Below are 43224 nucleotides of genomic sequence, written 5' to 3'. Positions count from 1 at the left end.
GAAAAGTTTTAGCGGACCAAGCCGCACGTCAACGTTGGTACGATTGGTCACGTTGACCACGGCAAGACGACGCTGACGGCAGCGATCACGACGGTGCTGACGAAGAAGTTCGGCGGCGAAGCGAAGGCTTACGACCAGATCGACGCGGCACCGGAAGAAAAGGCGCGCGGTATCACGATCAACACGGCACACGTCGAGTACGAAACGGCTAACCGCCACTACGCACACGTCGACTGCCCGGGCCACGCTGACTATGTGAAGAACATGATCACGGGCGCGGCACAGATGGACGGCGCGATCCTGGTTTGCTCGGCAGCAGACGGCCCGATGCCGCAAACGCGTGAGCACATCCTGCTGGCACGTCAGGTTGGCGTTCCGTACATCATCGTGTTCCTGAACAAGTGCGACATGGTGGACGACGCTGAACTGCTCGAGCTGGTCGAGATGGAAGTTCGCGAACTCCTGTCGAAGTACGACTTCCCGGGCGACGACACGCCGATCGTGAAGGGTTCGGCCAAGCTGGCGCTGGAAGGCGACACGGGCGAGCTGGGCGAAGTGGCGATCATGAGCCTGGCCGACGCGCTGGACACGTACATCCCGACGCCGGAGCGTGCAGTTGACGGCGCGTTCCTGATGCCGGTGGAAGACGTGTTCTCGATCTCGGGCCGTGGTACGGTGGTGACGGGTCGTGTCGAGCGCGGCATCGTGAAGGTCGGCGAAGAAATCGAAATCGTCGGTATCAAGCCGACGGTGAAGACGACCTGCACGGGCGTTGAAATGTTCCGCAAGCTGCTGGACCAAGGTCAGGCAGGCGACAACGTCGGTATCCTGCTGCGCGGCACGAAGCGTGAAGACGTGGAGCGTGGCCAGGTTCTGGCGAAGCCGGGTTCGATCACGCCGCACACGCACTTCACGGCTGAAGTGTACGTGCTGAGCAAGGACGAAGGCGGCCGTCACACGCCGTTCTTCAACAACTACCGTCCGCAGTTCTACTTCCGTACGACGGACGTGACGGGCTCGATCGAGCTGCCGAAGGACAAGGAAATGGTGATGCCGGGCGACAACGTGTCGATCACGGTGAAGCTGATCGCTCCGATCGCGATGGAAGAAGGTCTGCGCTTCGCAATCCGCGAAGGCGGCCGTACCGTCGGCGCCGGCGTCGTCGCCAAGATCATCGAGTAAGCCAGTTATTCGTTGATCGACAGTTTTGGGGCTGGCAACAGCCAGCCCCAGCATGGTTTAGGGGTATAGCTCAACTGGCAGAGCGTCGGTCTCCAAAACCGAAGGTTGGGGGTTCGATTCCCTCTGCCCCTGCCAAAAATCGCCACGTGTCCCACGTGGCATTTGTTTTAAGGTGTTATGGCGAATCCATCCGTCGAAACTGTAAATACCTCCGGCGATAAGCTGATGCTGGCCCTGGGCGTATTGCTGGTCTTGGCCGGATTCGTGGGCTTCTTCTGGCTGGCCAACCAGCAGTGGTATGTCCGCGGTGCCGCATTGGCGGTAGGTATCATCGCCGGCGTGGCCGTCGGCCTGATGTCCGCACCTGGCAAGAGCCTCATCGCGTTTGCCAAGGATTCGTACAAGGAAGTCCGCAAGGTCGTTTGGCCCACCCGCAAGGAAGCAACGCAAACCACACTCGTCGTGTTCGGTTTCGTGCTCGTGATGGCGATTTTCCTCTGGTTGAGTGACAAATCGATCGAATGGGTGATTTTCTCGGCGATTCTGGGTTGGAAATGATATGAGCGATACTCCGGCATCCCCGAGCGGAAAGCGTTGGTACGTCGTGCACGCCTACTCCGGTATGGAGAAGAGCGTGCAGCGTGCGCTTCAGGAGCGCATCGAACGTGCTGGCATGCAGGATAAATTCGGTCAGATCCTGGTTCCGACCGAAGAAGTGGTCGAAGTCAAAGGTGGCCACAAGGCAGTAACCGAGCGTCGTTTCTTCCCCGGCTACGTGCTGGTGGAAATGGAAATGACGGACGAAACGTGGCACCTCGTGAAGAACACGGCGAAGGTCACGGGTTTCGTCGGCGGTGCGCGTAACCGCCCGACTCCGATTTCCCCGAAGGAAGTCGAAAAGATCATGTCGCAGATGCAGGAAGGCGTCGAGAAGCCGCGCCCGAAGACCCTGTTCGAAGTTGGCGAGATGGTGCGTGTCAAGGAAGGCCCGTTCACGGACTTCAACGGCACGGTCGAAGAAGTCAACTACGAAAAATCGCGCGTGCGTGTGTCGGTCACGATCTTTGGCCGATCCACTCCGGTCGAACTCGAGTTCGGCCAGGTCGAAAAAGTTTGATCCCGATTCGGTGGGCAGCCTCGGCTGCCCACCTTCGCGCTTACGGTCCGCGTTATGGCCGTTGAGGAGCGTCAGTAGCCAGCGGCGAACGCGCGTTATCACTCACCGAACGCCGTCTGGCGTTCCAACGAGGTTTACAAATGGCAAAGAAGATTGTCGGCTTTATCAAGCTGCAGATTCCTGCAGGTAAAGCCAACCCGTCGCCGCCGGTCGGTCCGGCACTGGGCCAGCGCGGCCTGAACATCATGGAGTTCTGCAAGGCGTTCAACGCGCAGACTCAAGGCATGGAGCCGGGTCTGCCGGTGCCGGTGGTCATCACGGCATACGCTGACAAGAGCTTCACGTTCGTGATGAAGACGCCGCCGGCAACCGTCCTGATCAAGAAGGCGGCGAAGGTGGACAAGGGCTCGAGCAAGCCGCACACCGACAAGGTCGGTTCGATCACGCGCGCTCAAGCCGAAGAAATCGCGAAGACCAAGATGCCGGACCTTACGGCAGCTGATCTGGACGCAGCCGTTCGCACCATCGCTGGTAGCGCACGCTCGATGGGCATCACTGTGGAGGGCGTGTAAATGGCTAAGATCTCCAAGCGCCGTCAGGCATTTGCCGCCAAGGTCGACCGTCAGAAGCTGTACGCGATCGAAGACGCACTGGCACTCGTGAAAGAATGCGCGAGCGCGAAGTTCAACGAATCGATCGACGTCGCAGTCCAGCTCGGCATCGATGCGAAGAAGTCGGACCAGGTCGTTCGTGGTTCGGTCGTTCTGCCGGCAGGTACGGGCAAGTCGGTTCGCGTTGCCGTGTTCGCGCAAGGCGAGAAGGCCGAGCAGGCTCGTGCAGCAGGCGCGGAAATCGTCGGTATGGAAGACCTGGCTGAGCAGATCAAGGCTGGCCAGATGGACTTCGACATCGTGATCGCTTCGCCGGACACGATGCGTATCGTCGGTACGCTCGGTCAGATCCTCGGCCCGCGCGGCCTGATGCCGAACCCGAAGGTTGGTACGGTCACGCCGGACGTCGCAACCGCCGTCAAGAACGCGAAGGCTGGTCAGGTGCAATTCCGTGTCGACAAGGCCGGTATCATCCACGCGACCATCGGCCGTGCATCGTTCGAATCGACTGCACTGCGTTCGAACCTGTCGGCGCTGATCGAAGCGCTGCAGAAGGCGAAGCCGGCAACGAGCAAGGGCGTCTACCTGCGCAAGATCGCACTGTCGAGCACGATGGGCGTCGGCGTGCGTGTCGACCAGGCTACGCTGGCAGCGTAAGAAAGTATTCGGGCCGCTTCGTTCGCGAAGCGGTCTACATGGGCTTTGGGCGGTTGTTCGTGCAGTTGGGCGGGCAACCGGTTATCAAAGACCGTTGGTGGGACGCAGCAGGCAGGCGATCCCTTAATTCAAGCCAACGCAGATGGCGAACCCGAAAAAGTTTTGCAGTGGTGAAGCCGCAGGTCGTGAAGCGATTCACGGCGTGAGGTGGAAATACTCCTAACGAGGTCGGACGCCGTTGTTGAACGAGGTACGTGAGGTTTCGGCCATGCCGGCCGCGCCGAACGTATCGTTTCTGGAGGCTAACCGTGCCGCTTAATAGAGAAGACAAGCAAGCCGTCGTCGCTGAGGTTTCCGCGCAAGTCGCGAAGGCCCAGACCGTTGTGCTGGCTGAGTATCGTGGAATTGCGGTTGGCGATCTGACCAAGCTGCGCGCGAAAGCGCGTGAGCAACAGGTTTACCTGCGCGTGTTGAAGAACACGCTGGCGCGTCGCGCTGTTGAAGGTACCCCGTTTGCTCCGCTGGCAGAGCAGATGACTGGTCCGCTGATCTACGGCATCTCGGAAGATGCAATTGCCGCTGCTAAGGTCGTCAACGACTTCAGCAAGAGCAATGACAAGTTGGTCATCAAGGCTGGTTCGTTCGATGGCAAGGTGATGGACAAGGCTGGCGTGCAAGCGCTGGCAAGCATCCCGAGCCGTGAAGAACTGCTCTCGAAGCTGCTGTTCGTTATGCAATCGCCTGTTTCGGGCTTCGCGCGTGCCCTGGCCGCGCTCGCCGAGAAGAAGCAAGCGGAAGCTGCGTAAGCGAACGTGCATCAGCGTTACTGATCGCTGGCTGTATCCGAATTCAATTTAGGAGTATTTCAAATGGCAATCGCAAAAGAAGACATCCTGGCAGCAGTCGAAGGGATGACCGTTCTGGAACTGAACGAACTGGTCAAGGCGTTCGAAGAGAAGTTTGGCGTGTCGGCAGCTGCAGTGGCAGTCGCTGGCCCGGCAGGCGGCGGCGCTGCTGCTGCTGCAGAAGAAAAGACCGAATTCACGGTCGTTCTGGCTGAAGCAGGCAGCAACAAGGTTGCAGTCATCAAGGCAGTTCGCGAACTGACGGGCCTGGGCCTGAAGGAAGCGAAGGACGTCGTTGACGGCGCACCGAAGGCTGTCAAGGAAGGCGTCGACAAGGCTGCTGCTGAAGAAGCCAAGAAGAAGCTGGAAGAAGCAGGCGCGAAGGTCGAAGTCAAGTAAGTTTCGACGCGCTGTGCGAAGGCTGGCGGTATTTTCACCGCCGGCCTTTTTGTGCTTTGTGGGGACGTTATTCTGGCACTCTTTTGGGAGCCCGAATAATCGGCCCCAGAAGCCAAAGAAAACCGCCGAATCGTTGTCAATGCATCGATTGGCGTTTCTCTTTGTCTTCTGAAGCGACTGCAGAAGGCAAGTTTGGTCGGGTAGCGGGCAACACAGGCATCCGCTGCCGTCAGCCAGCGGTTGGTAGCGGCCAACCACCAAGCTTCTCGGCTCGTTCAAGCCATCGGGCGGCCATCGGGTCTCAGTCGGTGAACACTCGGGTTTGAAACGTCCAGGTATCCCGCCTCGACAGCACCCGCCGTGATTCGGAGATCGTATGCAATATTCCTTCACCGAGAAGAAGCGCATTCGCAAGAGTTTCGCGAAGCGCCCCATCGTTCACCAAGTTCCGTTCTTGCTGGCCACCCAGCTTGAATCATTCAGCACGTTTCTGCAAGCCGATGTGCCTGGCGCGCAACGCAAGCCTGAAGGTTTGCAGGCCGCCTTCACATCGGTATTTCCCATTGTTTCGCACAACGGCTTCGCGCGCCTCGAGTTCGTGAGCTATGCGTTGTCCGCGCCGGCATTCAACATCAAGGAATGCCAGCAGCGTGGCCTGACGTACTGCTCCGCGCTGCGCGCGAAGGTCCGCCTCGTCATCCTCGACAAGGAATCGCCGAACAAGCCGGTCGTCAAGGAAGTGAAGGAGCAGGAAGTGTACATGGGCGAAATTCCGCTCATGACGCCGACGGGCTCGTTCGTCATCAACGGCACCGAGCGTGTCATCGTCTCGCAGCTGCACCGTTCGCCGGGCGTGTTCTTCGAACACGACAAGGGCAAGACGCACAGCTCGGGCAAGCTGCTGTTCTCGGCACGGATCATTCCGTACCGCGGCTCGTGGCTCGACTTCGAATTCGATCCGAAGGACATCCTGTACTTCCGCGTCGACCGTCGCCGCAAGATGCCGGTCACGATCCTGCTGAAGGCCATCGGCCTGACGCCGGAACAGATCCTCGCGAACTTCTTCGTGTTCGACAACTTCACGCTGATGGGCGAAGGCGCGCAACTCGAGTTCGTGCCCGAGCGCCTGCGTGGTGAAGTCGCGCGCTTCGACATCACGGATCGTGATGGCAAGGTCATCGTCCAGAAGGACAAGCGGATCAACGCGAAGCACATTCGCGATCTCGAAGCCGCGAAGACCAAGTTCATCTCGGTGCCGGAAGACTATCTGCTCGGCCGCGTGCTGGCGAAGAACGTTGTCGACGGCGACACCGGCGAAGTGATCGCGAGCGCGAACGACGAAGTCACGGAAAGCGTGCTCGAGAAGCTGCGCGAAGCGGACATCAAGGACATCCAGACGCTCTACACGAACGATCTGGACCAGGGTCCGTACATCTCGTCGACGCTGCGTGTCGACGAAACGACCGACAAGACGGCCGCGCGCATCGCGATCTACCGCATGATGCGTCCGGGCGAGCCGCCGACCGAAGAAGCGGTCGAGGCGCTGTTCAACCGTCTGTTCTACAGCGAAGAAGCGTACGACCTGTCGAAGGTCGGCCGCATGAAGTTCAACCGCCGCGTCGGCCGTGACGAGATCGTCGGCCCGATGACGCTGCAGGACGACGACATCCTCGCGACGATCAAGATCCTCGTCGAGCTGCGCAACGGCAAGGGCGAAGTGGACGACATCGACCACCTCGGCAACCGTCGCGTGCGTTGCGTCGGCGAACTGGCGGAAAACCAGTTCCGCGCGGGTCTCGTGCGTGTCGAGCGCGCGGTCAAGGAACGCCTCGGCCAGGCCGAAAGCGAAAACCTGATGCCGCACGACCTGATCAACTCGAAGCCGATTTCGTCGGCGATCCGCGAGTTCTTCGGTTCGTCGCAGCTGTCGCAGTTCATGGACCAGACCAACCCGCTGTCGGAAATCACGCACAAGCGCCGTGTTTCCGCACTGGGCCCGGGCGGTCTGACGCGCGAACGCGCAGGCTTCGAAGTCCGCGACGTGCACCCGACCCACTATGGCCGCGTGTGCCCGATCGAAACGCCGGAAGGTCCGAACATCGGTCTGATCAACTCGCTCGCACTGTACGCGCACCTGAACGAGTACGGCTTCCTCGAGACGCCGTACCGCAAGGTCGTCGACAGCAAGGTGACCGACCAGATCGACTACCTGTCGGCGATCGAGGAAGGCCGCTACATGATCGCGCAGGCGAACGCCGCGATCGACGAAAACGGCACGCTGATCGACGAACTCGTGTCGTCGCGTGAAGCCGGCGAAACGATGATGGTCACGCCGGACCGTATCCAGTACATGGACGTCGCGCCGTCGCAGATCGTGTCGGTTGCAGCTTCGCTGATCCCGTTCCTCGAGCACGACGATGCGAACCGTGCACTGATGGGTTCGAACATGCAGCGTCAGGCCGTGCCGTGTCTGCGTCCGGAAAAGCCGGTCGTCGGTACGGGCATCGAGCGCACCTGCGCGGTCGACTCGGGCACGACGGTCCAGGCGTTCCGCGGCGGCGTCGTCGACTATGTCGACGCAGGCCGTATCGTGATTCGCGTGAACGACGACGAAGCGGTCGCGGGTGAAGTCGGTGTCGACATCTACAACCTGATCAAGTACACGCGTTCGAACCAGAACACGAACATCAACCAGCGTCCGATCGTGAAGATGGGCGACAAGGTCTCGCGCGGCGACGTGCTGGCCGACGGCGCCTCGACGGACCTGGGCGAGCTCGCGCTCGGCCAGAACATGCTGATCGCGTTCATGCCGTGGAACGGCTACAACTTCGAAGACTCGATCCTGATCTCGGAGAAGGTCGTTGCGGACGATCGCTACACGTCGATCCACATCGAAGAGCTGAACGTCGTTGCACGCGACACGAAGCTCGGGCCGGAAGAAATCACGCGCGACATCTCGAACCTGGCGGAAGTCCAGCTCGGCCGTCTCGACGAATCGGGCATCGTGTACATCGGTGCTGAAGTCGAAGCCGGCGACGTGCTGGTCGGCAAGGTCACGCCGAAGGGCGAGACCCAGCTGACGCCGGAAGAGAAGCTGCTGCGCGCGATCTTCGGCGAGAAGGCTTCGGACGTGAAGGACACGTCGCTGCGCGTGCCGTCGGGCATGAGCGGCACCGTGATCGACGTCCAGGTGTTCACGCGTGAAGGCATCCAGCGCGACAAGCGCGCCCAACAGATCATCGACGACGAACTGAAGCGCTACCGTCTCGACCTGAACGACCAGCTGCGCATCGTGGAAGGCGACGCGTTCCAGCGTCTCGCACGCATGCTGGTGGGCAAGGTCGCGAACGGCGGTCCGAAGAAGCTCGCGAAGGGCACGAAGATCGACCAGGCTTACCTGGAAGACCTCGACCACTACCACTGGTTCGACATCCGCCTCGCGGACGACGAAGCAGCGGCATCGCTCGAAGCGATCAAGAACTCGATCGAAGAGAAGCGTCACCAGTTCGACCTCGCGTTCGAAGAGAAGCGCAAGAAGCTCACGCAAGGCGACGAACTGCCGCCGGGCGTGCTGAAGATGGTCAAGGTGTACCTCGCGGTCAAGCGTCGCCTGCAGCCTGGCGACAAGATGGCGGGCCGTCACGGTAACAAGGGTGTCGTGTCGAAGATCGTCCCGATCGAAGACATGCCGTACATGGCCGACGGCCGTCCGGCAGACGTCGTGCTGAACCCGCTGGGCGTTCCGTCGCGGATGAACGTGGGTCAGGTTCTGGAAGTGCACCTCGGCTGGGCCGCGAAGGGCCTCGGCTGGCGTATCGGCGAAATGCTGCAGCGTCAGGCGAAGATCGAGGAACTGCGCGTGTTCCTGACGAAGATCTACAACGAGTCGGGCCGCCAGGAAGACCTGGAAAGCTTCACCGACGACGAGATCCTCGAACTCGCGAAGAACCTGCGCGAAGGCGTGCCGTTTGCAACGCCGGTGTTCGACGGTGCGACCGAGGAAGAAATGGGCAAGATGCTCGACCTCGCGTTCCCGGACGACATCGCGGAACAGCTCGGCATGAACCCGTCGAAGAACCAGGTCCGCCTGTACGACGGCCGCACGGGTGAAATGTTCGAACGTCGCGTGACGCTCGGCTACATGCACTACCTGAAGCTGCACCACTTGGTCGACGACAAGATGCACGCACGTTCGACCGGCCCGTACTCGCTCGTCACGCAGCAGCCGCTGGGTGGTAAGGCGCAGTTCGGTGGCCAGCGTTTCGGTGAAATGGAAGTGTGGGCACTCGAAGCGTACGGCGCGTCCTACGTGCTGCAGGAAATGCTGACGGTGAAGTCGGACGACGTGACCGGCCGGACGAAGGTTTACGAGAACCTCGTCAAGGGCGATCACGTGATCGATGCAGGCATGCCGGAATCCTTCAACGTGCTCGTGAAGGAAATCCGCTCGCTCGGTATCGACATCGATCTCGACCGCAATTAATCGGACTACGGAGAGAAGGCAATGAAAGCTCTGCTCGATCTATTCAAGCAAGTCCAACAGGAAGAAGTTTTCGACGCGATCAAGATCGGTCTGGCCTCGCCGGACAAGATCCGTTCGTGGTCGTTCGGCGAAGTGAAGAAGCCGGAGACCATCAACTACCGTACGTTCAAGCCGGAACGCGATGGTCTGTTCTGCGCGAAGATCTTCGGGCCGATCAAGGACTACGAGTGCCTGTGCGGCAAGTACAAGCGCCTGAAGCACCGCGGCGTGATCTGCGAGAAGTGCGGCGTCGAAGTGACGCTGGCGAAGGTGCGTCGCGAACGGATGGGCCACATCGAGCTGGCCTCGCCGGTCGCGCACATCTGGTTCCTGAAGTCGCTGCCGTCGCGTCTGGGCATGGTGCTCGACATGACGCTGCGCGACATCGAACGCGTGCTGTACTTCGAAGCATACGTGGTGATCGAACCGGGCATGACGCCGCTGAAGGCGCGGCAGATCATGACCGAAGAGGATTACTACAACAAGGTCGAGGAATACGGCGACGAATTCCGTGCCGAGATGGGCGCGGAAGGCGTGCGTGAACTGCTGCGTGCGATCAACATCGACGAGCAGGTCGAGACGCTGCGCACCGAGCTGAAGAACACCGGCTCGGAAGCGAAGATCAAGAAGTACGCGAAGCGCCTGAAGGTCCTCGAGGCATTCCAGCGCTCGGGCATCAAGCCCGAGTGGATGATCCTCGAAGTGCTGCCGGTGCTGCCGCCGGAACTGCGTCCGCTCGTGCCGCTGGACGGCGGCCGATTCGCGACGTCGGACCTGAACGACCTGTATCGCCGCGTGATCAACCGTAACAACCGGTTGAAGCGTCTGCTCGAGCTGAAGGCACCTGAAATCATCGTCCGCAACGAAAAGCGGATGCTGCAGGAAGCCGTCGACTCGCTGCTCGACAACGGTCGTCGCGGCAAGGCGATGACGGGCGCGAACAAGCGTCCGCTGAAGTCGCTCGCCGACATGATCAAGGGCAAGGGCGGTCGTTTCCGTCAGAACCTGCTGGGCAAGCGCGTCGACTACTCGGGCCGTTCGGTCATCGTGGTCGGCCCGACGCTGAAGCTGCACCAGTGCGGTCTGCCGAAGCTGATGGCGCTCGAGCTGTTCAAGCCGTTCATCTTCAACAAGCTGGAAGTGATGGGCGTCGCGACGACCATCAAGGCTGCGAAGAAGGAAGTCGAGAACCAGACGCCGGTGGTGTGGGACATCCTCGAAGAGGTGATCCGCGAGCACCCGGTGATGCTGAACCGTGCGCCGACGCTGCACCGTCTCGGTATCCAGGCGTTCGAGCCGGTGCTGATCGAAGGCAAGGCGATTCAGCTGCACCCGCTCGTCTGCGCGGCGTTCAACGCCGACTTCGACGGTGACCAGATGGCCGTTCACGTGCCGCTGTCGCTCGAAGCGCAGATGGAAGCGCGTACGCTGATGCTGGCGTCGAACAACGTGCTGTTCCCGGCCAACGGCGATCCGTCGATCGTGCCGTCGCAGGATATCGTGCTGGGTCTGTACTACGCGACCCGCGAAGCGATCAACGGCAAGGGCGAAGGCCTGTCGTTCACCGGCGTGTCGGAAGTGATCCGCGCGTACGAGAACAAGGAAGTCGAGCTGGCCTCGCGCGTCAACGTGCGGATCACCGAAATGGTTCGCAACGAGGACACGTCGGAAGGCGCGCCGGAATTCGTGCCGAAGATCTCGCTGTACGCGACGACCGTCGGTCGCGCGATCCTGTCGGAGATCCTGCCGCACGGCCTGCCGTTCTCGGTGCTGAACAAGCCGCTGAAGAAGAAGGAAATCTCGCGCCTGATCAACACCGCATTCCGCAAGTGCGGTCTGCGTGCGACGGTCGTGTTCGCCGACCAGCTGATGCAGTCGGGTTTCCGCCTCGCGACGCGTGCCGGCATTTCGATCTGCGTGGACGACATGCTCGTGCCGCCGCAGAAGGAAACGATCGTCGGCGACGCTGCGAAGAAGGTGAAGGAGTACGACCGCCAGTACATGTCGGGTCTCGTCACCGCGCAGGAACGCTACAACAACGTGGTCGACATCTGGTCGGCAACGTCGGAAGCGGTCGGCAAGGCGATGATGGAGCAGCTGTCGACGGAGCCGGTGACGGACCGCGACGGCAACGAGACGCGCCAGGAGTCGTTCAACTCGATCTACATGATGGCCGACTCGGGCGCCCGGGGTTCGGCGGTGCAGATTCGTCAGCTGGCCGGTATGCGAGGCCTGATGGCGAAGCCGGACGGCTCGATTATCGAGACGCCGATTACCGCGAACTTCCGCGAAGGCCTGAACGTGTTGCAGTACTTCATCTCGACCCACGGCGCACGTAAGGGTCTGGCTGATACGGCACTGAAGACCGCGAACTCGGGTTACCTGACGCGTCGTCTCGTCGACGTCACGCAGGATCTGGTGGTGGTCGAGGACGATTGCGGCACGTCGAACGGCGTCGCGATGAAGGCGCTGGTCGAAGGCGGTGAAGTCGTCGAAGCGCTGCGCGACCGTATCCTCGGCCGCGTCGCGGTCGCGGACGTCGTGAACCCGGAAACGCAGGAAACGCTGTACGAATCGGGCACGCTGCTCGACGAAACGGCGGTCGAGGAAATCGAACGCCTCGGCATCGACGAAGTGCGCGTGCGCACGCCGCTGACCTGCGAAACGCGTTACGGTCTGTGCGCGGCCTGCTACGGCCGTGACCTCGGCCGCGGCTCGCTCGTGAACGTCGGCGAAGCAGTCGGCGTGATCGCGGCACAGTCGATCGGTGAGCCGGGCACGCAGCTGACGATGCGTACGTTCCACATCGGTGGTGCGGCATCGCGTGCGGCAGTGGCGTCGTCGGTCGAAGCGAAGAGCAACGGTATCGTGCGTTTCACGGCGACGATGCGTTACGTCACCAACGCGAAGGGCGAGCAGATCGTCATTTCGCGTTCGGGCGAGGCGCTGATCACCGACGATTTCGGTCGCGAGCGCGAGCGTCACAAAGTGCCGTACGGCGCGACGCTGCTGCAACTCGACGGCGCGACGATCAAGGCCGGCACGCAGCTGGCGACGTGGGACCCGATGACGCGTCCGATCATCACCGAGTACGGTGGTACGGTGAAGTTCGAGAACGTCGAGGAAGGCGTGACCGTCGCGAAGCAGATCGACGACGTGACCGGCCTGTCGACGCTGGTCGTGATCGACGTGAAGCGTCGTGGTTCGCAAGCTTCGAAGAGCGTGCGTCCGCAGGTGAAACTGCTCGACGCGAACGGCGACGAAGTGAAGATCCCGGGCACGGAGCACGCAGTGCAGATCGGCTTCCAGGTCGGCGCACTGATCACCGTGAAGGACGGCCAGCAAGTGCAGGTGGGTGAAGTGCTTGCACGTATCCCGACCGAAGCGCAGAAGACGCGTGACATTACCGGCGGTCTGCCGCGGGTGGCGGAACTGTTCGAAGCGCGTTCGCCGAAGGACGCCGGCATTCTCGCGGAAGTCACCGGTACGACGTCGTTCGGCAAGGACACGAAGGGCAAGCAGCGTCTCGTCATCACGGACCTCGAAGGCAATCAGCACGAGTTCCTGATCGCGAAGGAAAAGCAGGTCCTGGTCCACGATGCTCAGGTCGTCAACAAGGGCGAAATGATCGTGGACGGCCCGGCCGATCCGCACGACATCCTGCGTCTGCAGGGTATCGAGGCGCTGTCGCGCTACATCGTCGACGAAGTGCAGGACGTGTATCGTCTGCAGGGCGTGAAGATCAACGACAAGCACATCGAGGTGATCGTTCGCCAGATGCTGCGTCGTGTGCAGATCACCGACAACGGCGATACGCGCTTCATCCCGGGCGAACAGGTCGAGCGTTCCGACATGCTGGACGAGAACGATCGCATGATCGCCGAGGGCAAGCGCCCGGCTTCGTACGACAACGTGCTCCTCGGTATCACGAAGGCGTCGCTGTCGACCGACTCGTTCATCTCCGCGGCATCGTTCCAGGAAACGACCCGCGTGCTGACCGAAGCGGCGATCATGGGCAAGCGCGACGATCTGCGCGGCCTGAAGGAAAACGTGATCGTCGGCCGTCTGATCCCGGCCGGTACGGGTCTCGCGTTCCACAAGGCACGCAAGGCGAAGGAGATGTCCGACCGCGAGCGTTTCGACCAGATCGCAGCGGAAGAGGCATTCGACTTCGGTACGCCGAGCGCGCCGGCGGAAGAGCCGCAACACCCGGCAGCCGAATAAGCGCGGGCGGCGCGAGCCGCCTCACGCTGCCGTATTCGCTGTCATCGAAACCGCCCGGTCCGCCGGGCGGTTTTTTTTATCCGTCGTTCACGTGCATGACGGGCTTGCCGCACGGTCGCGCAGGCCCGTCATGCGCGCGCTCGAACCCTGTCCGATCGGCCAACGTTGCACGATTCGCCGCGCGCTGCGCGAGCGGGTTGTTAAAATTGCGGTCATCCTTCCGCCGTCCTCGTTCTCACTCATGTCCCGCGCCCTCGAAATCCTCGACGAAGTTTTTGGTTATTCCGCCTTTCGCGGCCAGCAGGGCGAGATCGTCGAACACGTCGCCGGCGGCGGCGATTGCCTCGTGCTGATGCCGACGGGCGGCGGCAAGTCGCTGTGCTACCAGATCCCGGCGCTGCTGCGCCGCGAGGCCGGGCAGGGCGCGGGCATCGTGGTGTCGCCGCTGATCGCGCTGATGCAGGACCAGGTCGCCGCGCTGAGCGAAGTCGGCGTGCGCGCGGCCTACCTGAACTCGACACTGTCGGGCGCCGAGGCCGCGGCGACCGAGCGCGCGTTGCGCGAGGGCGAGATCGACCTGCTGTACGTCGCGCCCGAGCGGCTGATGACGGGTCGCTTCCTCGACCTGCTCGAGCGCGCGAAGATCGGCCTGTTCGCGATCGACGAGGCGCACTGCGTGTCGCAGTGGGGGCATGACTTCCGTCCCGAATACATCCAGCTGTCGGTGCTGCACGAACGCTTCCCGTCGGTGCCGCGCATCGCGCTGACCGCCACTGCCGACGCGATCACGCGCGACGAGATCATCCATCGCCTCGCGCTCGACGACGCGCGCGTGTTCGTGTCGAGCTTCGATCGTCCGAACATCCGTTACCGTATCGTCGAGAAGGACAACGCGCGTTCGCAGCTGCTCGACTTCATCCGCGCGGAACACACGAACGCGGACGGCACGACCGACGCGGGCGTCGTCTACTGCCTGTCGCGCCGCAAGGTCGAGGAAACGGCCGAATGGCTGAAGGCTCAGGGTGTGCGCGCGCTGCCGTATCACGCGGGGATGGAGTTCGAGGTACGGCAGAAGCACCAGGAAATGTTCCAGCGCGAGGAAGGCATCGTGATGTGCGCGACGATCGCGTTCGGCATGGGCATCGACAAGCCGGATGTGCGCTTTGTCGCGCACCTCGATTTGCCGAAGAGCGTCGAGGGCTACTACCAGGAAACCGGCCGTGCGGGCCGCGACGGGATGCCGGCGAACGCGTGGATGGCGTACGGGCTCGGCGACGTCGTCCAGCAGCGCAAGATGATCGACGAGTCCGATGCGGACGACGCGCACAAGCGCGTGCAGACGTCGAAGCTCGACGCGTTGCTCGGGTTGTGCGAGACGATCTCGTGCCGGCGCGTGCGGCTCCTGAACTACTTCGGCGAGGCGAGCCAGCCGTGCGGCAACTGCGACACGTGCCTCGAACCGCCCGATTCATGGGACGCGACGCGCGAGGCGCAGATGGCGCTGTCATGCGTATTCCGCGCGCAGCGCGCGAGCGGCTTCAATTTCGGCTCGAGCCATCTGATCGAGATCCTGCGCGGCGGCCGCACGGAGAAAGTGTTGCAGCGCGGCCACGATCAGCTCAGCACGTTCGGGATCGGCGCATCGCTGTCCGAACCCGAGTGGCGCGCGATTTTCCGGCAACTCGTCGCGTACGGCTATCTCGCGGTCGACCATGGCGGCTTCGGCGCGCTGATGCTGACCGAGGCTGCGAAGCCGGTGCTGAAGAACGAGGAGAAGGTCACGCTGCGCCGCTACGTGAAGCCGCAGCGCACGCGCCAGTCGTCGAGCCGCAGCGGCACGCGCGTCGACCCGACGGCCGGCATGGGCACGCGCGAGCGCGCACGCTGGGACGCGCTGCGCGCGTGGCGCGCGGAAACCGCGAAGTCCGACGGCGTGCCGGCCTACGTGATCTTCCACGATGCGACGCTGGCCGAAATCGCGCGCAACGCGCCGGAGACGATCGACGACCTGCGCCATATCCCCGGCATGGGCGTGCGCAAGCTCGAACGCTTCGGCGACGAGATCATCGACGTCGTCGAATCGGCGTGACACAGGTGTTCCGACCCTTCCGGTAAACCGCCCGCGCGGCTGGCAAATCACGCAAGCCGTTGACTTAGTTGGTATTTCCGGAATATCATGCTGGGTTCCGGTATTCGGTGGGCCGTGTCGCGTTCGAAAGCTCGCACCCGATTCGCCGGTTCGGAAGTCAACTGTGCGTCGATTCTCGCTTTGCCCGAAATCGATGTGCAGATTTTGTTCAATTTCAGGAATAAACAATGCCAACCATCAACCAACTGGTTCGCAAAGGCCGTCAGTCGGAAACGACGAAGAGCAAGAGCCCGGCCCTGCAGGACTGCCCCCAGCGTCGCGGCGTGTGCACCCGTGTGTACACGACGACGCCGAAGAAGCCGAACTCGGCACTCCGTAAGGTCGCCAAGGTTCGTCTGACGAACGGCTTCGAAGTGATTTCGTACATCGGCGGTGAAGGCCACAACCTGCAGGAACACTCGGTTGTGCTGATCCGCGGCGGCCGTGTGAAGGACTTGCCGGGTGTGCGTTACCACATGGTTCGCGGCTCGCTGGATACCCAGGGCGTCAAGGACCGTAAGCAAGCGCGCTCGAAGTACGGCGCGAAGCGTGCAAAGGCTGCCAAGTAAGCAGTTTTTGATCAGGGATCGCCGCAGGGCGGTCAAGGCGGGAGTGCCGGATTGCCGGTGCTGTCGAGTAAGTGGTCACCCGGCCAAGCTGGTTAGTCGTGAAGATGTGATCGGGTTTGTTGGTGGCCGCGGAGCTGGAACCAGCTCCAACTGAACAAGTAAAGGAAGAATCATGCCGCGTCGTCGCGAAGTCCCCAAGCGGGAAGTGTTGCCGGATCCGAAGTTCGGCAACGTTGATGTTGCCAAGTTCATGAACATGCTGATGCTGTCCGGCAAGAAGTCGGTTGCAGAGCGCATCGTTTATGGCGCATTCGAACAAATCCAGACCAAGGGTGGCAAGGACCCGCTGGAAGTGTTCACGGTTGCGCTCAACAACGTGAAGCCGGTGGTCGAAGTGAAGAGCCGCCGCGTTGGTGGTGCCAACTATCAAGTTCCGGTCGAAGTGCGCCCGTCGCGTCGTATGGCATTGGCGATGCGCTGGCTGCGTGAGGCTGCGAAGAAGCGCAGCGAGAAGTCGATGGCTCTGCGCCTGGCAGGTGAACTCTCCGAAGCGGCCGAAGGCCGTGGCGGCGCGATGAAGAAGCGCGATGAAGTTCACCGCATGGCAGAAGCCAACCGCGCGTTCTCGCATTTCCGTTTCTAAGCGCCTGGCTGGGCTGTTTGCGGAAATAAATTCCGGGCGGGTGCGCTTTTCAGGCGCCTCGCCCGTTTGTGTTGAAGCATGATGCAGCTGAGCTGCATCATGTCATCCCAGTAGAGGATCAAAGTGGCTCGCAAGACTCCTATCGAGCGCTACCGCAATATCGGTATTAGCGCTCACATCGACGCCGGCAAAACGACGACGACCGAGCGCATTCTGTTTTACACCGGTGTGAACCACAAGATCGGTGAAGTCCACGACGGCGCAGCAACGATGGACTGGATGGAGCAGGAACAAGAGCGTGGCATCACGATCACGTCCGCTGCTACCACGGCCTTCTGGAAGGGCATGGGCGGCAACTATCCGGAACACCGCATCAACATCATCGACACCCCGGGCCACGTCGACTTCACGATCGAAGTGGAGCGTTCGATGCGCGTGCTCGACGGCGCGTGCATGGTGTACTGCGCAGTGGGCGGCGTGCAGCCGCAGTCGGAAACGGTGTGGCGCCAGGCTAACAAGTACAAGGTGCCCCGTCTCGCGTTCGTCAACAAGATGGACCGTACCGGCGCGAACTTCTTCAAGGTCTACGACCAGCTCCGTCTGCGCCTGAAGGCGAACCCGGTTCCGGTCGTGGTGCCGATCGGCTCGGAAGAAAACTTCAAGGGCGTGGTCGACCTGATCAAGATGAAGGCGATCATTTGGGACGAAGCGTCGCAAGGCACGAAGTTCGACTACGTCGACATCCCGGCCGAGCTCGCCGAGACCTGCAAGGAATGGCGCGAAAAGATGGTCGAAGTGGCTGCTGAAGCCAGCGAAGACCTGATGAACAAGTACCTGGAAGAAGGCGATCTGCCGGAAGCCGACATCGTCAAGGCGCTGCGCGACCGTACGATCGCGTGCGAAATCCAGCCGATGCTGTGCGGTACCGCGTTCAAGAACAAGGGCGTGCAGCGTATGCTCGACGCCGTGATCGACTTCCTGCCGTCGCCGGTCGACATCCCGCCGGTCAAGGGCGAGCTCGAAAACGGTGAAGAAGCAGAGCGCAAGGCGTCGGACGAAGAGAAGTTCTCGTCGCTCGCGTTCAAGATCATGACCGACCCGTTCGTCGGCCAGCTGATCTTCTTCCGTGTGTACTCGGGCGTCGTCAATTCGGGCGACACGCTGCTGAACTCGACCAAGGGCAAGAAGGAACGCCTCGGCCGGATTCTGCAGATGCACGCGAACCAGCGTGAAGAAATCAAGGAAGTCCGTGCGGGCGACATCGCTGCTGCGGTCGGCCTGAAGGAAGCGACCACGGGCGACACGCTGTGCGACCCGGCGAACCCGATCGTTCTCGAACGCATGGTGTTCCCGGAGCCGGTGATTTCGCAGGCTGTCGAGCCGAAGACCAAGGCTGACCAGGAAAAGATGGGCCTCGCGCTGAACCGTCTGGCGCAGGAAGATCCGTCGTTCCGCGTGCAGACCGACGAAGAGTCGGGCCAGACCATCATTTCGGGCATGGGCGAGCTCCACCTCGAAATTCTGGTCGACCGGATGAAGCGTGAATTCGGCGTGGAAGCGACCGTCGGCAAGCCGCAGGTTGCATACCGCGAAACGATCCGTTCGACGGCGAAGGATGTCGACGGCAAGTTCGTCAAGCAGTCGGGTGGTCGCGGCCAGTACGGTCACGCGGTCATCACGCTCGAGCCGAACGAACAAGGCAAGGGCTACGAGTTCTTCGACGAGATCAAGGGTGGTGTGATTCCGCGTGAATACATCCCGGCGGTCGACAAGGGTATCCAGGACACGCTGAAGTCGGGCGTGCTGGCTGGCTTCCCGGTCGTCGACGTCAAGGTTCACCTGACGTTCGGTTCGTACCACGACGTTGACTCGAACGAAAACGCGTTCCGCATGGCCGGTTCGATGGCGTTCAAGGAAGCGATGCGCAAGGCGAACCCGGTCGTCCTCGAGCCGATGATGGCTGTCGAAGTCGAGACGCCGGAAGACTACATGGGCAACGTGATGGGCGACCTGTCGGGCCGTCGCGGCATCGTCCAGGGCATGGAAGACATGGTTGGCGGCGGCAAGATCGTTCGCGCCGAAGTGCCGCTGTCGGAAATGTTCGGTTACTCGACGTCGCTGCGTTCGCTGACGCAAGGTCGTGCAACGTACACGATGGAGTTCAAGCACTACGCTGAAGCTCCGCGCAACGTTGCTGAAGCGATCATCAGCGCGAAGTCGAAGTAAATCTGCAGCTACCAACCGATATTTTTTGAAAGAAGAGAATCATGGCAAAAGAAAAGTTTGAGCGGACCAAGCCGCACGTCAACGTTGGTACGATTGGTCACGTTGACCACGGCAAGACGACGCTGACGGCAGCGATCACGACGGTGCTGACGAAGAAGTTCGGCGGCGAAGCGAAGGCTTACGACCAGATCGACGCGGCACCGGAAGAAAAGGCGCGCGGCATCACGATCAACACGGCACACGTCGAGTACGAAACGGCTAACCGCCACTACGCACACGTCGACTGCCCGGGCCACGCTGACTATGTGAAGAACATGATCACGGGCGCGGCACAGATGGACGGCGCGATCCTGGTTTGCTCGGCAGCAGACGGCCCGATGCCGCAGACGCGTGAGCACATCCTGCTGGCACGTCAGGTTGGCGTTCCGTACATCATCGTGTTCCTGAACAAGTGCGACATGGTGGACGACGCTGAACTGCTCGAGCTGGTCGAGATGGAAGTTCGCGAACTCCTGTCGAAGTACGACTTCCCGGGCGACGACACGCCGATCGTGAAGGGTTCGGCCAAGCTGGCGCTGGAAGGCGACACGGGCGAGCTGGGCGAAGTGGCGATCATGAGCCTGGCCGACGCGCTGGACACGTACATCCCGACGCCGGAGCGTGCAGTTGACGGCGCGTTCCTGATGCCGGTGGAAGACGTGTTCTCGATCTCGGGCCGTGGTACGGTGGTGACGGGTCGTGTCGAGCGCGGCATCGTGAAGGTCGGCGAAGAAATCGAAATCGTCGGTATCAAGCCGACGGTGAAGACGACCTGCACGGGCGTTGAAATGTTCCGCAAGCTGCTGGACCAAGGTCAGGCAGGCGACAACGTCGGTATCCTGCTGCGCGGCACGAAGCGTGAAGACGTGGAGCGTGGCCAGGTTCTGGCGAAGCCGGGTTCGATCACGCCGCACACGCACTTCACGGCTGAAGTGTACGTGCTGAGCAAGGACGAAGGCGGCCGTCACACGCCGTTCTTCAACAACTACCGTCCGCAGTTCTACTTCCGTACGACGGACGTGACGGGCTCGATCGAGCTGCCGAAGGACAAGGAAATGGTGATGCCGGGCGACAACGTGTCGATCACGGTGAAGCTGATCGCTCCGATCGCGATGGAAGAAGGTCTGCGCTTCGCAATCCGCGAAGGCGGCCGTACCGTCGGCGCCGGCGTCGTCGCCAAGATCATCGAGTAATATCGACGATCCGCGGATCCCTCCGGGGTCCGCGATTCCACGGTAGGCAGTCGTACCGTCGAAACCGGGTGTCCAGTTCGATCTGGCACCCGGTTTTTCTTTGTGGCGTGCGCGTTGCCATATTGACAAACGCACACCACCGCTTCGATTTTTCGTGTAGAATCGCGGGCTTAGCAGTGGAAGTACCGTTCGGGACCGGGCGCCTCGCTCCCCGCAGGCAACAGGTTTCGCGTTCTTTTAGTGTCCGGCGATGCAACATCGCCTCGCTCTTTTCAAGGAATCGTCATGCAGCAACAGAAAATCCGCATTCGCCTGAAGGCTTTCGACTATCGTCTGATCGATCAATCGGCTGCCGAGATCGTCGATACCGCGAAGCGGACTGGCGCAATCGTCCGTGGCCCGGTGCCGCTGCCGACGCGCATCCAGCGTTTTGACATCCTGCGTTCGCCGCACGTCAACAAGACGTCGCGCGATCAGCTCGAAATCCGTACCCACCAGCGCCTGATGGACATCGTCGATCCGACCGACAAGACGGTTGACGCGCTGATGAAGCTCGACCTGCCGGCTGGCGTCGACGTGGAAATCAAGCTGCAGTAAGGCTTTCGGCGCCTCCCGGCGTGTCGGGTGGTGCTAAGTCTTTGTATTGCTTGCGGAAATCGAGAAGTCGGGCTATACTGCTTGGCTTTTCGCGTATTCGCGTAAAAAAGTTGGGCCTTGCGTGCCCGGCATTTTGTAAATCAGCCCCGACCAATCGCAGTCGGGAATGGAGAAAATGATGAGCCTTGGACTCGTAGGTCGCAAGGTTGGCATGACCCGTATCTTCACGGCTGAAGGGGATTCGATTCCCGTCACCGTGCTGGACGTGTCGGACAACCGCGTGACGCAGATCAAGACTGTTGAAACCGACGGCTACACGGCCGTGCAGGTTGCATTCGGCTCCCGCCGCGCATCGCGCGTGACGAAGCCGCTGGCAGGTCATCTCGCCAAAGCCGGTGTCGAAGCCGGTGAAATCCTCAAGGAATTCCGCATTGACGCGGCCAAGGCAGCTGAGCTGTCGAATGGCGCCGTGGTCGGTGCTGATCTTTTCGAAGTAGGCCAGAAGGTCGACGTGCAAGGCGTGTCGATCGGTAAGGGCTACGCCGGTACGATCAAGCGTTACAACTTCTCCTCCGGCCGTGCTACCCACGGTAACTCGCGCTCGCACAACGTGCCGGGCTCGATCGGTATGGCGCAGGATCCGGGTCGCGTTTTCCCGGGTAAGCGCATGACGGGTCACCTCGGTGACGTTACGGTGACGGTGCAGAACCTCGAAATCGCTCGTATCGACGCAGAGCGCAAGCTGCTGCTCGTCAAGGGCGCGATTCCGGGCGCGAAGGGCGGCAAGGTTTTCGTGACGCCGGCCGTCAAGACCAAGGGGGCGAAATAATGGAACTCAAGCTCCTGAACGAAAATGGTCAGGAAGGTGCAGTGGTCAACGCGTCGGACGTCGTGTTCGGTCGTGACTACAACGAAGCGCTGATCCACCAGGTCGTCGTCGCGTACCAGGCGAATGCTCGCCAGGGTAACCGCGCACAGAAGGACCGCGAGCAAGTCAAGCACACCACCAAGAAGCCGTGGCGTCAGAAGGGTACGGGCCGCGCTCGTGCCGGTATGTCGTCGAGCCCGTTGTGGCGTGGCGGTGGTCGCATCTTCCCGAACTCGCCGGAAGAAAACTTCTCGCACAAGGTCAACAAGAAGATGCATCGCGCAGGTCTCTGCTCGATCTTCTCGCAGCTGGCTCGCGAAGGACGTCTGTCGGTCGTCGAGGACATCATCCTCGAAGCGCCGAAGACCAAGCTGCTGGCTGACAAATTCAAGACCATGGGTCTCGACTCCGTTCTGATCATCACGGACACGGTCGACGAGAACCTGTACCTGGCTTCGCGCAACCTGCCGCACGTGGCGATTGTCGAGCCGCGCTACGCTGACCCGCTGTCGCTGATCTACTTCAAGAAAGTGCTGGTCACGAAGGCTGCGGTCGCCCAGATCGAGGAGTTGCTGTCATGAGCGAGATTCGCAAGAACGATCATCGTTTGATGCAGGTCCTGCTCGCACCGGTGATCTCGGAAAAGGCGACGCTGGTTGCCGACAAGAACGAGCAAGTCGTGTTCGAAGTCGCACCGGATGCCACGAAGCAGGAAGTGAAGGCGGCTGTCGAGCTGCTGTTCAAGGTTGAAGTTGATTCGGTCAACGTGCTGGTTCAGAAGGGCAAGCAAAAGCGCTTCGGCCGTTCGATGGGCCGCCGCAAGGACGTGAAGAAGGCGTACGTTTGCCTGAAGCCCGGCCAGGAAATCAACTTTGAAGCGGAGGCCAAGTAATCATGGCAATCGTGAAAGTTAAGCCGACATCGCCGGGTCGCCGCGCGATGGTCAAGGTGGTCAACAAGAACCTGCACCAGGGCAAGCCGTTCGCGGCACTGCTCGACTCGCAGAGCTCGACCGCCGGCCGTAACAACAACGGCCGTATCACCACGCGTCACAAGGGTGGTGGTCACAAGCAGCACTATCGTATCGTCGATTTCCGTCGCACGAAGGATGGCATTCCGGCAAAGGTCGAGCGTCTCGAGTACGACCCGAACCGTAGCGCGAACATCGCGCTGGTGCTCTACGCAGACGGCGAGCGTCGCTACATCATCGCCCCGAAGGGCCTGACCGTCGGCCAACAGCTGATGTCGGGTTCGGAAGCGCCGATCCGTGCAGGCAACACGCTGCCGATCCGCAACATTCCGGTCGGTACGACGATCCACTGCATCGAGATGCTGCCGGGCAAGGGCGCGCAAATGGCGCGTTCGGCTGGCACGTCGGCCATGCTGCTGGCACGTGAAGGCGTCTACGCGCAGGTTCGTCTGCGTTCGGGCGAAATCCGCCGCGTGCACATCGAGTGCCGTGCAACGATCGGTGAAGTCGGTAACGAAGAGCATAGCCTGCGCCAGATCGGCAAGGCTGGCGCGAACCGCTGGCGCGGTATCCGCCCGACGGTGCGTGGCGTTGCGATGAACCCGGTTGATCACCCGCACGGTGGTGGTGAGGGCAAGACGGCTGCAGGTCGCGACCCGGTGAGCCCGTGGGGTACGCCGGCTAAGGGTTACCGCACCCGCAGCAACAAGCGCACGACGACGATGATCGTCCAGCGCCGTCACAAGCGTTAAGGAGTAGGCAATGGCACGTTCTGTAAAAAAAGGTCCGTTCTGCGACGCCCATTTGCTGAAGAAAGTTGAGGCGGCTGCAGCTTCGCGCGACAAAAAGCCGATCAAGACCTGGTCGCGTCGCTCGACGATTCTGCCGGATTTCATCGGCCTGACGATCGCTGTTCACAACGGCCGTCAACACGTTCCGGTGTACATCTCGGAAAACATGGTCGGCCACAAGCTTGGCGAGTTCGCACTGACCCGTACGTTCAAGGGTCACGCGGCCGACAAGAAGGCCAAGAAATAAGGGGCAATCAAGATGGAAGTGAAAGCAATTCATCGCGGTGCCCGCATCTCGGCGCAAAAAACGCGCCTTGTGGCTGACCAGATCCGCGGTTTGCCGGTCGACAAGGCGCTGAACGTTCTGACGTTCTCGCCGAAGAAGGCGGCTGGCATCGTGAAGAAGGTTGTGCTGTCGGCAATCGCGAATGCGGAGCACAACGAAGGCGCTGATATCGACGAGCTCAAGATCAAGAGCATCTACGTCGACAAGGCGGCATCGCTCAAGCGTTTCACCGCGCGCGCCAAGGGCCGCGGTAACCGCATCGAGAAGCAATCCTGTCACATCACTGTGACGGTCGGGAATTAAGGAGCCATACGATGGGACAGAAAATTCATCCGACTGGCTTCCGCCTGGCTGTCAGCCGCAATTGGGCTTCGCGTTGGTACGCGAACAACAACAATTTCGCGGCGATGCTGCAGGAAGACATCGGTGTTCGTGAATACCTGAAGAAGAAGCTGAAGAACGCTTCGGTCGGTCGGGTGGTCATCGAGCGTCCGGCGAAGAACGCGCGCATCACGATTTACAGCTCGCGTCCGGGCGTCGTCATCGGCAAGAAGGGCGAGGATATCGAACAGCTGAAGACGGAACTGCAACGCCGCATGGGCGTGCCGGTTCACGTCAACATCGAAGAAATCCGCAAGCCGGAAACCGATGCGCAACTGATCGCTGACTCGATCACGCAACAGCTCGAGCGCCGGATCATGTTCCGTCGCGCGATGAAGCGTGCGATGCAGAACGCGATGCGTCTGGGTGCCCAAGGCATCAAGATCATGAGCGCAGGCCGTCTGAACGGTATCGAAATCGCTCGTACGGAGTGGTATCGCGAAGGTCGCGTGCCCCTTCACACGCTGCGTGCCGACATCGACTACGCGACCTCGGAAGCGAAGACGACCTACGGGATCATCGGCGTCAAGGTGTGGGTGTACAAGGGCGACACGCTCGGCCGCAATGACGCGCCGGTGGTCGAAGAAGTAGCCGAAGACAAGCGTCCGCGTCGCAATGCGCGTCCGGGCGACCGTCGTCCGCGCCGTGACGGCGAAGGCGGCGCTCCGGGTGCTCGTCGTGGCGCACCGCGCCGTGGCGCCGGCAAGCCCGAAGACGGCAAGACTGGAGAATAACGATGCTGCAACCGAAACGCAGAAAGTATCGTAAAGAGCAGAAGGGTCGTAACACCGGCAAGGCGACGCGCGGCAACGCAGTGTCGTTCGGTGAATTCGGTCTGAAGGCGATCGGTCGCGGTCGTTTGACCGCACGTCAGATTGAAGCGGCGCGTCGTGCAATGACGCGTCACATCAAGCGTGGCGGCCGCATCTGGATCCGGATCTTCCCGGACAAGCCGATTTCGCAAAAGCCGGCAGAAGTGCGTATGGGTAACGGTAAGGGTAACCCGGAGTACTACGTCGCCGAGATCCAGCCGGGCAAGATGCTCTATGAAATGGACGGCGTAACCGAAGAACTGGCACGCGAAGCGTTCCGTCTGGCTGCAGCCAAGCTGCCGCTGAAGACGGCATTCATCGTGCGCCAGCTCGGCGCCTAAGGAGAAAACATGAAGGCTTCCGAACTTCTCCAGAAAGACCAGGCCGCGCTCAACAAGGAGCTGGCGGACCTGCTGAAGGCGCAATTCGGCCTGCGCATGCAACTCGCGACCCAGCAGCTCACGAACACGAGCCAGCTGAAGAAGGTTCGTCGCGACATCGCACGTGTGCGGACCGTCATGACTCAGAAGGCGAACCAGAAATGAACGATAGCGTGAAAACCTCGCTGAAGCGGACGCTGGTCGGTCGGGTCGTCAGCAACAAGATGGACAAGACCGTCACCGTGCTGATCGAGCACCGCGTCAAGCACCCGATCTACGGCAAGTATGTCGTGCGCTCGAAGAAGTACCACGCGCATGATGAAGCGAACACCTGCAACGAAGGCGATCTCGTCGAAATCCAGGAAACTCGTCCTGTTTCGAAGACGAAGGCCTGGACGGTGTCGCGCCTCGTCGAAGCAGCTCGCGTCATCTAAGCGGGCAGAGCAGTAGGCAGTAACAAGCACTTCGCCACGAAGTGCTTGAAATCGCAAAGTTTTTGCTTGCGTGACCAGGGTTATTTGTTATAATCCTGGTCTTCCCTCTTTATGGGAGCCCCGTCGCGGGCGAAGTTGGTGGGGGAAGCGGACTGGCGCCAGCCTGTCCGAAAGATTCACCGAATTGCGATGGCGGGTTTCGTTTGCCGTCGCTGCTGTTCCAACCCAAGCAGCCGATTGGCTGACGGGACCAAGACTGACCGAATGCATCATGGTGGTGCAATCGGATTAAGTTGGGAAAGACAAACCATGATCCAGACCGAATCTCGGCTCGAAGTAGCCGACAACACGGGTGCACGTGAAGTCATGTGCATCAAGGTGCTCGGCGGCTCGAAGCGTCGTTATGCCGGCATTGGCGACATCATCAAGGTGACCGTCAAAGAAGCAACGCCGCGCGGGCGCGTGAAGAAAGGCGAAATCTACAACGCCGTGGTGGTCCGCACCGCCAAGGGTGTTCGCCGTCAAGACGGCTCGCTGATCAAGTTCGACGGCAACGCCGCTGTGCTTTTGAATAACAAGCTTGAGCCGATCGGCACCCGTATCTTCGGGCCGGTGACGCGTGAGCTGCGTAGCGAACGATTCATGAAGATCGTTTCGCTGGCGCCGGAAGTGCTGTAAGGAGTCGCGATGAACAAGATTCGCAAAGGTGACGAAGTCATCGTCGTCACTGGCAAAGACAAGGGCAAGCGCGGCGTCGTGCTGGCTGTCGGTGCAGAACATGTGACGGTTGAAGGTATCAACCTCGTCAAGAAGCATGTGAAGCCGAACCCGATGAAGGGTACGACGGGCGGCGTGGAAGCGAAGACGATGCCCCTGCATATTTCGAACGTCGCACTGGTCGACGCGAATGGCAAGGCGTCGCGTGTTGGCATCAAGGTCGAGGAAGGCAAGAAGGTTCGCTTCCTGAAGACGACCGGTGCCGTACTGAGCGCCTGACGCAGCGGAGTAAAAAATGGCTCGTTTTCAAGAGTTTTACAAAGAAAAGGTTGTGCCCGGCCTGATCGAGAAGTTCGGTTACAAGTCGGTCATGGAAGTGCCGCGCATCACCAAGATCACGCTGAACATGGGTCTTGGCGAAGCGATCGCTGACAAGAAGATCATCGAGAACGCCGTCGGCGACCTCACGAAGATCGCTGGTCAGAAGCCGGTCGTCACGAAGGCACGCAAGGCAATCGCAGGCTTCAAGATCCGCCAGGGTTACCCGATCGGCGCGATGGTGACGCTGCGTGGCCAAGCGATGTACGAATTCCTCGACCGTTTCGTGACCGTTGCCCTGCCCCGCGTGCGTGACTTCCGCGGTGTGTCGGGTCGTGCCTTCGATGGCCGCGGCAACTACAACATCGGTGTGAAAGAGCAGATCATTTTCCCCGAAATCGACTACGACAAGATCGACGCACTGCGTGGGCTGAACATCAGCATCACGACGACTGCGAAGACCGACGACGAAGCAAAGGCTCTGCTCGCCAGCTTCAAGTTCCCGTTCAGAAACTGAGGTTACCGTGGCTAAACTGGCACTGATCGAACGTGAAAAGAAGCGCGCCCGCCTGGTCGCGAAGTTCGCAGCAAAGCGCGAAGCGCTGAAGGCGATCGTCGAAGACCAAAGCAAGTCGGAAGAAGAGCGCTACGAAGCACGCCTTGAGCTGCAGCAACTGCCCCGCAACGCAAACCCGACCCGCCAGCGTAACCGCTGCGCGATCACGGGCCGTCCGCGTGGCACGTTCCGTAAATTCGGCCTCGCGCGTAACAAGATTCGTGAAATCGCATTCCGTGGCGAGATTCCTGGCCTGACCAAGGCGAGCTGGTAATAGGAGAAACGTAAATGAGCATGAGTGATCCTATCGCCGATATGCTGACTCGCATCCGCAACGCGCAGATGGTCGAGAAGGTATCGGTCGCGATGCCCTCGTCGAAGGTCAAGGTTGCAATCGCGCAAGTCCTGAAGGACGAAGGTTATATCGACGATTTCGCCGTCAAGGCGGAAGGTGCGAAGTCCGAACTGAATATCGCGCTGAAGTACTACGCAGGTCGCCCGGTCATCGAACGCCTCGAGCGCGTGTCGAAGCCTGGTCTGCGCGTGTACCGCGGCCGTAACGACATTCCGCAGGTCATGAACGGCCTGGGTGTGGCAATCGTGTCGACGCCGAAGGGCGTGATGACCGACCGCAAGGCGCGCGCTACCGGCGTCGGCGGCGAAGTCATCTGCTACGTTGCTTAAAGCCGAGGAGAGAGAAACATGTCTCGAGTAGGTAAGAGCCCGATCGCGCTGCAAGGCGCGGAAGTCAAGCTGGCCGACGGTGCGATCACCGTCAAGGGCCCGCTGGGCACCATCACGCAAGCGATCAATCCGCTCGTGAACGTGGCGAACAACGACGGCACGCTGAATCTGTCGCCGGTCGACGAAAGCCGCGAAGCAAACGCACTGTCGGGCACGATGCGCGCGATCATCGCGAATGCCGTGCACGGCGTGACCAAGGGTTTCGAGCGCAAGCTGACGCTGGTTGGCGTCGGTTATCGTGCGCAAGCGCAAGGCGACAAGCTGAACCTGTCGCTGGGTTTCTCGCACCCGGTGGTGCACCAGATGCCGGAAGGCGTCAAGGCTGAAACCCCGACGCAAACCGAAATCGTGATCAAGGGGATCAACAAGCAACAAGTCGGTCAAGTGGCTGCGGAAGTCCGCGGTTACCGTCCGCCGGAGCCGTACAAGGGCAAGGGCGTGCGCTATTCCGACGAGGTTGTGATCCTCAAAGAAACGAAGAAGAAGTAAGGGTGCGCAATCATGGATAAGACTCAATCTCGCCTGCGCCGCGCTCGCCAGACGCGTATCAAGATCGCTGAGCTGCAGGTCGCGCGTCTCGCCGTGCATCGCACGAACACGCACATCTACGCTCAAGTGTTCTCGCCCTGCGGCACCAAGGTGCTCGCCAGCGCGTCGACGCTCGAAGCAGAAGTGCGCGCTGAACTGGCCGACAAGTCGGGCAAGGGCGGCAACGTTAATGCCGCGACGCTGATCGGCAAGCGTATTGCCGAGAAGGCAAAGGCTGCCGGCATCGAATCCGTCGCCTTCGACCGCTCGGGCTTCCGCTACCACGGCCGCGTCAAGGCGCTGGCTGAGGCAGCTCGCGAAGCTGGGCTCAAGTTCTAAGGAAGGAATTCGTCATGGCAAAGATGCAAGCGAAAGTTCAGGCTGACGAGCGCGACGACGGCCTTCGCGAAAAGATGATTTCGGTCAATCGCGTGACCAAGGTCGTGAAGGGTGGCCGTATTCTCGGCTTCGCCGCACTGACCGTGGTTGGCGACGGTGATGGCCGCATCGGTATGGGCAAGGGCAAGGCGAAGGAAGTGCCGGTCGCTGTCCAGAAGGCAATGGAACAAGCTCGCCGCAACATGTTCAAGGTGCCGCTCAAGAACGGCACGCTGCAGCACGAAGTGCACGGCAAGCATGGCGCATCCGCTGTCCTCCTCGCTCCGGCGAAGGCAGGTACGGGCGTGATCGCCGGCGGCCCGATGCGCGCAGTGTTCGACGTGATGGGCGTTCAGAACGTCGTGGCGAAGAGCCACGGTTCGACGAACCCGTACAACCTCGTTCGCGCCACGCTGGACGGTCTGCGCAAGCAGTCGACCCCGGCAGACATCGCGGCGAAGCGCGGCAAGTCCGTCGAAGATATTTTGGGCTAAGCCCGGGTGGTCACCATGTCTGAAAAAACTGTCAAGGTTCAGCTCGTCAAGAGCCTGATCGGGACCCGCGAATCGCACCGTGCGACCGTGCGTGGCCTGGGCCTGCGCCGACTCAACTCGGTTAGCGAGCTGCAGGATACGCCGGCGGTCCGCGGCATGATCAACAAGGTCTCGTACCTCGTTAAGGTCATCGCGTAAGCGGCCCTACGGATCAAGGAGTTGATATGGAATTGAATAACCTGAAGCCGGCCGCTGGTGCAAAGCACGCCAAGCGTCGTGTCGGCCGCGGCATCGGTTCGGGCCTCGGCAAGACGGCTGGCCGTGGTCACAAGGGGCAGAAATCGCGTTCGGGCGGCTTCCACAAAGTCGGTTTCGAAGGCGGTCAGATGCCGCTGCAACGTCGTCTGCCGAAGCGCGGCTTCACGTCGCTGACGAAGGAATTCGTCGGTGAAGTGCGCCTGGGCGACCTCGAGAAGCTGCCGGTCGATGAAATCGATCTGCTCGCACTGAAGCAAGCCGGCCTGGTCGGCGAGCTGACGAAGAGCGCAAAGATCATCGCGACGGGCGAACTGAAGCGCAAGATCGTCGTGAAGGGTCTCGGCGCCACCAAGGGTGCGCGCGCTGCGATCGAAGCGGCTGGCGGTTCGTTCGCCGAGTGACACGCGTAGCGCGTCGTTACTTGCATTCATCGGAGAAGGTACTTGGCTAACAGCCCGAGTCTTGCAAAACCCGGTCGAAGCACGGCGAAATTCGGCGATCTGCGTCGGCGAGCGATGTTCCTGCTCCTGGCGCTGATCGTCTATCGCATCGGCGCGCACATCCCCGTGCCGGGCATCGATCCGGATCAACTGGCGAAGCTGTTTCAGAGCCAGGCGGGCGGCATCCTTGGCATGTTCAACATGTTCTCGGGTGGCGCGCTTTCCCGCTTCACGATCTTTGCGCTGGGGATCATGCCGTACATCTCGGCGTCGATCATCATGCAGTTGCTGGCGATCGTCTCGCCGCAACTCGAGGCGCTGAAGAAGGAAGGGCAGGCAGGGCAACGGAAGATCACGCAGTACACGCGGTATTTCACCGTGGTGCTCGCGACCTTCCAGGCGTTCGGTATCGCGGCTGCGCTGGAAAACCAGCCGGGCCTCGTGATCGACCCCGGCATGCTGTTCCGGCTGACGACGGTCGTGACGCTGGTTACCGGCACGATGTTCCTGATGTGGCTGGGTGAGCAGATCACCGAGCGTGGTCTGGGCAACGGCATCTCGATCATCATCTTCGGCGGGATCGCAGCAGGGTTCCCGAATGCCGTCGGTGGGCTGTTCGAGCTGGTGCGTACGGGTTCGATGAGCATCATTTCGGCGATCATCATCGTCGTTCTGATCGCCGCGGTGACTTACCTGGTCGTGTTCATCGAACGCGGTCAGCGCAAGATCCTCGTGAACTACGCGAAGCGCCAGGTCGGCAACAAGATCTACGGTGGCCAGTCGTCGCACTTGCCGCTGAAGCTGAACATGTCGGGCGTGATTCCGCCGATCTTCGCATCGTCGATCATCCTGTTCCCGGCCACGATTCTCGGCTGGTTCAGCACGGGTCAGCCGTCGGGAAGCTGGATCTCCAACACGTTGCATAACGTCGCGGAGGCGCTGAAGCCGGGCCAGCCGGTCTATGTGCTGCTGTACACGCTGGCGATCGTGTTTTTCTGCTTCTTCTACACCGCACTGGTGTTCAACAGCAGGGAAACCGCGGACAACCTGAAGAAGAGCGGCGCGTTTGTTCCGGGCATTCGTCCGGGCGACCAGACCGCACGATATATCGACCGCATCCTCACGCGTCTGACGCTGGCCGGTGCGATCTACATCGTCTTCGTGTGTCTGCTGCCGGAATTCCTGGTGCTGCGCTGGAACGTGCCGTTTTATTTTGGTGGAACGTCGCTGCTGATCATTGTCGTCGTCACGATGGACTTCATGGCGCAGGTGCAGTCGTACGTTATGTCGCAACAGTATGAGTCGCTGCTCAAGAAGGCAAACTTCAAGGGCGGCAACATCCCAATGCGTTAATCAAGGACTATGGCCAAAGACGATGTAATCCAGATGCAAGGTGAGGTGATCGAAAACCTCCCGAATGCGACCTTCCGCGTGAAGCTGGAAAACGGCCATGTCGTGTTGGGGCATATCTCCGGGAAGATGCGGATGCACTACATCCGCATCCTGCCGGGCGACAAGGTGACGGTTGAATTGACGCCTTACGATCTGTCTCGTGCGCGGATCGTGTTCCGGGCGAAGTGATTTGAAAAAAGGGTATTATCATGAAAGTGATGGCATCGGTTAAGCGCATTTGCCGCAATTGCAAGATCATCAAGCGCAAAGGCGTCGTTCGCGTGATCTGCAGCTCGGATCCGCGCCACAAGCAGCGCCAAGGCTGACCGCGCGTTTGTTTGCGCTTTTTGTTTGAGGAAAAACAATGGCTCGTATCGCAGGGGTTAACATCCCGAATCACCAGCATACCGAGATCGGCCTGACGGCAATCTTCGGTATCGGCCGCACGCGCTCGCGCAGCATCTGCACGGCAGCTGGCGTGGAATTCTCGAAGAAGGTCAAGGACCTGACCGACGCAGACCTCGAAAAGCTGCGTGAAGAAGTGGGCAAGTTCATCGTCGAAGGCGATCTGCGCCGTGAAGTGACGATGAACATCAAGCGCCTGATGGACCTCGGTTGCTACCGTGGCGTTCGTCATCGCAAGGGCCTGCCGATGCGCGGTCAGCGTACGCGTACGAACGCACGTACCCGCAAGGGTCCGCGTCGTGCAGCGCAAGCGCTGAAGAAGTAAGCGGAACTGACAGTTACAGGAAAACGTAATGGCTAAGGCTTCGAACACCGCGGCGCAACGCGTTCGCAAGAAGGTTAAGAAGAACGTCGCTGAAGGCGTGGTTCACGTTCACGCGTCGTTCAACAACACGATCATCACGATCACCGATCGCCAGGGCAATGCACTGGCATGGGCGACGTCGGGCGGCCAGGGCTTCAAGGGCTCGCGCAAGTCGACGCCGTTCGCTGCTCAGGTTGCTGCTGAGTCGGCCGGTCGCGTGGCGATGGAATATGGCGTGAAGAATCTGGAAGTGCGGATCAAGGGCCCGGGCCCGGGTCGTGAGTCGGCAGTGCGTGCACTGCATGGCCTCGGCATCAAGATCACCGCGATTTCGGACGTCACCCCGATTCCGCACAACGGCTGCCGTCCGCCGAAGCGCCGTCGTATCTAAGAATGCTGCTGGCACGTTCGTGCTGGCGCATTTGCCTGTCGCCGCGTAGCGTCGACGGGCGTTGCTTTTTTGATTGACTAAGCCCACCGTTCGCCCCAAAGGGCGCGAACTAGCGCGGATTCCGGTCCGCGTGACTGATTGATAAAGGAATGCAAAGTGGCACGTTATATCGGCCCTAAGGCCAAGCTGTCCCGCCGTGAAGGCACCGACCTGTTCCTGAAGAGCGCGCGCCGCTCGCTCGCCGACAAGTGCAAGCTCGACAGCAAGCCGGGTCAGCACGGCCGTACCTCGGGCGCACGTACGTCCGACTATGGTACGCAGCTGCGCGAAAAGCAGAAGGTCAAGCGTATTTACGGCGTCCTGGAGCGTCAGTTCCGCCGCTACTTCGCTGAAGCCGACCGCCGCAAGGGCAACACGGGTGAAAACCTGCTGCAACTGCTCGAGTCGCGTCTCGACAACGTCGTGTATCGCATGGGCTTCGGCTCGACCCGCGCTGAAGCGCGTCAGCTGGTGAGCCACAAGTCGATCACGGTGAACGGCGTCGTCGCGAACGTGCCGTCGCAGCAAGTGAAGGCGGGTGACGTCGTCGCGATCCGCGAAAAGGCGAAGAAGCAGGCGCGTATCGTCGAAGCGCTGTCGCTGGCCGAGCAAGGCGGCATGCCGAGCTGGGTTGCAGTCGATGCGAAGAAGTTCGAAGGCACGTTCAAGCAAATGCCGGAACGCGCTGAAATCGCAGGCGACATCAACGAAAGCCTGATCGTCGAATTGTATTCGCGTTAATCCGATTGACGGCCGAGGTACCCCGATTGCGTTATGCAAGGAGGGGCCTCGGCTGTTTATTTTCTGGTTGTTACCGGTCAGCCTTATCGGTGTAACGAGCCGAGGGTATTGAAAAGGAAAGCCCATGCAAACCAGTTTGCTGAAACCCAAGATCATCGCCGTGGAATCGCTGGGCGAGAACCACGCGAGGGTGGTCATGGAACCGTTCGAACGCGGTTACGGCCACACCTTGGGCAATGCGCTTCGCCGCGTGCTGCTGTCGTCGATGGTTGGCTACGCGCCGACCGAAGTCACGATCGCTGGCGTGGTGCACGAGTATTCGACGCTTGACGGCGTGCAAGAGGACGTCGTCAACCTGCTGCTGAACCTGAAGGGTGTGGTGTTCAAGCTGCACAACCGTGACGAAGTGACGGTGACCCTGCGCAAGGAAGGCGAAGGCGTCGTCACGGCCGGCGATATCGAGCTGGCGCACGATTGCGAAGTCATCAACCCGAATCACGTGATCGCACACCTGTCGAAGGGCGGCAAGCTCGACGTTCAGATCAAGATCGAAAAGGGTCGCGGCTATGTGCCCGGCAACGTCCGTCGCTACGGCGAAGACACGGCCAAGATCATCGGCCGCATCGTCCTCGACGCATCGTTCTCGCCGGTTCGCCGCGTGAGCTACGCCGTTGAAAGCGCACGTGTCGAGCAGCGTACCGACCTCGACAAGCTCGTGATGAACATCGAGACGAGCGGCGTGATCACCCCGGAAGAGGCGATCCGTCAATCGGCCCGCATCCTGGTCGACCAACTGTCCGTGTTCGCGGCACTGGAAGGCACGGAAACGGCTGCCGAAGCACCGTCGCGCGCACCGCAGATCGATCCGATCCTGCTGCGTCCGGTGGACGATCTCGAGCTGACGGTTCGTTCGGCGAACTGCCTGAAGGCCGAGAACATCTACTACATCGGCGACCTGATCCAGCGCACGGAAAACGAGCTGCTGAAGACGCCGAACCTCGGTCGCAAGTCGCTCAACGAGATCAAGGAAGTGCTCGCTTCGCGCGGTCTCACGCTGGGCATGAAGCTCGAAAACTGGCCGCCGGCTGGTCTCGACAAGTAAGCCCGGTTGTAGCCCGGCTGTAGCAGTAGTTGGCAAAGATGCGGATTTTCCTTTAAAATCCGCATCTTGCTTTTTTCTCTACCGGCCCGTGCACCCCAGAGGTGCGATAGAAGAGCTGGATCAAAACTTTGAATCAAGGAAACTGAAATGCGCCATCGTCATGGTCTGCGGAAACTGAACCGCACGAGCAGCCACCGTCTGGCTATGCTCCGTAACATGTCCAACTCGCTGATCGAGCACGAAGTCATCAAGACGACGCTGCCGAAGGCGAAGGAACTCCGTAAAGTCGTCGAGCCGCTGATCACGCTCGGCAAGAAGCCGTCGCTGGCAAACCGTCGCCTGGCGTTCAACCGCCTGCGCGATCGTGACTCGGTGGCGAAGCTGTTCGACGTGCTCGGTCCGCGTTTCGCGAACCGTCCGGGCGGCTACCTGCGCGTGCTGAAGTTCGGCTTCCGCGTCGGCGACAACGCACCGATGGCACTGGTCGAGCTGCTCGATCGTCCGGAAGTCGACGAAACGGAAAACGTGCAAGAAGCCGAGTAAGCTTCCGGTACGCAGCAGGATCCGAAAGGGCCGAGCAATTGCTTGGCCCTTTTTGTTTTTGGCGGCGCCTCGGCTGCGATCGATTGTCGCAGGCCGGTGCCGGCAGTGCCGCGCGGGCTGCGCTACGATATGCAGTTATTGGCGCGGGCCCCTTGATGGGGCGATTCGTGGCGGCGGAAGCCGGTAAAGGCCAGTCAGGAGGGCGCGTATGGTGGTGGTATTGATGCTGACGACGGTGCCGGATGCGGTGACGGCCGCGGCGCTCGCCGACGGCGCGCTCGACGCGCGGCTTGCCGCGTGCGTGTCGGAGCTCGGTGCGATCAAGTCGCGCTATCACTGGCAGGGCAAGGTCGAGACGGCCGACGAGATCCAGTTGCTGTTCAAGACGAGCCCCATCCGCTCGCTCGAACTGGAGCGATTTATTCTCGCGCATCATCCGTACGAGACGCCGGAAATCGTCTCGTGGCAGGGGACGGCCACGGCCGCGTACGGCCAGTGGGTGACCAGCGAAACTCAACGTCTATTTCATGTTTAACGGTATGGCGCTTTCCGTGCGCGTGCGCGCGCTGCGGTTCCTCGCAGTCCTGATGTCGTTCATGTTCGTGCTGGGCGGCCTGTCGGTCGCGCGCGCGGCCGACGATTTTCTCGATCCGTCGGTCGCATTCAAGTTCAGCGCGAGCGAATCGCCGGGGCAGGTGGACGTCCGTTTCAAGGTTGCCAGCGGCTATTACCTGTACCGCGAGCGGTTCGCGTTCGCGGTGAAGGGCGGGCAGGCGACGCTCGGCGATCCGCAATTCCCGGCCGGCCATGTGAAGTTCGACCAGACGTTCCAGAAGGAAGTCGAGACCTATCGCGACGAGGTCGTGATTCATGTTCCGGTCAAGCAGGCGGCGGGGCCGTTCGAGCTCGCTGTGACGTCGCAAGGATGCGCCGACGAAGGAATCTGCTATCCGCCTGCGGAGCACGTCGTGAAGGTCGACGGCGCAGCGCTGGGCGCGGCCGCGCCGGTCGATCGCACGGCGGCTTCGGGCAGCTGGTTCGACAAGGTCACGAGCGCGGATTTCGCGCAGTCGCTGCTCGAGGGGCACGGTTTCTTCACCATCGTCGCACTGTATTTCGTCGCCGGCGTCGTGCTGAGTCTCCTGCCCTGCTCGTATCCGATGATTCCGATCGTGTCCGCGATCATCATCGGCCAGGGCACGCGCGCGACGCACGCACGCGGTTTCGCGCTGTCGCTGACGTACGTGGTCGGCATGGCGCTCGTCTATACGGTGCTGGGCATCGCGGCGGCGCTGGTCGGCCAGAGCCTGGGCGCATGGCTGCAGAACCCGTGGGTGCTCGGTGCATTCGGCGTGCTGCTCACCGCATTCGCCGTATCGCTGATTTCCGGCAAGGACATCGCGCTGCCCGAGCGCTGGCAGAACGGCGCGGCGGAAGCCTCGAGCGCGCGCCGGGGCGGCCACTTCGTCGCGGTCGCCGCGATGGGGGCGTTGTCGGCGCTGGTCGTCGGCGCATGCATGACGGCGCCGCTGTTTGCGGTGCTCGCGTTCATCGCGCACACCGGCAATGCGCTGCTCGGCGGCGCTGCGCTGTTCGCTATGGGGTTGGGGCTCGGCGTGCCGCTGCTCGTCGTCGGCATCGGTGCCGGTACGGTGCTGCCGCGCGCGGGCGCATGGATGGACGGCGTGAAGGTGTTCTTCGGCATCGTGCTGCTTGCCGCCGCGCTGTGGATCGTGTGGCCCGTGCTCGCGGGCGCTCTGAAGATGGTGCTCGCCGCATTGTGGCTGCTCGTCGCGGCTGCGGCGCTTGGCCTGTTTACGCCGCATGCCGGCGCCGCATCGATCTGGCGCCGTCTCGGTCGCGGCCTCGGTGCTGCGCTTGCGATCTGGGCTGCAACGCTGCTCGTCGGTCTTGCGGCGGGCTCCAACGACCCCGTGAAGCCGCTGGCCGTGCTTGCGGCGCGCACGGTTGCGTCGGGCGATGCGTCGGCAGCCGGTGCGGCGACCGGAGGGCAGGGGCCCGCGTTCGCGTCGGTGCGCTCCAGTCGCGAGCTCGATGCGCTGCTGAAGACGTCGGGCCAGCCCGTGATGCTCGACTTCTACGCCGACTGGTGCGTGAGCTGCAAGGAGATGGAGCATCTGACGTTCACCGATTCGCGCGTGCAGGCGCGGCTCGCGCAGCTTCACCTGGTGCGTGCCGACGTCACCGCGAACAATCCGGACGACCAGGCGCTGCTCAAGCGCTTCAACCTGTTCGGGCCGCCGGGCATCATCTTCTTCGATCGCAACGGCAACGAAATCGGCCGTGTGGTCGGTTATCAGGCGGCCGAGACGTTCCTGCGCAGCCTCGATCGCGCGGCGGTACCGACGGTGTGACGCGCGCTCGTCGGCGCACGGGCGGCCCGCTGCGCCGACCGGACGGTGCAAAAAAACGGCGGGACACCGAAGTATCCCGCCGTTTTTCCTTGCGCCGGCCGGCGCGCGGCTCAGCGCTGCGCTTTCAGCAGACGCGCGGCATCGAGCGCGAAGTACGTGAGCACGCCGTCGGCGCCAGCGCGCTTGAATGCGAGCAGCGATTCGAGCACGACCTTGTCGTGATCGAGCCAGCCGTTCATCGCGGCGGCCTTCAGCATCGCGTATTCGCCGCTCACCTGGTACACGTAGGTCGGGAAGCGGAACTCGTCCTTCACGCGACGCACGATGTCGAGATACGGCATGCCGGGCTTGACCATCACCATGTCGGCGCCTTCGTCGATGTCGAGGCGCACTTCGCGCAGCGCTTCGTCGCTGTTCGCCGGATCCATCTGGTAGGTCATCTTGTTGCCCTTGCCCAGATTGGACGCCGAGCCGACCGCATCGCGGAACGGGCCGTAGAACGCCGACGCGAACTTGGCCGAATAGGCCATGATGCGCGTATGGATGTGACCGTCGCTTTCCAGCATTTCACGGACCGCGCCGATGCGGCCGTCCATCATGTCCGACGGCGCGACGATGTCGACGCCGGCTTCGGCCTGCGCACGCGCCTGGTCGACCAGGATCTCGATCGTGTCGTCGTTGATCACGTAGCCGTTCTCGTCGAGCACGCCGTCCTGGCCGTGGCTCGTGTACGGGTCGAGCGCGACGTCGGTCAGCACGCCGAGTTCGGGGAAGCGCTTCTTCAGCTCGCGCACCGCGCGCGGGATCAGGCCTTCCGGATTTGCCGCTTCGCGGCCGTCAGGCGTCTTCAGCGACGGCTCGATGGCCGGGAACAGCGACAGCACGGGCACGCCGAGTTCGACGCACTGCTCGGCGACATGCATCAGCAGATCGACCGACACGCGCTCGACGCCGGGCATCGACGGGACGCTCTGGCGTTCGTTGGTGCCGTCGACGACGAACACCGGATAGATCAGGTCGTCGGTGGTCAGGCGGTTTTCGCGCATCAGGCGCCGGGAGAAGTCGTCGCGGCGCATCCGGCGCGGACGGTGAAGCGGATGGAAGCTCATGGCGATTGGGCAGAAATCAGGGTAGTAAGAACCTTACGGAACCCTTAGGTCATTTTCGAGAGCGTTGGTATATGATAGCGATCGAGCGGCACGCGTCGCGTGCCGCTCCCCGCTTCTCCTCCCTGAGCGGGTGCCTGTCGTTATTCGATTAGGCTGTTTGACCCGCCGTTCAACGGCGGGTTTTTTTATGAGCCGGCCGAATCCGCAGGTGCCGTCAGGTGCGCACGGCCGGTCCCGGCCGCGCGTTGCCCGCTCATTGTGCTACAGGCTCGCTTTTTTCGTCGGCGACGGACGGCCGCACCCAGCTCTCGATCAGTTCATGGGCCTCGTCGAGCCCCGTGCGCTTCAGCGCCGAGAACAGCTGGACCGTCAGCTTGCCCTTCACGCCCTGGTCACGGTACGCGTCGAGTCCCTTTTGCGTGTTGCGCAGCGCGTTGATGCTTTCTTGCCGCGTCAATTTGTCGCACTTCGTCAGCAGCGTGTGGATCGGCTTGCCGGTCGGCGCGAACCACTCGATCATCCGGCGATCGAGGTCGGTCAACGGGCGGCGCGAATCCATCATCAGGATCAGGCCGCACAGCTGCGAACGCGTCGCGAGGTAGGACGACAGCAGCATTTCCCAGTGGGCCTTCGCGGCCCCCGGCACTTCCGCGTAGCCGTAGCCGGGCAGGTCGACGAGGTTCGCGACGGGCTCGGCGGCCGGGCCGACGGAGAAGTAGTTGATGTGCTGGGTGCGGCCGGGCGTCTTCGACGCGAAGGCGAGCCGCTTCTGGTTGCACAGCACGTTGATCGCCGTCGATTTGCCGGCATTCGAGCGGCCCGCGAACGCGATTTCCGGTTGTACCGTCGGCGGCAGGTCGCGCAGATGGTTGACGGTCGTGTAGAAGCGGGCTTGGTGGAGCAAAAAGGCCATGGGGAAACCGGTGGGACGGGGCGGCGCGAGCCGCTTGGTGGAGGCGGGGTAGCCCCGATAGGCGCGGGAGCTTTCAGCGCGATATTGTACAATACGGCGGTTTTGCCGAAGGGCTGCGGGCGCCTGCCTCGCGCTTTTATGCAGCTTCTGCGGTAGACTGGTCGACGTCGTTTTTTGCAGAACCTCAAATTCCCACAAGACGAAACAGGGTGTGCGAATGAATCGACTGTGCAAGTCTCTGATGGTGCTTCAGGTTGCAGCAGGGTTCGTAGGTTTCGTAGCGGAGGCAAATGCGGCGGATGCGGCAAAGCCGGATCTGGACCGCGGCAAGGCGATTGCCGGGCAAGTTTGCGCGTCGTGTCACGGCGCGGACGGCAACAGCGCGTCGGGCAGTTTCCCGAAGCTGGCCGGCCAGCATCCCGACTATCTGGTCAAGCAGTTGAACGACTTCAAGACCCAGCCGGGCGCGAAGGGGCCGGCGCGGACCAATCCGGTGATGGTCGGGTTCGCGAGCGCGTTGAGCGCGGACGACATGCGCAACGTCGCTGCGTATTACGGATCGCAGACGACGAAGCTCGGCACCGCACGCGACGCGGCGACCGTGCCGATCGGCCAGAAGATCTATCGCGGCGGCATCGCGGAAAAGGGTGTACCCGCCTGCGCGAGCTGCCACGGGCCGACGGGGCAGGGCATTCCGGTCCAGTACCCGCGTCTGTCGGGGCAATGGGCCGATTACACGGTTGCCCAGTTGACCGCGTTCCAGCAGGGTGTCGGCGCGCGCAACAACAACGAGGCGATGCATCAGATCGCAGCGCGTCTGTCGGACAACGAGATCAAGGCCGTCGCGGATTACATCGCGGGCCTGCGTTGACCGGACGGTCGCGAATGGAATGACCGGGCGCCCGAAGGGCGGCCGGCGTCAGAACAAGAAAAAGGGTGGGGCGCCGCGTGATTGCGGTTGCCTCGCCCTTTTTTGTCAGCACTCGCCGGGTCGTCCCCAGCGTGCTGACCGCCCCCTTGGGGGCAGCGAACATAGTGAGCGTAGGGGCTGTTTCCCCTTAGTCGGAGTTTGAATGAGCGTTACCACGTCGGGGTTGCAGTCGAAGTCGGGTCAAAGTGCGTCCAGGCGCGCGATCGAGCTGCTGAGCTCGATGCGCTTCGCGATCGCGCTGCTGGTAGTGCTGTCGATCGCGAGCATCGTCGGCACGGTCCTGACGCAGGACGACCCGTATCCGAACTACGTGAACCAGTTCGGGCCGTTCTGGGCGGACATCTTCCGCTCGCTGGGCCTGTACAACGTGTACAGCGCCTGGTGGTTCATGCTGATCCTGATCTTCCTCGTCGTGTCGATCTCGCTGTGCGTGATCCGCAATGCGCCGAAGATGCTTGCCGATGCGAAGAGCTGGAAGGACAAGGTCCGCGAAGGCAGCCTGCGCGCGTTCCACCACAAGGCCGAATACTCGGCGTCCGGCACGCGCGCGACCGTCGCGGCCACGCTCGCCACGTTCGTCACCAAGGCCGGCTACAAGCACGTCGTGCGTGAAACCGACGGCGCGACGCTGATTTCCGCGAAGCGCGGCGCGCTGACGAAGTGGGGCTACATCTCCGCGCACCTTGCGATCGTCGTGATCTGTATCGGCGGCCTGCTGGACAGCAACCTGCCGATCAAATTCCAGATGTGGATGTTCGGCAAGAGCCCGGTCAACACGAGCGCGACGATCAGCGAAATCTCGCCCGACCACCGGCTGTCCGTGTCGAACCCGACGTTCCGCGGCTACGCGTGGGTGCCGGAAGGCCAGTTCGTGTCGACCGCGATCCTGAACCAGCCGAGCGGCTCGCTGATCCAGGACCTGCCGTTCTCGATCCAGCTCAACAAGTTCATCGTCGACTACTACACGACCGGGATGCCGAAGCTGTTCGCGAGCGACATCGTCGTGATCGATCGCGAGACGGGCCAGAAGATCCCGGCGCGCGTCGAGGTCAACAAGCCGTTCACGTACAAGGGCGTGTCGATCTACCAGTCGAGCTTCCAGGACGGCGGCTCGCAGATGGAGATGACGGCCTACCCGATGACGGGCGGCAACGCGAAGACCTTCGCGGTGAAGGGCACGATCGGCAGCACGGCGCCGCTGCAGATGCCGGGCAGCGACGGCGACACGATCGAGTTCTCCGACTTCCGCGCGATCAACGTCGAGAACATGGCCGACGCGAACGGCAAGCCGGACGTGCGCGGCGTCGCGAAGACGGCGTCGCTGAAGGAAGCGTTCGACGAGCGGCTCGGTTCGGGCGCGAAGACGTCGAAGCCGGTGCAGCTCCACAACATCGGCCCGTCGGTGCAGTACAAGATTCGCGGCAAGGACGGCCAGGCGCGCGAATTCAACAACTACATGCTGCCCGTCGACATGGGCGGCACGCGCGTGTTCCTCGCCGGCGTGCGCGCGAGCCCGAACGATCCGTTCCGCTACATGCGGATTCCGGCCGACAGCCAGGATTCGATCGGCGAATGGATGCGCCTGCGCGCCGCGCTCGAGGATCCAGCCGTGCGTGCCGACGCCGCCGCGCGCTTCGCGCAGCGTTCGCTGCCGACGACCGAAGCGTCGCTGCGTGGCCGCCTGCAGGACAGCGCGTTCAAAGTGCTGACCCTTTTTGCGGCGAGCGACGACAGCATCGGCCGCGGCGCCGACGGCCAGCCGGTCGGCGGCTTCCAGGCGGTGGCGACCTTCATCGATCGTTCGGTGCCGAAGGCTGAGCAGGAGAAGGCGGCGAGCCTGCTGCTGCGCATGCTCGAGGGTTCGATGTGGGAGGTCTGGCAGATCGCGCGCGAGCGCGCCGGCGAGCCGGCTGCCCAACAGGGCGCCGACACGATCCGCTTCGTGCAGAACGCGATCAATGCGCTATCGGACAGCTTCTTGTATGGATCGCCGGTCTATTTGCAGCTTGACTCCTTCAAGCAGGTGCAAGCTTCGGTATTTCAGTTGACGCGCGCACCCGGCAAGAATCTGGTGTATCTTGGCAGCCTGCTGCTGGTCGCCGGCATCTTCTCGATGTTCTACGTGCGCGAGCGGCGCCTCTGGTTCTGGCTCAAGGATGCCGGTTCCGGCGTCGATGTGGTGATGGCGATGTCCACGGCCCGCAAGACCTTCGATTTCGAAAAAGAATTCGTGCAGACGCGCGACGCGGCCGGCGCCGCCTTGCGCGCCGCACCGCGCGACGCCGCGCCCGCCGGTGCGGCAGCGACTGCCCGTCCGCCTGCCGGCGGCGATTCCGAGAATTCCACCCGGTAACATCATGGATCTCACGCAAGTTTCCTCTTCCCGTTCGGGGCCGGTTCAGGCCCCGAATCCGGCGCCGTTGTTCGACGACCGTCCGTTCCTCGCGCGCCTGTCGGTCATCGACTGGCTGTTCGCACTGGCACTCGTGGTCGGTGCGGGCTATGCGTTCGTGCATTACAACGAACACATGAATTACTACGACAAGGCGGTGATGATCGGCACCGTGCCGGCGCTCGTCGTGCTCGGCTGGCGCTGGAAGCCCGCGCGGCTG

Annotated in this window: 48 protein-coding genes, 1 tRNA gene and 2 pseudogenes; 49 read left to right on the top strand and 2 right to left on the bottom strand. The window is 61.7% G+C overall.

Annotation, left to right across the window (positions count from 1 at the left end; all coding sequences use genetic code 11):
• Positions 1-12: 12 nt before the first annotated feature.
• The 46 genes and pseudogenes from tuf (DIE16_RS33090) to dsbD form a co-directional block, all read left to right on the top strand.
• Positions 13-1182, top strand: a pseudogene (gene tuf, locus DIE16_RS33090) (elongation factor Tu); the annotation flags it as partial.
• A gap of 59 nt (positions 1183-1241) precedes the next feature.
• Positions 1242-1317, top strand: a tRNA-Trp gene (locus tag DIE16_RS33085).
• Between the two features lie 42 nt (positions 1318-1359).
• On the top strand, positions 1360-1740 hold the full coding sequence (gene secE / locus DIE16_RS33080) for a preprotein translocase subunit SecE (RefSeq protein ID WP_006482892.1): 381 nt from the start codon (positions 1360-1362) through the stop codon (positions 1738-1740).
• Between the two features lies 1 nt (position 1741).
• Positions 1742-2299: a transcription termination/antitermination protein NusG gene (gene nusG, locus DIE16_RS33075; protein ID WP_006400672.1), complete on the top strand. Its 558-nt coding sequence runs from the start codon at positions 1742-1744 to the stop codon at positions 2297-2299.
• A 140-nt stretch (positions 2300-2439) separates the two neighbouring features.
• Positions 2440-2871, top strand: coding sequence for a 50S ribosomal protein L11 (rplK, locus tag DIE16_RS33070; RefSeq protein WP_006400671.1), 432 nt, complete (start codon positions 2440-2442; stop codon positions 2869-2871).
• Positions 2872-3567 (top strand): 50S ribosomal protein L1, encoded by a 696-nt coding sequence (rplA, locus tag DIE16_RS33065; RefSeq protein ID WP_044849038.1) that lies wholly within the window; start codon positions 2872-2874, stop codon positions 3565-3567.
• Positions 3568-3875: 308 nt separating this feature from the next.
• The gene (rplJ, locus tag DIE16_RS33060) at positions 3876-4373 is read left to right on the top strand and encodes a 50S ribosomal protein L10 (RefSeq protein WP_021161756.1); all 498 of its coding nucleotides are present in this window, start codon (positions 3876-3878) and stop codon (positions 4371-4373) included.
• Positions 4374-4436: 63 nt separating this feature from the next.
• Positions 4437-4811, top strand: coding sequence for a 50S ribosomal protein L7/L12 (gene rplL / locus DIE16_RS33055; RefSeq protein WP_021161757.1), 375 nt, complete (start codon positions 4437-4439; stop codon positions 4809-4811).
• A gap of 376 nt (positions 4812-5187) precedes the next feature.
• Positions 5188-9294 (top strand): DNA-directed RNA polymerase subunit beta, encoded by a 4107-nt coding sequence (gene rpoB, locus DIE16_RS33050; protein WP_044849037.1) that lies wholly within the window; start codon positions 5188-5190, stop codon positions 9292-9294.
• Positions 9295-9315: 21 nt separating this feature from the next.
• Positions 9316-13557, top strand: a complete 4242-nt coding sequence (rpoC, locus tag DIE16_RS33045) for a DNA-directed RNA polymerase subunit beta' (protein WP_044849036.1) — start codon at positions 9316-9318, stop codon at positions 13555-13557.
• 241 nt (positions 13558-13798) lie between these two features.
• Positions 13799-15646 (top strand): DNA helicase RecQ, encoded by a 1848-nt coding sequence (recQ, locus tag DIE16_RS33040; protein WP_044849035.1) that lies wholly within the window; start codon positions 13799-13801, stop codon positions 15644-15646.
• Positions 15647-15873: 227 nt separating this feature from the next.
• Positions 15874-16254, top strand: a complete 381-nt coding sequence (rpsL, locus tag DIE16_RS33030; protein WP_006400662.1) for a 30S ribosomal protein S12 — start codon at positions 15874-15876, stop codon at positions 16252-16254.
• Between the two features lie 172 nt (positions 16255-16426).
• A complete protein-coding gene (gene rpsG / locus DIE16_RS33025) occupies positions 16427-16897 on the top strand; it encodes a 30S ribosomal protein S7 (RefSeq protein ID WP_006477195.1) in 471 nt (156 codons plus the stop codon).
• Positions 16898-17020: 123 nt separating this feature from the next.
• Entirely contained in the window at positions 17021-19123 is a 2103-nt protein-coding gene (gene fusA, locus DIE16_RS33020; RefSeq protein WP_044849034.1) for an elongation factor G, read from the top strand.
• Positions 19124-19164: 41 nt separating this feature from the next.
• The gene (gene tuf, locus DIE16_RS33015) at positions 19165-20355 is read left to right on the top strand and encodes an elongation factor Tu (RefSeq protein WP_006482910.1); all 1191 of its coding nucleotides are present in this window, start codon (positions 19165-19167) and stop codon (positions 20353-20355) included.
• Positions 20356-20640: 285 nt separating this feature from the next.
• Positions 20641-20952 (top strand): 30S ribosomal protein S10, encoded by a 312-nt coding sequence (rpsJ, locus tag DIE16_RS33010; protein WP_004199280.1) that lies wholly within the window; start codon positions 20641-20643, stop codon positions 20950-20952.
• Between the two features lie 178 nt (positions 20953-21130).
• Positions 21131-21781, top strand: coding sequence for a 50S ribosomal protein L3 (gene rplC, locus DIE16_RS33005; RefSeq protein ID WP_006752926.1), 651 nt, complete (start codon positions 21131-21133; stop codon positions 21779-21781).
• Positions 21781-22401, top strand: coding sequence for a 50S ribosomal protein L4 (gene rplD, locus DIE16_RS33000; RefSeq protein WP_006477192.1), 621 nt, complete (start codon positions 21781-21783; stop codon positions 22399-22401). Before rplC ends, rplD begins: the two co-directional genes overlap by 1 nt.
• On the top strand, positions 22398-22712 hold the full coding sequence (rplW, locus tag DIE16_RS32995; RefSeq protein WP_004199275.1) for a 50S ribosomal protein L23: 315 nt from the start codon (positions 22398-22400) through the stop codon (positions 22710-22712). The genes rplD and rplW overlap by 4 nt, the downstream gene beginning before the upstream one ends.
• Before the next feature lie 2 nt (positions 22713-22714).
• Complete coding sequence (rplB, locus tag DIE16_RS32990) at positions 22715-23542, top strand: 50S ribosomal protein L2 (RefSeq protein WP_006482900.1); 828 nt, start codon at positions 22715-22717, stop codon at positions 23540-23542.
• A gap of 10 nt (positions 23543-23552) precedes the next feature.
• On the top strand, positions 23553-23828 hold the full coding sequence (gene rpsS, locus DIE16_RS32985) for a 30S ribosomal protein S19 (RefSeq protein ID WP_004199273.1): 276 nt from the start codon (positions 23553-23555) through the stop codon (positions 23826-23828).
• A gap of 12 nt (positions 23829-23840) precedes the next feature.
• Positions 23841-24170, top strand: a complete 330-nt coding sequence (gene rplV, locus DIE16_RS32980; protein ID WP_004199272.1) for a 50S ribosomal protein L22 — start codon at positions 23841-23843, stop codon at positions 24168-24170.
• 11 nt (positions 24171-24181) lie between these two features.
• Positions 24182-24982, top strand: a complete 801-nt coding sequence (gene rpsC / locus DIE16_RS32975) for a 30S ribosomal protein S3 (protein ID WP_006482899.1) — start codon at positions 24182-24184, stop codon at positions 24980-24982.
• A 2-nt stretch (positions 24983-24984) separates the two neighbouring features.
• Positions 24985-25401: a 50S ribosomal protein L16 gene (gene rplP, locus DIE16_RS32970; protein ID WP_006482873.1), complete on the top strand. Its 417-nt coding sequence runs from the start codon at positions 24985-24987 to the stop codon at positions 25399-25401.
• 9 nt (positions 25402-25410) lie between these two features.
• Positions 25411-25605 (top strand): 50S ribosomal protein L29, encoded by a 195-nt coding sequence (gene rpmC / locus DIE16_RS32965; RefSeq protein ID WP_006400652.1) that lies wholly within the window; start codon positions 25411-25413, stop codon positions 25603-25605.
• Positions 25602-25874: a 30S ribosomal protein S17 gene (gene rpsQ, locus DIE16_RS32960; RefSeq protein ID WP_006752928.1), complete on the top strand. Its 273-nt coding sequence runs from the start codon at positions 25602-25604 to the stop codon at positions 25872-25874. The genes rpmC and rpsQ overlap by 4 nt, the downstream gene beginning before the upstream one ends.
• A 309-nt stretch (positions 25875-26183) precedes the next feature.
• The gene (rplN, locus tag DIE16_RS32955; RefSeq protein WP_006752929.1) at positions 26184-26552 is read left to right on the top strand and encodes a 50S ribosomal protein L14; all 369 of its coding nucleotides are present in this window, start codon (positions 26184-26186) and stop codon (positions 26550-26552) included.
• A gap of 9 nt (positions 26553-26561) precedes the next feature.
• Positions 26562-26870 carry a 50S ribosomal protein L24 gene (gene rplX, locus DIE16_RS32950; protein ID WP_006477187.1) on the top strand — a complete coding sequence of 103 codons (309 nt, stop codon included), beginning with the start codon at positions 26562-26564 and terminating at the stop codon, positions 26868-26870.
• A 16-nt stretch (positions 26871-26886) separates the two neighbouring features.
• Positions 26887-27426, top strand: coding sequence for a 50S ribosomal protein L5 (rplE, locus tag DIE16_RS32945; protein ID WP_006477186.1), 540 nt, complete (start codon positions 26887-26889; stop codon positions 27424-27426).
• 7 nt (positions 27427-27433) lie between these two features.
• Positions 27434-27739 (top strand): 30S ribosomal protein S14, encoded by a 306-nt coding sequence (rpsN, locus tag DIE16_RS32940; RefSeq protein ID WP_006482884.1) that lies wholly within the window; start codon positions 27434-27436, stop codon positions 27737-27739.
• Between the two features lie 14 nt (positions 27740-27753).
• On the top strand, positions 27754-28149 hold the full coding sequence (gene rpsH / locus DIE16_RS32935; protein ID WP_006477185.1) for a 30S ribosomal protein S8: 396 nt from the start codon (positions 27754-27756) through the stop codon (positions 28147-28149).
• 18 nt (positions 28150-28167) lie between these two features.
• Positions 28168-28698: a 50S ribosomal protein L6 gene (gene rplF, locus DIE16_RS32930; protein ID WP_006758786.1), complete on the top strand. Its 531-nt coding sequence runs from the start codon at positions 28168-28170 to the stop codon at positions 28696-28698.
• A gap of 12 nt (positions 28699-28710) precedes the next feature.
• The gene (gene rplR / locus DIE16_RS32925) at positions 28711-29076 is read left to right on the top strand and encodes a 50S ribosomal protein L18 (RefSeq protein WP_006477183.1); all 366 of its coding nucleotides are present in this window, start codon (positions 28711-28713) and stop codon (positions 29074-29076) included.
• Positions 29077-29090: 14 nt separating this feature from the next.
• Positions 29091-29609: a 30S ribosomal protein S5 gene (gene rpsE / locus DIE16_RS32920; protein WP_006752931.1), complete on the top strand. Its 519-nt coding sequence runs from the start codon at positions 29091-29093 to the stop codon at positions 29607-29609.
• Positions 29610-29624: 15 nt separating this feature from the next.
• A complete protein-coding gene (rpmD, locus tag DIE16_RS32915) occupies positions 29625-29807 on the top strand; it encodes a 50S ribosomal protein L30 (RefSeq protein WP_006400644.1) in 183 nt (60 codons plus the stop codon).
• A gap of 26 nt (positions 29808-29833) precedes the next feature.
• Complete coding sequence (gene rplO, locus DIE16_RS32910) at positions 29834-30268, top strand: 50S ribosomal protein L15 (protein ID WP_006482880.1); 435 nt, start codon at positions 29834-29836, stop codon at positions 30266-30268.
• 42 nt (positions 30269-30310) lie between these two features.
• The gene (gene secY, locus DIE16_RS32905) at positions 30311-31660 is read left to right on the top strand and encodes a preprotein translocase subunit SecY (protein WP_006400642.1); all 1350 of its coding nucleotides are present in this window, start codon (positions 30311-30313) and stop codon (positions 31658-31660) included.
• Between the two features lie 9 nt (positions 31661-31669).
• On the top strand, positions 31670-31888 hold the full coding sequence (infA, locus tag DIE16_RS32900) for a translation initiation factor IF-1 (RefSeq protein WP_004521905.1): 219 nt from the start codon (positions 31670-31672) through the stop codon (positions 31886-31888).
• A 20-nt stretch (positions 31889-31908) separates the two neighbouring features.
• Positions 31909-32025: a 50S ribosomal protein L36 gene (gene rpmJ, locus DIE16_RS32895; protein ID WP_004199844.1), complete on the top strand. Its 117-nt coding sequence runs from the start codon at positions 31909-31911 to the stop codon at positions 32023-32025.
• Positions 32026-32063: 38 nt separating this feature from the next.
• On the top strand, positions 32064-32429 hold the full coding sequence (gene rpsM, locus DIE16_RS32890) for a 30S ribosomal protein S13 (protein ID WP_039323572.1): 366 nt from the start codon (positions 32064-32066) through the stop codon (positions 32427-32429).
• Between the two features lie 28 nt (positions 32430-32457).
• Positions 32458-32859, top strand: coding sequence for a 30S ribosomal protein S11 (gene rpsK, locus DIE16_RS32885; RefSeq protein ID WP_004197937.1), 402 nt, complete (start codon positions 32458-32460; stop codon positions 32857-32859).
• Positions 32860-33015: 156 nt separating this feature from the next.
• Positions 33016-33639 (top strand): 30S ribosomal protein S4, encoded by a 624-nt coding sequence (gene rpsD, locus DIE16_RS32880; protein ID WP_006477177.1) that lies wholly within the window; start codon positions 33016-33018, stop codon positions 33637-33639.
• Positions 33640-33763: 124 nt separating this feature from the next.
• A complete protein-coding gene (locus DIE16_RS32875; protein WP_006477176.1) occupies positions 33764-34741 on the top strand; it encodes a DNA-directed RNA polymerase subunit alpha in 978 nt (325 codons plus the stop codon).
• Between the two features lie 147 nt (positions 34742-34888).
• Positions 34889-35284: a 50S ribosomal protein L17 gene (rplQ, locus tag DIE16_RS32870; protein WP_006477175.1), complete on the top strand. Its 396-nt coding sequence runs from the start codon at positions 34889-34891 to the stop codon at positions 35282-35284.
• Between the two features lie 208 nt (positions 35285-35492).
• Positions 35493-35819, top strand: a complete 327-nt coding sequence (cutA, locus tag DIE16_RS32865; RefSeq protein ID WP_124894199.1) for a divalent-cation tolerance protein CutA — start codon at positions 35493-35495, stop codon at positions 35817-35819.
• Positions 35812-37659 carry a protein-disulfide reductase DsbD gene (dsbD, locus tag DIE16_RS32860; protein WP_124523861.1) on the top strand — a complete coding sequence of 616 codons (1848 nt, stop codon included), beginning with the start codon at positions 35812-35814 and terminating at the stop codon, positions 37657-37659. Before cutA ends, dsbD begins: the two co-directional genes overlap by 8 nt.
• Before the next feature lie 110 nt (positions 37660-37769).
• Here the strand turns inward: dsbD and hemB are convergent, their stop codons facing one another.
• Positions 37770-38768: a porphobilinogen synthase gene (gene hemB, locus DIE16_RS32855; RefSeq protein WP_121860787.1), complete on the bottom strand. Its 999-nt coding sequence runs from the start codon at positions 38766-38768 to the stop codon at positions 37770-37772.
• Between the two features lie 253 nt (positions 38769-39021).
• A complete protein-coding gene (gene yihA, locus DIE16_RS32850) occupies positions 39022-39681 on the bottom strand; it encodes a ribosome biogenesis GTP-binding protein YihA/YsxC (RefSeq protein ID WP_044848923.1) in 660 nt (219 codons plus the stop codon).
• Positions 39682-39898: 217 nt separating this feature from the next.
• Here yihA and DIE16_RS32845 point away from each other — a divergent pair, with 217 nt between their 5' ends.
• The 3 genes and pseudogenes from DIE16_RS32845 to DIE16_RS32830 all read left to right on the top strand — a co-directional run.
• Positions 39899-40552, top strand: coding sequence for a cytochrome c (locus DIE16_RS32845; protein ID WP_124894200.1), 654 nt, complete (start codon positions 39899-39901; stop codon positions 40550-40552).
• A 202-nt stretch (positions 40553-40754) separates the two neighbouring features.
• On the top strand, positions 40755-42965 hold the full coding sequence (locus tag DIE16_RS32835; protein ID WP_044848921.1) for a cytochrome c biogenesis protein ResB: 2211 nt from the start codon (positions 40755-40757) through the stop codon (positions 42963-42965).
• Between the two features lie 4 nt (positions 42966-42969).
• A pseudogene (locus DIE16_RS32830) lies at positions 42970-43224 on the top strand (c-type cytochrome biogenesis protein CcsB); the annotation flags it as partial.

This window comes from Burkholderia sp. Bp9090 (assembly GCF_003857985.1).
Classification (GTDB): Bacteria; Pseudomonadota; Gammaproteobacteria; order Burkholderiales; family Burkholderiaceae; genus Burkholderia.
Note: the sequence above shows the minus strand (reverse complement) of the source record. Positions and strands in the feature narration are given on the sequence as shown.

Bases quoted from the DNA above. Each gene is read 5' to 3' on its own strand.
- rplL (WP_021161757.1), top strand. From the start codon at position 4,437: ATGGCAATCGCAAAAGAAGACATCCTGGCAGCAGTCGAAGGGATGACC.
- rpoC (WP_044849036.1), top strand. From the start codon at position 9,316: ATGAAAGCTCTGCTCGATCTATTCAAGCAAGTCCAACAGGAAGAAGTT.
- dsbD (WP_124523861.1), top strand. From the start codon at position 35,812: ATGTTTAACGGTATGGCGCTTTCCGTGCGCGTGCGCGCGCTGCGGTTC.
- cutA (WP_124894199.1), top strand. From the start codon at position 35,493: ATGGTGGTGGTATTGATGCTGACGACGGTGCCGGATGCGGTGACGGCC.
- rplW (WP_004199275.1), top strand. From the start codon at position 22,398: ATGAGCGAGATTCGCAAGAACGATCATCGTTTGATGCAGGTCCTGCTC.
- rplQ (WP_006477175.1), top strand. From the start codon at position 34,889: ATGCGCCATCGTCATGGTCTGCGGAAACTGAACCGCACGAGCAGCCAC.
- rplR (WP_006477183.1), top strand. From the start codon at position 28,711: ATGGATAAGACTCAATCTCGCCTGCGCCGCGCTCGCCAGACGCGTATC.
- rpsL (WP_006400662.1), top strand. From the start codon at position 15,874: ATGCCAACCATCAACCAACTGGTTCGCAAAGGCCGTCAGTCGGAAACG.
- rpmJ (WP_004199844.1), top strand. From the start codon at position 31,909: ATGAAAGTGATGGCATCGGTTAAGCGCATTTGCCGCAATTGCAAGATC.
- rplC (WP_006752926.1), top strand. From the start codon at position 21,131: ATGAGCCTTGGACTCGTAGGTCGCAAGGTTGGCATGACCCGTATCTTC.
- rplA (WP_044849038.1), top strand. From the start codon at position 2,872: ATGGCTAAGATCTCCAAGCGCCGTCAGGCATTTGCCGCCAAGGTCGAC.
- rplN (WP_006752929.1), top strand. From the start codon at position 26,184: ATGATCCAGACCGAATCTCGGCTCGAAGTAGCCGACAACACGGGTGCA.
- rpsJ (WP_004199280.1), top strand. From the start codon at position 20,641: ATGCAGCAACAGAAAATCCGCATTCGCCTGAAGGCTTTCGACTATCGT.
- rpsE (WP_006752931.1), top strand. From the start codon at position 29,091: ATGGCAAAGATGCAAGCGAAAGTTCAGGCTGACGAGCGCGACGACGGC.
- rpsK (WP_004197937.1), top strand. From the start codon at position 32,458: ATGGCTAAGGCTTCGAACACCGCGGCGCAACGCGTTCGCAAGAAGGTT.
- infA (WP_004521905.1), top strand. From the start codon at position 31,670: ATGGCCAAAGACGATGTAATCCAGATGCAAGGTGAGGTGATCGAAAAC.
- rplE (WP_006477186.1), top strand. From the start codon at position 26,887: ATGGCTCGTTTTCAAGAGTTTTACAAAGAAAAGGTTGTGCCCGGCCTG.
- rplP (WP_006482873.1), top strand. From the start codon at position 24,985: ATGCTGCAACCGAAACGCAGAAAGTATCGTAAAGAGCAGAAGGGTCGT.
- rplK (WP_006400671.1), top strand. From the start codon at position 2,440: ATGGCAAAGAAGATTGTCGGCTTTATCAAGCTGCAGATTCCTGCAGGT.
- rplX (WP_006477187.1), top strand. From the start codon at position 26,562: ATGAACAAGATTCGCAAAGGTGACGAAGTCATCGTCGTCACTGGCAAA.
- rplO (WP_006482880.1), top strand. From the start codon at position 29,834: ATGGAATTGAATAACCTGAAGCCGGCCGCTGGTGCAAAGCACGCCAAG.
- secE (WP_006482892.1), top strand. From the start codon at position 1,360: ATGGCGAATCCATCCGTCGAAACTGTAAATACCTCCGGCGATAAGCTG.
- rplB (WP_006482900.1), top strand. From the start codon at position 22,715: ATGGCAATCGTGAAAGTTAAGCCGACATCGCCGGGTCGCCGCGCGATG.
- DIE16_RS32835 (WP_044848921.1), top strand. From the start codon at position 40,755: ATGAGCGTTACCACGTCGGGGTTGCAGTCGAAGTCGGGTCAAAGTGCG.
- rpmD (WP_006400644.1), top strand. From the start codon at position 29,625: ATGTCTGAAAAAACTGTCAAGGTTCAGCTCGTCAAGAGCCTGATCGGG.
- rplF (WP_006758786.1), top strand. From the start codon at position 28,168: ATGTCTCGAGTAGGTAAGAGCCCGATCGCGCTGCAAGGCGCGGAAGTC.
- rpsQ (WP_006752928.1), top strand. From the start codon at position 25,602: ATGAACGATAGCGTGAAAACCTCGCTGAAGCGGACGCTGGTCGGTCGG.
- DIE16_RS32875 (WP_006477176.1), top strand. From the start codon at position 33,764: ATGCAAACCAGTTTGCTGAAACCCAAGATCATCGCCGTGGAATCGCTG.
- rpsS (WP_004199273.1), top strand. From the start codon at position 23,553: ATGGCACGTTCTGTAAAAAAAGGTCCGTTCTGCGACGCCCATTTGCTG.
- nusG (WP_006400672.1), top strand. From the start codon at position 1,742: ATGAGCGATACTCCGGCATCCCCGAGCGGAAAGCGTTGGTACGTCGTG.
- tuf (WP_006482910.1), top strand. From the start codon at position 19,165: ATGGCAAAAGAAAAGTTTGAGCGGACCAAGCCGCACGTCAACGTTGGT.
- rplV (WP_004199272.1), top strand. From the start codon at position 23,841: ATGGAAGTGAAAGCAATTCATCGCGGTGCCCGCATCTCGGCGCAAAAA.
- recQ (WP_044849035.1), top strand. From the start codon at position 13,799: ATGTCCCGCGCCCTCGAAATCCTCGACGAAGTTTTTGGTTATTCCGCC.
- rpsG (WP_006477195.1), top strand. From the start codon at position 16,427: ATGCCGCGTCGTCGCGAAGTCCCCAAGCGGGAAGTGTTGCCGGATCCG.
- DIE16_RS32845 (WP_124894200.1), top strand. From the start codon at position 39,899: ATGAATCGACTGTGCAAGTCTCTGATGGTGCTTCAGGTTGCAGCAGGG.
- rpsC (WP_006482899.1), top strand. From the start codon at position 24,182: ATGGGACAGAAAATTCATCCGACTGGCTTCCGCCTGGCTGTCAGCCGC.
- rplD (WP_006477192.1), top strand. From the start codon at position 21,781: ATGGAACTCAAGCTCCTGAACGAAAATGGTCAGGAAGGTGCAGTGGTC.
- hemB (WP_121860787.1), bottom strand. From the start codon at position 38,768: ATGAGCTTCCATCCGCTTCACCGTCCGCGCCGGATGCGCCGCGACGAC.
- rpoB (WP_044849037.1), top strand. From the start codon at position 5,188: ATGCAATATTCCTTCACCGAGAAGAAGCGCATTCGCAAGAGTTTCGCG.
- rpmC (WP_006400652.1), top strand. From the start codon at position 25,411: ATGAAGGCTTCCGAACTTCTCCAGAAAGACCAGGCCGCGCTCAACAAG.
- yihA (WP_044848923.1), bottom strand. From the start codon at position 39,681: ATGGCCTTTTTGCTCCACCAAGCCCGCTTCTACACGACCGTCAACCAT.
- rpsM (WP_039323572.1), top strand. From the start codon at position 32,064: ATGGCTCGTATCGCAGGGGTTAACATCCCGAATCACCAGCATACCGAG.
- rpsH (WP_006477185.1), top strand. From the start codon at position 27,754: ATGAGCATGAGTGATCCTATCGCCGATATGCTGACTCGCATCCGCAAC.